The organism is Ensifer sp. ZNC0028, from assembly GCF_000799055.1.
Taxonomy (GTDB): Bacteria; Pseudomonadota; Alphaproteobacteria; order Rhizobiales; family Rhizobiaceae; genus Ensifer.
On the sequence record NZ_JTLA01000100.1, the window covers coordinates 1 to 46,166 of the forward strand.

Consider the following 46,166-nt stretch of genomic DNA (forward strand, 5'->3'; position numbering starts at 1 on the left):
GCGGTGATCCCGGTCATCGACATGGCGGCCCGCCTCGGCATGAAGATGACCGAGCCGTCGGAGCGCTCGGCGATCATCGTTACCGATATCGCCGGCAAGCTTGTCGGTCTGCTCGTCGAGCAGGTCTCTGACATGATGACGATCAAGAGCGAAGCTTTGCAGCCGGCGCCGGAGATCATCCCGGAAGCGCAGCGCGCCTTCTGCCGCGGCATCGTCGCGCTCGAAAAGACCATGGTCTGCTTCCTCAACCTCGACACGGTCATCGCCGACGAGCTGGCCCAGGCCGCCTGAGACAAGCTTGTTTGCCGCTTGAGAAAGCCCCGGCGCATCGGCGCCGGGGCTTTCTTGCGTTTCGGCATGATTTCGGCCCGGTTTCGCCCGTTCTGGAACGATACGGTCAAGTTAAACTTCGGCAATGAACTTCACGCTTGGGGGATGCCATTGTGACAAAACGTCATGCGGCCGGCGACGATACTTGTACTAATTTATGATTGTTGCTGGTGCCCGAACGGAGGCCGGGTGCCTGTCTCGCAAACAGGAGTTGAACCTATGACAATCTCTCTCAGGAAACTCGCCGCCGTGCTCTCCGTTACGATGGTCATCGCCGGACCGGCTTTGGCCGATAGCTACTATCCGGGCATCGACGTCAACAACCCTCCCGGCACGATGAACACGCACAAGACGATGACGCCGATGAAGCGGCCGACCGCTTCGGTTGACACGATGTCGACGGGCAGCATCAACAGAACTGCAGCACCGACCCCGGTCTATCGCGACCGCAATCCCTATGGCCAGTACCAGGGCGGCGATGGCGATTACTACCAGGGCATCGTTCCGCCGACGGCCTACTAGACTATCCCGCTCCAGTGGAAACGCTTGAAGCGGACAGACGATTTGAAATGAATGTGCCGGGAAGTCCTTGTGCGTTCGCTTGAACGCACGGCACTTCAGGCATGCACGAAAGCGGAACGGGTTGCTCCCAGACTTCTCCCTGTTCCGCACCGAAGAGGTTTCGGAAGCGCCTGCGAAGGGGCAGGCGCTTTCAACCTTGACCGATCGCCTTGCGCGCCGATGCCGGCGGCAGGGGCCGCTCCTATTGCGGCTTGCCGTTCTGCCAATTGACCGTCTGGCCGTAGAGCGGAATGGTGGTGATCGACATCTTCGCCGAGCCATCCGTCAATTCGCGCGAATGCGCCAGATAGATCAGCGTGTCGTTCTTGCGGTCGTAGATCCGCGTGACGAGCAGGTTCTTCCAGACGAGCGACAAGCCAGCGCGAAACACTTCTTCGCCTTCCTTGGAAAGATCGATATCGCCGATTTCGATCGGGCCGGTCTGCCGGCAGGCGATCGAATTGTTGGACGGATCCTCGAACCAGTTTCCGTTCTTCAGCCGGTCGATGACGCTGCGGTCGAAATAGGTGACATGGCAGGTCACGCCCTTGATCTTGGGGTCGGTGACCGCATCGATCATGATGTCGTTGCCGAGCCAGTCGACCCCGACTTCGCCCACCGTTTCGGCGCGGGCAGGCAGAGCGGCGGCGATGATGGCAAGGCCGGCAAAAAAGAGCGCACGAAGCGAACGCGACATGAATGTCCTCCTGCAGCGCCTGGCGTCTCACGCAAGGGCGCCGTATCAATATGAATTCGCGCGTGTTTTCACCGGGAGGCCCCTTAAGAAACGTGCGCGGGCAGCGAGGTTCACATAGGTTCGCCAGTTCGCTTTACAAGGCGCCGCCGGCTCAGGCGGTGCCGCGAAGAAGCTGCGGCTCGAGGTTTCGGGTCTCGGCGGCCCGCATCTGCGCGGCTGCCGCGGCAAGCGCCCGTGCGCTGGCCTCGGGCTGGAAGCGGCCGGCGATGGTGCAGCGGTCGCGGCCGTCGGCCTTGGCGTCGTAGAGCGCCATGTCGGCGCGGATCATGATGTCGCTGATCGTATCGCCGGGCTCTGCTTCGGCAAGGCCAATGCTCACCGTCAGCCGGATCGGGCGGTCGAAGCGGCCGATCGGCGTATCGCGCACGGTGCGGCCGATCTCCTCGGCCACCGCAAAGGCGGCGTCCTCCGAGTGGTTGGGCAGGACGATGCCAAATTCTTCGCCGCCAATGCGCCCGAGCGTGCCGCGGCCGCCGAGACAGGCGGCGACGGTGCCGGCGAAATGGCCGAGCGCCGTGTCGCCGACCGCGTGGCCGTAGCGGTCGTTGATCTGCTTGAAATAATCGAGATCGAGTAGCAGGAAGGTGACGGGCCTCTGGCGCGCAAAACCCACTGCCAGCGCCCGTTGTCCGAGGTCGAGCAAGGCACGGCGCGACAGGGCGCCCGTCAGCTCGTCGCGGGCAATGGCGCTCTTCAGGTCGGTGATCACCCGGTTCTGGATCATCAGGATCACGCCGAGGAACAGCACAGGCAGGTAGAAATATCGAAGCACGACGCAGGCGAAGTCCCAGCTGGCCGACGCCAGCGGGGTTTCGGCGGTGCCGTGCGCAATCGGCGAGAAAATCGTGACCGCGATCAGGGCGGAACAGCCGATGGCGGCGCAACCGATGACGCAGAGGCGCTCGATCGGCCCGGGTGCTGCGCGCCGATGCTGCGAGCAGACGGCGATGATCAGCACGAAGGCGGCGGCAATGCCGACGGCCGACAGCGCGTGCAATGTCGCGCTCTGCGGGCCGAAGGCGGCAATCAGCAGCGCCACGGCCGAAATCGAGGCGGCAGCGACCAGCGGCGTCGACATCGGCCGGAGGACACCGAGCGCCCGGTGAAAGCCCGAGAGCACGAAAAGACAGGCGCCGATGAGAAAGACGATGCCGATCAGCGACAGCGGCCGTAGCGCCGGGATCTCGGACAGCATCAGAAACAGCGTTGCCGCGGCTGCAATGGCGCAGGCGGCTGCGAAATCCGTGCCTCCCTCGACCATGGAGGCCCGCAGGGAAATCAGCACAGGGAGCATCGCCAGAAGAGCGATGATCGATATGGCAGGGAGAAAGCTCATTTCGAAACGGCCTGTCGTGCTAAAATCAACAAAGGCGGCTTGCGTCTCAGCCAGATATGTGACGCCAATTGGTAGCGATGGCGCCTTAACGAAACCCGGCGAAATCCGTTGCAATTTTAGCGATTGGCCGGGATTGGCGCGGTTGTTCACAGCGGCGCCGGATCAACCGGGAGAGGGCGCGCCGACAGGCGAAGAGGCGCGCGCAAGCGGCGGCGCGGACAGGCCCGGTTGATGCTCTTCAGGTGGCGTAATTTGCGCCCGGGCCGGGCATTTGCGCCCCTGTTTTCAGGCCCGATGATGAAACAGGAGAACGAGCCGGGAGAGGCGACATGTTCACGGCAACGTGGCTCTTCGAGGACAGGGCGGATGCCGGGCGCCAGCTGGCGCGCGCGGTCGAAGACGAGCGCCTTGACGATCCGCTCGTCATGGCGCTGCCGCGCGGCGGCGTGCCGGTCGCCTATGAAATCGCCGTCCATATCGCCGCGCCGCTGGAAATCCTGATCGTGCGCAAGATCGGCGCGCCGGGGCATGAAGAATTCGGCCTGGGCGCGCTGGTGGACGGCGAGGAGCCGGAACTGGTGCTCAACCGCCGGGCGATCCGGCTGGTCCGCCCGGCGAAAGGCTATCTGGAGGCAGAAACCGAGCGCCAGCGCGCCGAGATCCTGCGCCGCCGCACCCTCTATTTCGGCGACCGTGCGCCGACGTCGCCCCGGGACCGCGACGTGATCCTCGTCGACGACGGTATCGCCACCGGCGGCACCGTGCGCGCAGCGATCAAGGCGCTGCGGCGCATGGGGGCGGGACGCATCATGCTCGCCGTTCCGGTGGCGCCGAAAAGTGAGCTCGCGGAATTGCGCAGCGAGGTCGATCGTATCGTCTGTCTCGCCACACCCTTCGCCTTCCGTGCTGTCGGGCTCTACTACCGCAATTTCGAGCAGACGGCGGACGAGGAGGTAATTGCGTTGATGGAGAACGCGCGGCTGCGCAGCGAGCGCGATTGATCCCTGTTCCGGGCAAGCCCGGCTCCGGTTGCCGCGACTTTCGCCAAGCATCCGAATAGTTGCCCGAGGCCGCCGAAACCGTCTTGCAAGCCTCCTTCTGCCGCGCCACATTCCCGGCGCGCGATGTTGCCGGGAGAGGGGCGCCGGAGGAGGCGCCCGGAGGAGATGTCATGGCCGCGAAACTGGAGATCGGAAAGACGCTTGAGGATTTCTGCCGGCCCGAGCGAATGGCGCTCATCGTCTACGACATGCAGGTGGGGATTACCAATCAGGTCAAGAACGGCCCGGCGGTGCTGTCCAAGGTGCTGAAGGTGCTGGACGCTGCGCGGGTCGGCGGGTTTCCGGTGATCTTTCTTAGGCATCTGTCGATGCCGAAGCCGCTGATGGGCGCCTTCCAGCTGCGCCAGGCAATGGCCTGGCAGCGCACCGATGATCCGGATGTGGTGCATCCCTGGTTCCTGCGGGGCACGCCGGGCTTCGAACTGGTGCCGGAACTTGCCCCTCGCGACGACGAGGCGATCCTCGACAAGATCACGTTTTCCGCCTTCGAGGGCACGCCGCTCGCCATGATCCTGCGCGACCTCGGGCTTACCTCCTTCGCCATCTGCGGCATCGCCACGGAAATCGGCATCGACCCGACCGTGCGCCATGCAACCGATCTCGGCCTCGTGCCGGTCGTCGTTCGCGACGCGTGCGGGGCGGGGCATCACGATGCCGGCGAACGCGCGATGGAGAACATCGCCTTCATGGGCGATGCGATCATGACCGACGTTCAGACAATCACCGCGGTAATGACCAAACGGTAACACCGCTTCAGCTATTCCTTCGATTTCATCCCGTTTCAGGATCTTGCAATGACCGAAAACCTTCACATCCGCCCGATCGCCCGCACCGACTACGAGCAGTGGCTGCCGCTCTGGGACGGCTACAACGCCTTTTACGGCCGCTCCGGCGAAACTGCGCTCGACCCGGCGATCACTGCGATGACCTGGTCGCGCTTCTTCGACGCCTACGAGCCCGTTCATGCGCTGGTGGCCGAAAGCGAAGGGCGGCTGATCGGGTTGACCCACTATCTCTTCCACCGCAGCACGACGATGATCCAGCCGAACTGCTACCTGCAGGACCTCTTCACCAATGCGGAGGCTCGCGGCAAGGGCGTCGGGCGGGCGCTGATCGAGGGCGTTTACGAGGCGGCACGGGCGGTTGGCGCGCCGCGCGTCTACTGGATGACGCACGAAACCAATGAGACGGCGATGACGCTTTACGACAAGGTTGCGGAGAAGTCGGGGTTCCTGGTGTACCGGAAGGCGGTCTAAAGCTGTCCTTGCGGTTCCTCACGTCGCCCTACGTGCGCGGTCCCGGGTTCGCACAAGTGCAAGAGCTCCCATCAACCGGAGCCGGGATCTATTGACTTTAACGGTACGGGAGATGCCGGATCGGAATCCGGCACTCCAGATCGTCTTCTCGTCAACCTGTCCTAACAGGCGAAACTCACTCACGCCTTCTCGACAAACCCGTCGAGCACCCGCTTCTGGCCGGCGCGGTCGAAGTCGATTGTGAGCTTGTTGCCCTCGATGGCGGCGATGTTGCCGTTGCCGAACTTCATGTGGAAGACGCGGTCGCCGACCGAGAAGCGGGAGGGTTCCGTGGCGGTCGATTTCGCCACCAGCTCCCCGTCGATGGTGCGGCCGCGTGGGCCGCTTTCGCCGTAGCCGATGCGCTCGACCGCGTGGCCGGAGCGGGTGCCCCAGTTGTCGCGGGTGGCGTCGGAGCGGTTTTGCTGCGCGCGCTTCCAGCCGGGCGTCGAATAGTTGTTTTGGAAGGGGTCGGCCTTGTCGAAGCGCGACTGGCCGTAGCCGCCGCGACCATAGCCGCCATAGGACTGCTCGTTTTCGGCCACGTCCACATGCGCAAGCGGCAGCTCCTCGAGGAAGCGTGACGGCATGGTCGACTGCCAGAGGCCGTGGATGCGGCGGTTGGAGACAAACCAGATGTGGCAACGGTGCTTGGCGCGGGTGATGCCGACATAGGCAAGGCGGCGCTCTTCCTCAAGGCCGGAGCGGCCGCCTTCGTCAAGCGCGCGCTGGTGCGGAAACAGGCCTTCCTCCCAGCCGGGCAGGAACACGGTGTCGAACTCCAGGCCCTTGGCCGAATGCAGCGTCATGATCGAGACGGCGTCGAGGTTCTCGTTCTGCTCGGCATCCATGACCAGAGCGACGTGTTCGAGGAAGCCGCGCAGCGACTCAAACGCTTCCATCGAGCGGATCAGTTCCTTCAGGTTTTCGAGCCGGCCCGGTGCTTCCGCCGTCTTGTCGTTCTGCCACATGGCCGTATAGCCGCTCTCGTCGAGGATCTGCTCGGCAAGCTCGGTATGCACGGTGGTCTCGAGCAGGCTCTGCCAGCGGCGGAAGTCGGTGACGACGTCGAACAGGGCTTTCCGCGCCTTCGGCTTCAACTCGTCGGTCTCGATAATCTCGGAAGCGGCCGCCAGCATCGGAATGTCGCGGGCGCGGGCATAGTCGTGCAGCGTGCGCACGGTGGTGTCGCCAAGGCCACGCTTCGGCGTGTTGATGATGCGCTCGAAGGCCAAGTCGTCGGCCGGTTGGCAGACCAGGCGGAAATAGGCCATGGCATCGCGGATTTCGAGACGCTCATAGAAACGAGGCCCGCCGATGACGCGGTAGTTGAGGCCAAGCGTGACGAAGCGGTCTTCGAATTCGCGCATCTGGAACGAAGCGCGCACCAGGATCGCCATGTCGTTAAGCTTGTGGCTCTTGCGCTGCAGCTGCTCGATTTCTTCGCCGACGGCGCGGGCTTCCTCTTCCGAATCCCAGGCGGCGTGCACCTGCACCTTCTCGTCATCCGGGTCGGTTCGGTCGGTGAAAAGCGTCTTGCCGAGGCGGCCTTCATTGTGGGCGATCAGGTGGCCGGCAGCACCCAGGATATGTTCGGTCGAGCGATAGTTGCGCTCGAGCTTGATCACCTTGGCGCCCGGGAAATCCTTCTCGAAGCGCAGGATGTTGTCGACTTCCGCGCCGCGCCAGCCATAGATCGACTGGTCGTCGTCGCCGACACAGCAGACGTTCTGCGGGACGCCCTTCGGCCGCTGGGCAAGCAAGCGCAGCCACATGTACTGGGCCGTGTTGGTGTCCTGGTACTCGTCGACGAGGATGTAGCGGAACTTGTCGTGATAGTCCTTCAGCACGTCCGCGTGCATGCGGAAGATGCGGATCGGGTGCAGCAAGAGGTCGCCGAAGTCGCAGGCGTTCAGCGTCAAGAGCCGGTTCTGGTAGGCGGCGTAGAGTTCGCGGCCCTTGCCGTTGGCAAAGGCGCGCGCGTCGCCCTCGGGGATCTGGGCGGGGTCGAGGCCCTTGTTCTTCCAGCCGTCGATCAGGCCGGCGAACTGCTTGGCTGGCCAGCGCTTGTCGTCGATGCCTTCGGCCTGGATCAACTGCTTGATCAACCGCACCACGTCGTCGGTGTCGAGAATGGTGAAATCGGAGCGCAGGCCCACGAGTTCGGCGTGGCGGCGCAGAAGCTTGACGCCGATCGAGTGGAAGGTGCCGAGCCAGGGCATGCCTTCGACCGCATGGCCGACGAGCACGCCGATGCGCTCCTTCATCTCGCGCGCCGCCTTGTTGGTGAAGGTCACCGCGAGCATCTGCGAGGGGAAGGCGCGGCCGGTCGTCAGGATATGGGCGATGCGCGTGGTCAAGACCCGGGTCTTGCCGGTGCCGGCACCTGCGAGCACCAGCACGGGTCCGTCCAGCGTCTCGACGGCTTCGGCCTGTTCCGGGTTGAGGCCTTGGAGATAATCCGGGCGCGGCTGAGCACGATCACGCGCCGCCATGGCGCGCGCAGCAATGCCGCCAGTTGCCGGAACACCTGCGGGGGCGGGCTGCTGCTTGCGCGGCGCCGGCTCCTCGTCGAAGAAGGGAATGTCGTCGAAACCACTCATCATGCGGCTCAATGTAGTGATTCGGTGGGGAAAGGCCAGAAAGGATGTTCTTCTTTTATTCCGTTTTCTGCGCCAGCCGCACCAAGCCTGTGGAAAGACAGGCGATTTCGAGACCGCTTATTCTTGGGCCTGTTTCGTTTCTCGCATGTCGTCGCCGCAAAACCGCTTCACACTTTTGCGCGACATGCTTCACCCAGCCGTCTTGTCGAAAGCGGGATCGACAGGCACCTGCAGCGCGGTCGCAAGCTGGTTGGTGCGGGCGGCAAGCGAGATCACGCGCAGGAGATCGGCGTGCTCGGCATCGCTCATGCCCTTGGCTTTTGCCGCAGCCGTATGGGAATGGGCGCAGTAACCGCAGCCATTGGTGACGGAAACGGCGATGTAGAGCATCTCCTTGACCAGCGGATCGAGCGCAGACGGCGTTGCCATCACCGCCTTCACGTCGCGCCAGGTCTGCTCCAGCAACTCCGGATCGAAGGCGAGCCACAGCCACATATTGTTGATGAAATCGGACTTGCGGGTGGCGCGGATGTCGTCGAACACGGCCTTGACGCGCGGATCGGCTTCCGGATTTGAGGGCGGGGTTACGGTGCTCATGGGGCTCCTTCGCTGTTGTCGTTGGTGGCGGCACGCGGGCTGGCCGGTGGCTTGATGCGACGACGATAGCCGACGTTGCAGCGATTGCCAGCGTTGCGTTTGAGGAGCCGTGGCCGATGCGTTCAATTGGGGATTTCGTTGCAGGGTTGATTGTTCGAGCCGAAGGGGCCCGATGTAAACAGCACGCCCTTGCTCGAGCCCTGACAGGCGTTGCCGTTTTGCGTGACGATGAAGACCCGGCGGCCGCAAAAGCCCGAAAACAACCTTTCTCTCGTCAAACGTGTTCCAGCCAAAAGCTGGTTGTGCTCTATAGGTCGGTGACCTAGAAGTAGCTTCGGACGCTCGAAGCGGCGTTCAGGCAGGAGCCCGACCATGATCAAGATGAGCGTCTACTATCCGGCCGATGGTGGCACGAAGTTCGACCACGACTACTACCGCACCACGCACATGCCCTTGCTCCAGGACCGGCTCGGCGATGCCTGCCTGCGCTACGAGATCGACAAGGGCCTTGCGGGGCGCGAGCCTGGAAGCGCGCCACAGTTCGTCGCGGCGTGCCACGTCTACGCGCCGAGCCTCGAGACATTCCAGGAGGCGTTAGGTCCGCACCGCGCCGAAATCTCCGCTGATGTCGCCAACTATACGGACATCGCGCCCATCGTGCAGATCAGTGAAGTCGTTGGCGGCTAGGGTGCTTCCGCGCGTCAGGCGTCGCCGTTGACCTTCCGCGATCGGCGTCCTGTTGGCGCACCGTGATCCATGGTGACGCAGCCGGTGCGGAGTTGGTCGACGATCGGGAACATGTGGTTGCCGTGGACACGGAAACCACCTTGCTCCCTTTAAGCTCGCCTCAGCCAAACCCTGGTTGTGCTCTTTAGGTCCGTGACCTAGACCAGCGCAAAGACGCGGGCCGGGCCGCCGGTGCCGCCGCGATGCTTCGGCGCGCCGAGGATGAGGGTTGCGCCCTTGACCGGCAGCTTGTCGAGATTGGCGGCGGCCTCCAGCCCCCAGCGTCCCTCCGGCAGCCAGGCATAATGCGTGGCGAAATCGGGCGAGGGGCCGTGGTCGAGCGAGAGCGTATCGACGGCAATGCCGGCCGCCTTGCTCTCTTCGATCAGATATTTGGCGGCCTCGACGTGAAAGCCGGGGAAGTGCAGCTTGCCGGCGCCATCGGCATTGCGGAACTTGTCCGTGCCCATATGCGCGCTCCAGCCTGACAGCATGGCGACGCAGGCGTTTTCAGGGATTTCGCCATTGGCTGAGACCCAGGCCTTGAGATCGTCGGGCGTCACCTGCGCATCGGCATCGGCCTCAGCTTTCTTTCTGATATCGACGATCACGAGCGGCACCACCAGCTTGTCGACGGGCAGTTCGGCGACGGAGAGACCGTCGGCCGAGAAGTGCAGCGGCGCATCGACATGGGTGCCGGTGTGCTCGTTCACTCGCAGCTCGAACATGTTGAACTTGTCTTTGGCGTAGTTGAATTTCTCCTCGCGGAAGAACTGCTGCTGGCCGAAGAAGGTCGGGAAATCCTCGTGCAATTCATGGGTCAGGTCGGTGACGCTTGAATGCCCCTGCGCCAACGCCGGCGGTGCCGCGCCCACGCTTGCGGCGGCAAGGCCCGCGGTCCCGACCGCGGCTGCTTTGAAGAAGCTGCGGCGCGAGAGCATGCGCTCTTTCACCGTTTGCATGACACAGGCATCGCACATCGACTTCTCTCCCCCAAGAGGCCTGAAGACAGGCGCAAAGCCGGCCGAAAGACGCTGCCGGCGGTTGCAGGATAGCGCAGTGTCGGCGGCTGTAAATGGTAATTGTCTAGTGAATTCCTGGACAAAGCTATGATGCGTCGGTGCGTCATCATCCCGCCAACAAATTCGCTTTTATTACAATTGCGTAATGATGGTATTCTGTCATTGCCCCGACACGTGCGAACAGGGATACTCCGGGCAATCGGAACGAACCGCCGGCCGCGCCGCGCTGGGGCGTGTTTTTTGCTTAATTCGGAGACTTGAATGCGGGTTTGGAAACAGCTTGCGGTGAGCGCCGCTGTGCTTCTCGTGGGCGCAGGCGTCTGGGTGCGGTTTGTGCCCGGCGCCGGTGAAACGCTGGCGGCGATCGGTGTTTCGCACCCGCTGATCGATGCCTTGTCCAAGCCAGGTGCTGAAGGCGGCGCGGGCGGCGAACGCGGCAATGGACGCGGGCAGGGCGGCAACAATGCCATCCTCGTTATGGTTAGGCCTTCGGGTACGTCTGTTGTCAACGACCGGCTGAACGCGATCGGCAACGGTGAAGCGATCCATTCCGTCACCGTGACGCCGACGGCGACCGGCAACCTCACCGAAATTCTCGTGCGCTCCGGCGAAAAGGTGGCGCAAGGCCAGGTGATCGCCAGGCTCGACAGCGACGACCAGAAGATCGCCGCCGACCAGGCGCGGCTGACACGCGACAGCGCCCGCGAAAAGGTCGAGCGCTACCGCAACCTCAGCACGGCGCGGGCGGTGTCGGCGGTGGATGTGCGCGACGCCGAGATCGCCATGCAGACCGCCGAACTGGCGCTGAAGACCGCCGAGCTCGACCTCAAGCGCCGCGATATCGTGGCGCCGTCGAAGGGCGTCGTCGGCATCATCACCGTCAATGTCGGCGACTATGTCACGACCACGACGCCGATTGCCGTCGTTGACGACCGCTCGGAAATCCTCGTCGATTTCTGGGTGCCGGAGCGCTTCGCCAACAAGATCAGCGTCGACCAGCCGGTCACGGCCTTCGCCATCGCCCAGCCCGGCAACCAGCTCGACGGTGCGATCCATGCGATCGACAACCGCCTCGACCAGGCGAGCCGGACGTTGCGCGTGCGCGCACGGCTTGAAAACCCCGACGATAAGCTTAGGGCAGGCATGTCCTTCTCGGTCACGGTCGCCTTCGACGGCGACACCTATCCGACGGTCGATCCGCTGGCGATCCAGTGGAGCTCGGAAGGCTCCTATATCTGGCGCGTCTCGGGCGACAAGAGCGAGAAGGTGCCGGTCAAGATCATTCAGCGCAACCCGGACAAGGTGCTGGTGGACGCAGCGCTTAAGGAAGGCGACGAGGTCGTCACCGAAGGCGTGCAGCGCCTGCGCGACGGCGGCGCCGTGCGCATTGCCGGCCGCGAGAGTAAGCAGGAACCGCAGAAGGTTGCGGAGGAAACCAAGTGAGCGGCGGCGACAGTCAGTCGAGCGGCCATGGTGGTGGTCACGGGGGCGGTGGCGACAAGATGTCAGCCCGCGAGCGTGGCAAGACCGGCTTTACCGCACTCTTCATCCGCCGCCCGATCTTCGCGCTGGTGGTCAACACGCTGATCGTCGTTGCCGGGCTTGCGGCCTGGAACGGCATCGAAATCCGCGAACTGCCGCAGGTCGACCAGCCGGTGATCTCGGTAACGACGACGCTCGATGGTGCAGCGCCCGAAACGATGGACCGCGAGGTCACCTCGGTGGTCGAGGGTGCCGTGTCGCGCGTGCAGGGCATCCGCGACATTTCCTCGACCTCGTCCTTCGGTCGCAGCCGGGTGACGCTGCAGTTTTCCGACACGACCGATATCGGCCAGGCTTCCAACGACATCCGCGACGCGCTCGGCCGGGTGCGCAACCAACTGCCCGACAATGTCGACGAGCCGAGCATCGTCAAGGCCGACGCCGACAGCCAGCCGATCATGCGCCTGGCTCTCACCTCCGACACCATGTCGATGGAAGACATGACGCTGCTCGTCGAAAACGAGATCAGCGACCGGCTCGCTGCCGTCGAGGGTGTGGCCGACGTCGCAGTCTATGGCGACCAGGAGAAGATCTTCCGCATCGACCTCGACCAGGCGAAGCTCGCCGGGCGCGGGGTGACGGTCGCAAACCTCAGGACAGCGCTGGCCAATGCCTCCTATGACGTTCCGGCCGGAAAGCTGACCAGCGCCAGCCAGGATATTTCCGTGCGCGCCACGGCCGACCTGCAGACGCCCGAGCAGTTCGAAAACCTGATCCTCGTCAACAATGTGCGCCTGCGCGACGTCGCCACCGTGACGCTCGGTCCCGACACCGGCACGACGGCGCTGCGCTCCAACGGTCGGCAGGGCATCGGCCTTGGCATCGTGCGCCAGGCGCAGTCCAACACGGTCGATATTTCCGAGGGCGTGCGCAAGGTCGTCGAGACGATCCAGACGCAGATCCTGCCCGAGGGCACGCAACTCAGGATCACCAGCGACGATGCCGTCTTCATCAACGGCGCCATCCATGAGGTGGAGATCGCGCTGATCGTCGCGGTCTTTATCGTGACGCTCGTCATCTACATGTTCCTGCTCGACTGGCGGGCAACGCTGATCCCGACGATCTCCATGCCGATCGCGCTGATCGGCACGGTGGCGGCGATCTACATGGCGGGCTTTTCGATCAACATCCTGACGCTGCTGGCGATCGTGCTGGCGACGGGTCTCGTGGTCGACGACGCGATCGTGGTGCTTGAAAACATCGTGCGACGGCGCGCCGAGGGCTTGGGCCCACGGGCCGCCGCCGTGCACGGCACGCTCGAAGTGTTCTTCGCGGTGCTGGCAACGACCGCGACGCTTGCCGCCGTCTTCGTGCCGCTGTCGTTCCTTCCGGGCCAGACCGGAGGCCTCTTCCGAGAGTTCGGCTTCGTGCTTGCCTTCGCGATCCTGCTCTCCTCCTTCGTGTCGCTGACGCTCTGCCCGATGCTCGCCTCGCGCATGCTGACGAAGGATACCCACACGGTGCCCGGGCCGATGGCGCGGTTCGGCGCGCGGGCAGCCGGCTTCTACCGGGTGACGCTGCGCGCTTGCCTCAACGCACCGCTGATCGTCTTCGTCATCGCGGGCTTTTTCACCGCCATGGGCGCCGTCGGCTTCCTGACTCTGAAATCGGAGCTGACGCCGACCGAAGACCGCTCGCAGATCATGATGCGCATCAACGCGCCGCAGGGTGTTTCGCTCGAATATGCCCAGGCCCAGATGCGCCGCATCGAGGACGGCCTGCAGCCGCTGGTCAAATCCGGCGAGATCGACAACATCTTTTCCATCTCCGGGCAGGGTGGTTCGGTCAACAGCGGCTTCATGGTGCTGACGCTCGCTCCCTGGGACAAGCGTGACCGAACGCAACAGGATATTGTCGCTGATATCAACAAGGTGACCGGGCGGATCCCCTCGGTTCGCGTCTTTGCCATGCAGCCGAACAGTCTCGGCATTCGCGGCGCCGGCAGCGGCCTGCAGGTGGCGCTGGTCGGCAACGACTACAACAAGCTCGGTGATGCGGCGGCAAAGCTGGTGCGCCAGATGGAAGACACCGGGCGCTTCGAAAACGTCCGCCTCAACTATGAAGCCAACCAGGCGCAGCTTTCGATCACCATCGACCGCGAGCGTGCGTCCGACATGGGCGTCGATATCGGCGGCCTCGCCTGGGCGCTGCAGGCTATGCTCGACGGCAACAGCGTCGTCGATGTCTATGTCGACGGCGAATCCTATCCGGTGAAGCTTCTGTCCTCGACCAACCCGGTCAACGACCCGACCGACCTGCAGAACATTTTCCTCAAGGCCGGCGACGGCAAGATCGTGCCGATGTCAACGATCGCCAGCGTCGAGGAGATGGCGGTGGCGCCGCAGCTGTCGCGGGAATCGCAGCTTCGCGCCGTGTCGCTTTCGGCGGGCCTCAAGTCCGACCTCGCGCTCGGTGAAGCCTTGACCATGGTCGAGCAGATGGCAGAGCCGCTGCTGCCGCCGGGCTCGCGCATCATGCCGCTTGCCGAAGCCGCAACGCTCAACGAAAACGCCAACGGCCTGTTCGTCACCTTCGGCTTCGCGCTCGTCATCATCTTCCTGGTGCTCGCGGCTCAGTTCGAGAGCTTCGTCAGCGGCCTCATCATCATGTCGACGGTGCCGCTGGGGCTTGCCTGTGCGGTTTTTGCGATGATCATGACCGGCAACACGCTCAACATCTACAGCCAGATCGGCCTCGTGATGCTCGTCGGCATCATGGCGAAGAACGGCATCCTGATCGTCGAATTCGCCAACCAGCTGCGCGACCGCGGCGAGGACGTGCGTTCGGCGATCGAGAATGCCGCCAATATCCGTCTCCGGCCTGTGATGATGACGATGATCGCCACCATCGTCGGCGCGGTGCCGCTGGTGCTGGCAAGCGGTGCGGGCGCCGAAGCGCGCATCGCGCTCGGCTGGGTGCTCGTCGGCGGCCTTGGCCTGGCGGTGATCGTCACGCTCTACCTGACGCCGGTCGCCTATCTGGTGATCGCGCGCTTCACCAAGCCGCATGCGGACGAGGAGCGCAAGCTGCACGAGGAGATGGACGCAGCGGCGGCCATGGAAGTGCGCTAACCGAAACGGCCGTCAGCGGGCGGCTTACAATTCGAGCCAGGCGGCAACGAGAAAGATCGCTGCCGCCAGGCCGCCAAGCGCGCTGCGCCCGGCGTGGAGCCTGCCCCAATATTTGAGCAGCTCGCGACTGTCGTTGCCGGCGTCTTCGGGCCGGACTGCCTCCAGCTGGCGGTTGACCGGCAGGACGAAGAGCAGCGTATAGGGCCAGTTGAGGATGATGATCGCGGCGCCCAGTCCCCAGAGAACATGGCCGGTCTGCCCCCAGGCGCCGGCGCCAAGCAGGCCCGAGATGAGCGCGAGCGTCGCCTGCATCTCGAAGCCGCGGCGATAGGACGGCACCCACTGCACGAGTGCGGCGCGATCGTCGAGATGCAGCCGTGCCGGCTGTTCGGCCCAGGTGATGTAGATGGCGGCGCCGAAGAAGACCGACGCGGTGAGCAAAGCGGTGAGACCCAACATTTGCCTCTCCTTCCTTCACCCCGATATCATAGCGCAAGGCCGGGCAAACGGCAGGTGGTTTCCGCCGCTTCGCTCTCATACGTAGCGGTGCCGGAGTTCGGTCGGTCTGAGGCGTTCCTTTTGCCAGTGGCAAATCTGGTGCGACGCGGTTTGCTCGTTTGCAAGGCCCTCTGTCTACCGGGCCGCCCGCGCTATGTGCCGTCACGCCGCACGATCAGCGCCGTCGCGCAGAGCACGACCTCCACCTCTTCTTCGAGTTCGAGGCAGATCTGCCGGTATTCGTCAGCGAGATCCGGGCGGCCGCCGCCCAACACGAGTGCGTCGCGCATGTTGACCGCAAGTTCGTAACTGCAGAACAGCTCAATCATGCAATCTGACGATGCCGACGCGATGCTGCCCCTCAAGTGCGGCAACCGCATCATCAGTCGCTTTCTGCCGATCTCTCCAAGCACGTCACACGTCCTTCCGCTCGGCCTTCATACGCAAGGACTTCCCGAACGGATCACCGCGCGGCGCGGTGTGGAAATGACATTTCGGCAAACGGGGACAAATTGTGTCGGCTTTTCAGCGTTGGTGTTTTCCACGCTGTCATACAGTCTTGTGACACTCCGGTCTCACGTCAGGCGTTTTCCTGCGCTACTGTGAGCGGGAAGTGGGCGAGCGTCTGGACAAAGTGATTCCGATTTGCACAGTAGCGCCTTGAAATGACTGCGCTTCCCGAACATCGAAAAGGCAGCGCGGCGAATGCAAGAGGAAGGGCGTTTTCCGTGGCATTGAAGGCGATCAGGGCTGGCGCGAGAAACGAGGCGGGGATTGCGGCGGCAAAGGCGAAGCTTTCCGCCCGCTTCGGCGACCGGTTCCAGACGGGCGAGGCGATCCGCGCCCAGCACGCCCACACCACCACCTATATTCCGGCGCAGCTTCCCGATGGCGTGGCGTTTGCCGAAAGCGCCGGCGACGTTCGCGAGATCGTCCAGATCGCCGCCCGTCACAAGGTGCCGCTGATCCCGTTCGGCACCGGCTCTTCGCTCGAAGGCCATATCAACGCGCCCCATGGCGGCATCTCGGTCGATCTCTCGCGCATGAACAAGGTGCTCGAGGTCAATGCCGAGGATCTCGACTGCCGCGTCGAGCCGGGCATCACCCGCGAGGAACTCAACACCTACCTGCGTGACACCGGCCTGTTCTTCCCGATTGATCCCGGCGCCAACGCCTCGATCGGCGGGATGGCCTCGACGCGGGCGTCCGGCACCAATGCGGTGCGCTACGGCACCATGAAGGACAATGTGCTGGCGCTGACGGTGGTGACCGCTGACGGACGTGAAGTCCGTACGGCGCACCGGGCGCGCAAGTCCTCGGCCGGCTACGACCTGACGCGGCTCTTCGTCGGAGCCGAAGGCACGCTCGGCATCATCACCTCGATCACGCTTCGGCTGCAGGGCATTCCGGAGGTGATTTCCGGCGGCGTCTGCCCGTTTCCGACGATCGAAGACGCCTGCAATGCGGTGATCCTGACCATCCAGTCGGGCATTCCGGTGGCGCGCATCGAACTGCTCGATGCGCTGCAGATGAAGGCCTGCAACGGCTATTCCGGCCTTTCCTACCAGGAGACGCCGACGCTGTTCGTCGAATTCCACGGCAGCCCCGAGAGCGTCGAACTGCAGGCGCGCCAGTTTGGCGAGATCGTCTCGGAGTTCGGCGCCAGCGACTTCCTCTGGACCACCAATCCGGAGGAGCGGGCGCGGCTCTGGAAGGCCAGGCACAATGCCTACTGGGCGCAAAAGAGCCTGATCCCGGGTGCGGCGATCCTGTCAACCGATGTTTGCGTGCCGATCTCGCGGCTGGCGGAATGCGTGGCGGCAACGCAGGAAGACAGCGCCGCCCACGGCCTGACCGCGCCGATCGTCGGTCATGCGGGCGACGGCAACTTCCATGTCGGCCTGCTGTTCGACGACAAGGATGCGGCCGACGTGGCGCGGGCCGAGGCGTTCGTCGAGCGCCTCAATGCGCGGGCGCTGGCGATGGACGGGACCTGCACCGGCGAGCATGGTATCGGCCAGGGCAAGATGCCGTTCCTCGAGGCGGAACTTGGCGATGCGCTCGACCTCATGCGGCAGGTCAAGCGCTCGCTCGATCCGGACAACATCTTCAATCCCGGCAAGATTTTCGCCTGAGGCGGAGAAGGAATGCGACCGTCGGGCGTTGCGCTTTTTTGGGTCGATGCGCCGGGGCGAAAGTGTGATACTGCATAGTTCCGATGTCGGCATGGACGCCCGGCGATTTATGCGGCAAATCAAGATGCTACAGTGCTGGACACGGCGCTGTCGGCGGGCGCCAGGTCCTGGCGCTCCAATCGATGCGCGGCGCGCCATGCGCCGCTGAACTGATATGGGAATATAGGCACGGTGCTTTCGCGAATTCTGCTTGCCGTCGGTGGACTTGTGGTCGTTGCGCTCTTTGCGGCGCTGATCGCTCCGTGGTTCATTGACTGGACGGATTTCCGCAAGGAGTTCGAGCGCGAGGCAAGCCGCATCATGGGCAAGCCCGTCGTCGTGCATGGAAGCGTCGATGCGCGGCTGATCCCGTTTCCGACCGTGACGCTCAACGACGTGCGCGTCGGCGCCGCCGAGGATGGCGACCCGCTGATCCAGGTGGCGCAGTTCTCGATGAGCGCCGAACTTGCGCCGTTCCTGAGCGGCGAAGCCTTGATCTTCGACATGAAGCTTGACCGCCCGAAAGCCAAGGTGCGCCTGCTGCCCGACGGCACGCTCGACTGGGCGAGGGGCCGGCGGGCCTCGATCCCGGCCAAGACCGTCGTGCTCGAAAATGTCGAGATCACCAACGGCCAGATCGAATTCGTCGACGAGCAGACCGGCCGCACCCGCCGCGTGAGCGGACTTGCCGCAGACATTTCGGCCCGCACGCTCGCCGGGCCCTGGAAGGTCGAGGGGCGCGCCGCGCTCGATGGCGAAGCCGGCAGTTTTTCCTTGACCAGCAACGAGGTGGACGAGGCGGGTACGCTCAGCCTGAAGGCGCGCGTGACACCCGACAAGCGCCCCTTCGGCGTCGAGACCGACGGCTCGCTGCGCATCGTCGATTTCAGGCCTGTCTATAGCGGCCGCTTCACGCTGACGGAGAACCGGCCGCAGGGCGAGACGAAGGATGCGGACGGGCGGGCGCCGCTACGCATCAACGGCAACTTCCAGCTGACCAACGAGAGCATCCGCGTCCCGGAATACCGCTTCGAAATCGGCCCGTCGGACGATCCCTATGTGGTCACCGGCGAGGCGACGCTCGATACCGGCAAGGACCAGAAATTCCTGCTGATCGCCGACGGCCAGCAGATCGACGTCAGCCGCATCGGCCCGAGCCGCAACAACAAGACCGGCCGCGATCCGGCAATCTCGATGCGCCAGCGGCTCGAAGCCATGCTGGCGATCGCCGCCGACATTCCCATCCCGCAGGTGCCCGGCCGCGCCAGCCTGAAGCTGCCTGCGATCGTCGTTGGCGATACGACCGTGCGCGACGTGCGCATCGACGTACAGCCCGATGGCGCCGGCTGGGTGATCGACAATGTCGTGGCGCTGCTGCCGGGGCGCACGCAGCTCGAAGCCAAGGGGCGGCTGAACCTCAAGGGACAGCGCAGTTTCCGCGGCGACCTCTTGCTTGCCTCCAACCAGCCTTCCGGCCTTGCCAACTGGCTGGCGGGCTCCGTCGATCCGGCGATCCGCAAGCTCAGGACCGCCGGCTTTTCGGCCAAGGTGAACCTGACCGATACCTTGCAGCAGTTCGAGAACCTCGAAGTGGCGGCCGACGAGGCGAGCCTCAAGGGCCGGCTCGAGCGGCAGTCCTTCGCCGACCAGCAACCGAACCTCTCGCTGCAGCTGAAGGGCAACCGCATCGATTTTGAGGCGCTGCAGGCGCTGACCGGGCTGGTGGCGGGCGACGCTTCCACCGACACCTTGCTGCAGCATGCGATTGCCGCCGATCTTTCGGCCGACGAGTTTTCCGCCTTCGGCGAGGAGGCGCAGGACGTGCAGGCGGTGCTGACGCTTAAGAACGGCCAGCTCCAGGCCGAGCGCGTGGCGATCGGCTCGCTTGCCGGCGCGCAGCTCGCCTTTTCCGGGCGGGCCAGCGGCGACCTCGACAAGCCCGTCGTCTCGGCCAAGATGAAGCTTGCGGCCAAGAATCTGACGCCGTTCCTGGAAATGATCGGCCGCCACGCGGTCAATCACCCGGCGCTCAGGCAGCTGATCAAGGCCGGCCCCTATTACAGCGACACGGCCTTCGACGTGACGCTGACGGCCGGCAACAAGGAAGGCAACGCGCCCGCGACCTTCGGAATCTTCGGGACCGCCAACGGCACCAAGATCGCCGCCAGCTACCAGGCGCCCGACATGGCGCAGGCTCTGACCGGCAAGGCGATGCTTTTGGAAGCGACGCTCGAAAACCCAGAGACGCGGCTGCTGCTTGGCCAGACGGGTTTCGATCCCTTGCCGTTCGATGCGGATGCCAACGGCATTCTCTCGGTCAAGCTGCAAAGCACCGACGGACCGACGGCGAACGGCACGGTTACCTTTACCACCGAGAAGACCTCGCTTGCCGCCAAGGGCAGCGTCGATCTTTCCCGCGATCATTTCCTGGAAGGTCAGGCGAAGGTGACGCTGCAGACCCAGGACCTGGAGCCCTATCTTCTGCTCCAGGGCGTGGCCGTGCCGCAGATGGGCAGCGGCCTGCCGCTGACCGTCTCCGCCGATATCGCGACGACGCCCGAAACCATCGCGCTCACCACCGTCGAGGGCAAGGCCGACCATAACGGCTTTAGCGGCAATCTGACGATCGACCGCAAGACGCCTGGCGCGGCCAGCGGACAACTGACGCTCGACACGCTCGATCTTGCCTGGCTCGGCGAGGGCGTCCTCGGCCCGATCGAGGATTCGAACGGGGCCTTTTCGAAGGGGGCTCTGGCGCAGCCGGCCTGGACCGGTCTCAACGTGGCGCTGGACGTGCAGGCGGGCAAATTCTGGCCGGGCGTTTATGGCGCGGTCACGAGCTTTGCCGGCAAGATGGAATGGAAGGGTGACGAGGTCGCATTGACCGATGCGGCCGGCGACTGGCTGGGCGGCAAGCTCGCCGGACGCGTGCAGATCGGCAATGCCAACGGCTCTGGCTTCCTGCGCTCGCGCCTGGACGTCAAGGGCGGTGACCTTGCGCAGGCGGGCTGGGCCCATGCGGGCACGCCGGTCGCGACCGGGACCTTCGATCTTTCCGTAGCGCTTGAGGCTTCGGGTGCGACGCCCGAGGCGATGGCGCATTCGGCAAGCGGCTCGGGTACGGCAACCTTCAACGGCATGACGCTTGCCGGCATCAACAGCGGGGCGCTGCCGCAGCTGATCGCAGCCGCCGATGCGCTGAAGACGCAGATCTCGGCGGACGCAATCAAGGGTGCCGCGGAGGCGACCATCTTCTCTGGCCAGTCGCTGGTCGGCGTCGTCAAGGCGCCCTTCAGCATTGCCGGCGGGGTGCTGCGAGCGCAGAACGTGACGGCCGGCGACGGCAACGCGGCGATGACCGGCGAGGCCTCGCTGGACCTTGCGGCGGGCCGTATCGACGCCGGTATCGACCTGACCTTCCGGCCCGGCGACGAGGCGCTTGCCGGCGCCGAGCCGCGCGTGCGCATCGGCTATGCCGGCCTGATGGAAGATCCGGGGGTCGATCTCAACGTTGCCGATCTTGCGAACTTCCTGTCGCTGCGCGCTTTCGAGCGCGAGCGCCGGCGGGTCGAGATCCTGCAGGCAAACGTGCTGGAGAAGCAACGCCTTCGCCGCGAACTCGCGCTTTACAAGGCGCGGGCCGAGGCAAGGGAACTGGAGCGCAAACGCGCTGTTGCCGAGGAGCGCCGGCGGGCTGCCGGCGCTGCCGAGGCCGCTCGCCTCAAGGCGGAAGCAGATGCGCGCGCAGAGGCCGAACGGAAGGCCGAAGCGGAGCGGCAGGCGGAAGCTGCACGCCGGGCGGCAGAGGCAGCGCGCAGCGCCGTCCAGGGCCAGCCGCAGACGGGGCCGAACCCCCAGACCCAACCGGACGGAGCCACCGGCACCCCTCCCGGACAGAAGCTCAACTTCGACGTCCTGCCCGACGTCACGGTGCAGTAGCAGGCGATTGCGCGGAGCACGACGGCCCCGTGCTTTCGGGGCCGGAGATGTGCCGCCGCTTGCGCAGGCGGCCGTGATCCCATCCTTGGCTGGCGGCCCCTGAAGCCCATCGCGATCCTAGCCTCGCTCTCTGCGCTTTCGGTCTTTGATGCTTCGCATGCCGTTATCGCAAACGGCTGCGCAGCTTTGCGACGTGCTTCAGCTTCAGATTTCGAAGGTGGTTCATCGAACCGGCGTTCATCCGGCGCATCGTGGCGCGCGAAGGGATCGGCAGAGTTTTAACGAATTCTGAAGCACATCCTCCACTATTGATCGCTAAATTAGCAATTTGCGTTGGATGGGGCAGGGGGCGCGGCTTGCGGGCCGCGTCGTTAATCGGCGCATGGGAAGGATGACGTCGATCGCTCCGGATTGACCTGAGCGGCGCGTCGCCGTCTGCTGAGGGGCTACGATCAGAGATGCGCTACAATTTGCGGAAGAGAGCCGCCCGCATCCTTGCGGACGAGAAGGGCAACTTTACCGTTCTGACCGCGCTGATAGCGGTGCCGCTGCTGAGTGCCGCGTCGATCGCCATCAACCTGGCGCGGATCAACCTCGAGGCCGCCAAGATGCAGACGGCGCTCGATGCTGCCGCCTTTTCGGCGGTCAAATCCTACGGCGAGGGGGAGACCGAGGCCAGTGCCAGGGATCTCGCCAACAACGTCTTTTTCGCCAATTTCGGCCAGGCGGAGGCCGTCGATCAGATCGGCACGGAGAGCGGCGTGTCGGTGGCGGCCGCGCCGGTGCAGATCGCCTTCGGCGCCGCCGGCGTCGAGACCACGGCGACCGCGGCCTACGCGCTGAAATACAATCCGCTCTTCTTCGGGCTGCAGCCCTATACGATCGACCGGGAAAGCGTTGCCGCGCGCATGCCGGGGCGGGAGGCTTGCATCCTGGCTCTGCACCCGACGGCGAGCCGAGCCTTCGAGGTCAGCGGCGGGGCAAGCGTCGACACGTCCGGCTGCACGATCACGTCGAACTCCACCGACGCGCAGTCGATCTATCTCAGCGGCTCGGCCACGCTCAAGGCCGAGTGTCTCTATGCCGCCGGCAAGGTGTCGGCGACGCTCGCCAATCTCCAGCTTGCCTGCGGCAAGGCGGTCGAGGAGGTGGCCCCGATTCCCGACCCCTTCCGGTCGAAGAAAATGCCGACCACGGGAGGTTGGGTGAGCGTTGCCGGCTGCGGCCAGAATTTCGTCGGCGGCGGTGGCGGCAACGGCGACTGCAACGGCACCGGCAAGACGCCGAACAACGCGCCCGACACCTACCGCGTCGAGTTGAAGCCCGGCACCTATGGCGCGCTCGAGATCAAGGGGAGGGTTCTTCTGAGGCCCGGCAACTACATCATCGACGGCGGCAGCCTGAAATTTACCAGCCAGTCGGTGCTGAGCGCCGAAGGGGTCACCTTCTTCCTCCTGAACGGCGCCCAGCTCGACATTCACGGCGGGGCGACCTTCCAGGTCAGCGCGCCGACGACCGGCGACTGGGCCGGCTTCTCGATCGTCGCCGGGCGTAACAACACGGCCACCGCCACCATCAACGGCAACAGCGCCTCGTCGCTCGCCGGCATCATCTACATGCCGGCGTCGCGCGAGATCCAGTATGCCGGCAACGGATCGACCGGCGGTGAATGCGTGCGCATCGTCGCCCAGGAGATCACCATGATCGGCAACAGCAGCTTCAAGCTGGATTGCAAGGCGGTGCTGGCCAACACCACCATCAACAATCCAGGTGCGATCCGGCTGGTGCGATAACGACGGACGCATCTTGCCTCCGGCCGTTGGGCCGGCGGCGTGATGGCTTGCCGGTGTCCAGGCGCGCTTTGCCCTCAGAAGCGGATGGACAGTCCGAGGATTGGACCTTGCTGGACCACGTCGAAGATGAAGCCGTCATTGTCGTAGTTGACGCCCAGCGCTCGATAACCGGCAATCGCCGAGATCGTGTCGTTGAAACGGTAGCCGAGGCCAAGGCCGACGTCCCAGTCGACGTCGGCGCCGCCGCCACCGACCAGGCCCCAGCCGGTCAGGTATATTTCCGGGGTGAAGAAGTAGTTGCCGCGCACGCCCACCATGCCGTCGACCCAGGTCTTGCGGTCATCGCGGCTGATACCGTCGAGCGGGCCGCCCTGGAAGGACATGGTGGTGTTGACCGACCAGATCCTGGCGCCGCCGACCACGTCGAGATGCGAGTTCTGATCCTCAAAGACCGTGTAACCGACACCGATGAGGCCGGCGAAGGTCTCCGATTCCACATCGACGGTATCGGTGAAGATGCCACGCGCTTTGCCGTCGCCGGAGAGCTTCGTATAAATCAGGTCGCCAAAGATGCTGAACCGGTCCTTTCGCGCCTCCAGGGTTGCCATGGCGGCGAAGTCGAGATTGCTCCAGATGTCGCTGAAGCTTGAATCGATGTGAACGGTCGGGAGCCCGAATTGCGCTGTGTCGCCGGAGAGACCCGCCATCCAGAAATAGGGCGCGAAGGTGAATTGCCAGCCGCTCTCGGTTTCTTCCACGGGGGCCGCGGGCGCCATCAGCGGCGTGATATCGGCGGCATGAACAGGCAGAAAGGGAACCAGGCTCAGGCAGGCCGCAAGGCCCAGTCGCGTAGAGATACTCATGAAACGCCTCCCGCTTGCGCAGTCCCTGGGAAACGATGCGCGCGTTTTCCGTCCGGTCCTGCTTACTCATAAGAGTTGTGCGTATCGACGGCAGAAGCCGCCGCCTCCAACATGGCCATCTTTATATAAGCGATTCCGAAAACAACCAATTTCCACCGCCAGTGCAATCCTTGGCTGACGAAATGGCCCCTGCTGTTGCGGGCGCCACACAGTCGCGTGGGCTCTGATGAGGCGGATTCTGGCCCGTGGTCCGGGCTGTGGCGGGATCAGCGCGGCTCGGTAGAGAGGGCAGGCACGTTCGATTTCAGCCATTCGAGCACATAGACGCGCAGTGCCGAGGAGAGGTTGCTGTCGGGCGTGCGCTGGTCGTCGATCTCGGCGATCAGCTGGGCAAGCGGCATCGTTCGCTTTGCGGCAATCGTCTTCAGTTCCTGCCAGAAGGCGTCTTCGAGCGAGAAGCTGGTGCGGTGGCCGTGGAGCGTCGCGGAGTGCTTACGGATCATCGCCCGGCCTTAGAGATTGATTCAAGGGATTGGCATATCGAGTCCGGACATCGCCGCAAGTCCTTGCTCCGGAATCGCTTTTGCGGGCTCAGTCCTTGCCGGCGTCGCCTTCGTCTGCGGCAGGGCGCTCGATGCGGCCCTGGTCAAGGCGGGTTTCCGCCTTGTCGTTCAGCGCCTTCGTCAGGGATTTTTCGGCCTTGGTACGGCCGAAGGAGATGCGGTTCTGCTCGGCCTGCTTTTCCTTTTCCGTGCGCTCGCGGCGCTTGCGGAACTGGCGCAGATTGACGACGTCGCCGGTCATGAGCCGCGGCTCCTCGGATCAGTTCTTCTTGCGGAAGGAATCGAGCGAGACGACGGAGCCGCCGCCGTTCTTCGGCTCGGTGGGCTTGTCGTCCTTGGCCGAGGTCTCGGCATTTTCTTCCGGAACGGGGTAGGCGGTGATCTCCGCCGATTCCTGTTCTTCCTCCTCGCCGGCCGCCACGTCGAACTCCAGTTCGAAATTGACCGAGGGGTCGTAGAAGCCGCGGATGGCGTTGAACGGGATGACCAGCCGTTCCGGCGTGTCGGAGAAGGAGAGGCCGATCTCGAAGCCGACGTCCGTGACCTTCAGCTCCCAGAACTGGTGCTGGACGACGATGGTCATCTGTTCGGGATACTTGGCTTTCAGGTGCTGCGAGATGCGCACGCCCGGCGCGCCGGTGAGGAAGGTGATGAAGAAATGGTGTTCGCCCGGCAGGTGGCCGGTCGTCGCGACTTCGGTCAAAACCTTGCGGATGACGCTGCGGAGCGCGTCCTGTGCCAGAATGTCGTAGCGGATGTGGTCCTGGCCCATGAGTGTCCCGTCTTTCCTCGAACTCAATCTTACTTGTCGGCTGCCGGCACGACGTCTTGCCGTCGGCTTTTCATTGCCCGTCTGAAGCAGACGAGTCAATTATTCAAGCATCTATAGACCATTTCGAAGCGGGGGAGAAGGTGAAGGCTTCTGTTGCCAGGTGCCTTCGGACCCCGCCTTACGGTGCTACCCGGAAGGACTTGATTTGAAGTGTCGCACCGCGATTAAGCAGCGAGACGTGCTTCAGCATAGTTGTCGTTTGCAACTATAAGTTTAGCCCGATAACGGTGGTACAATGCCGAGCAAAAAGTCGATCTTTACGCCCTTGTCGATCCTATTTCGCCCCCATCAAAAGCCGATCCCGGAAGATCGGTTTTTGGTGGAGGCGCCGGGTACCGCCCCCGGGTCCAATGGGTTTATTTCATCGCCCGTTTATTGCCATAGCCGCCCGAAGACGGCAGGGTTCATATAGGTCTTTCCGGGGCTCAAGAAAAGGGGGATGTGTCGGATATATGACTTTCTCCCGGACTGGCTCGCGCCGAACTGCCTTGACTTGACCGGCATCCGTGAAAAACTCCCGCTGCTGCCACGCGGCCGGCATTGCCCGGCTGCAATTTCGAAAAGCAAAGCAAGCTGGAGGCCTCATGACGGACTACCTCGCAGATGTGCAGAAATACGACAGCGGCGCCGACGAAGCGATTGTCAACAAGATCGTGCGCCACCTTGGCATTGCGCTTCGCAACCGGGATTCCTCGCTCGTTTCGGCCTCGGATCCGAAGGAGCTCGAGCGGGTCAGGGAGAAATGGTGCGAAAAGAAGCTCGGCATCAGCGGCGCCGATGCGGACAGTGCGATCGACGCCACCGTCAAGGCGATGTCGGCGGACCGGTCGAAATCGCGCGTCACCTTCTATTATCTGGTGGCCAAGAACCTCGGCAAGCTGCAGACCTTGTAGCGCCCCGCCGAATTATCCGGGATAATCGTCCCGTGGTCATTGGTTCGCCGCCGGCTTCGTCCTAAATTTAGGGAGAATACGAATCGGCGGCGCCAGACCATGCAGCAATATCTCGACCTTCTCGACCATGTGATGACCAACGGATCCGACCGGGGCGACCGGACCGGAACGGGCACGCGCTCGGTTTTCGGCCACCAGATGCGCTTCGACCTTTCCGAAGGCTTCCCGGTGCTGACGACCAAGAAGCTGCACCTGCGCTCGATCATCCATGAACTGCTGTGGTTCCTGAAGGGCGATACCAATATCGGCTACCTCAAGGAAAACGGCGTCACCATCTGGGACGAATGGGCCGACGAGAACGGCGACCTCGGCCCGGTCTACGGCTACCAGTGGCGTTCCTGGCCGGCGCCGGACGGACGCCACATCGACCAGATTGCCGGCCTCGTCGAAAGCCTGAAGACCAACCCGAATTCGCGGCGCCACATCGTCTCGGCCTGGAACCCGGCGCTGGTCGACGAGATGGCGCTGCCGCCCTGCCATTGCCTGTTCCAGTTTTACGTCTCCGACGGCAAGCTGTCCTGCCAGCTGTACCAACGCTCGGCCGACATCTTTCTCGGCGTGCCCTTCAACATCGCCTCCTATGCGCTTTTGACGATGATGGTGGCGCAGGTGACGGGCCTGAAGCCGGGCGATTTCGTGCACACGCTCGGCGACGCACACATTTACCACAACCATTTCGAACAGGCCCGGCTGCAGCTCACCCGCACGCCGAAGGCGCTGCCGCGGATGGAAATCAATCCTGACGTGAAAGATCTCTTTTCCTTCCGTTTCGAAGACTTTACGCTCGTCGGCTACGAAGCCGATTCATCGATCAAGGCGCCGATCGCCGTCTGACATATCCTGATGCTGCGGGTGGCCGGTCCGCATTTCTGAATTCTTCTCGATGCCGATGCCGCGCCACCCTTCGGGCGGGGCAGGTGCTTCCGTCGCCCATAGGGCAAGGGCCGGCAATCCAAAGCTGAGGGGCGGCCGGGGAGGGCTGTCGTCCAAGGGAGGTATCGATGCTCACACTCGTCCATGCGCCGCTGTCGCGATCCTCGCGCATCATCTGGCTGCTTGAGGAGCTGGGCGCGGAATACGAGATCCGCTACGTCTCGATCCGCCGCTGGGACGGGTCCGGCGCGCCCGACGACAACAATCCGCATCCGCACAAGCAGGTGCCGGCGCTCATTCATAATGGCGCGGTGATCTGGGAGTCGGCCGCGGTCGTGCAATATCTCACCGACCTTCATCCCAACAGCAGCCTCGGCCGGCCGCCCGGACACAAGGAGCGCGGCGCCTATCTCTCCTGGCTTGCCTATTATGCGGGCGTGATCGAGCCGACGGCGCTCGCCCATATCTCGGGCGCGACCATCAACAACCCGGCGCAGGCACGGCTCTATAGCGAAATGTGCGCCCATGTGATCGACGTGCTCACCCGCCAGACCTATCTGCTCGGCGAAACGATGAGCGCGGCCGACCTGCTTCTAGCAAGCGCGCTGCAGTGGATGCGCAAGTTACTGCCGGAAAGCACGGTCGTCGATCGCTACATCCGCGTCGTGACGGACCGGGCCGCCCATGACCGGGCCAGAGAAATCGACAGCAAACCGAACGGGTTCCATGACTGAAACGAAGACCACTCATCCGAAGATATCGATCGTCGTCGCCGTTGCCGCCAACGGCGTCATCGGCCGCGATGGCGATCTGCCCTGGCGGCTTTCAACCGATCTCAAGCGCTTCAAGGCGCTGACGATCGGCAAGCCCGTGATCATGGGGCGCAAGACCTGGGCGTCGCTCGGGCGCCCGCTTCCCGGCCGCGCCAATATCGTCATCACCCGCAACGCGGATTTTGTCGCGGAAGGGGCAAGTGTCGTGCCGTCGCTCGATGCGGCGATCGCGCTTGCGGGCCGAGAGGCGCAGGCTGCGGGCGTGGACGAGATCTGCGTGATCGGCGGTGGCGAGATCTATCGCCAGTCGATTGCGCTGGCCGATATCCTGCATGTGACCGAGGTTCAGGCGACCGTGGATGGCGATACGCGCTTCCCCGATATCGATCTCGGCGTGTTCGAGAAGGTGTTTGAAGAGGATCTGCCGCAGGGTGAGAAGGACAGCCACGCCATGCATTTCGTCACGTTTAAGCGGCGTGCGACAGCCTGACGCGGCGGATCGTCAACTATTTTGAACCATTTACGGTGAACTCGGGTCTATCGCGTTGAAAGCGGTGCGGGTGATACCTATAACGGTTTCACATCATAAACGACCGTGCGGTGGCGCGGCCGTTTTGCGTGGGAAGTATTCAAAAGAGAGGTTTTGATGCCCTGGAGCAATCAGAATGGCGGCGGCGGTGGCCCATGGGGCGGCGGCGGCGGTGGCGGCAATCAGGGAGGTCCCTGGGGCCAGGGGCCAAACCGGCCTCGTGGCGGCAAGGGCGGCCCGCCGGATCTGGAAGAGATCATCCGCCGTGGCCAGGACCAGCTTAAGAACGTCGTTCCCGGCGGCTTCAATGGTGGCGTCTTCGCCATTATCGGCCTGCTGATCGTCGGTTTTGTCCTGATCAATTCGATCTACACGGTGCAGCCGGACGAGCGCGGCGTCGAGATGCGCTTCGGCAAGCCGAAGGACGAGATCTCGATGCCTGGCCTGCATTATCATTTCTGGCCATTCGAGACCGTCGAATTCGTCAAGATCACCGAGCAGCAGCAGAACATCGGCGGGCGCTCCAGCGGTCAGTCGAATTCCGGCCTGATGCTGACCGGCGACCAGAACATCGTCAACGTCCAGTTCTCGGTGCTTTATTCGGTCACTGATCCGAAGGCTTACCTGTTCAACGTCGAGAACCCGTCCGACACGCTGCAGCAGGTCGCCGAAAGCGCGATGCGCGAAGTCGTCGGCCGCCGTCCGGCGCAGGACATCTTCCGTGACAACCGTCAGGCGATCGCCGCGGACGTGAAGAGCACGATCCAGGCAACGATGGACACCTACGGTACCGGCGTTTCCGTCAACACGGTCGCGATCGAGGACGCCGCACCGCCGCGCGAAGTGGCCGATGCGTTCGACGAAGTGCAGCGCGCCGAACAGGACGAAGACCGCTTCGTCGAAGAAGCCAACCAGTATGCCAACCAGGTGCTCGGCAAGGCACGCGGTCAGGGTGCGCAGATCCGCGAAGAAGCGGCCGCCTACAAGGACCGTGTCGTCAAGGAAGCGCAGGGTGAGGCGCAGCGCTTCATCTCCGTCTACGACGAGTACTCCAAGGCGCCTGACGTGACCCGCAAGCGTCTCTATCTCGAAACCATGCAGGGCGTTCTCGGCAAGTCGAAGAAGGTCATCATCGACGAGAAGAACGGGCAGGGCGTTCTGCCATATCTGCCGCTGAATGAAATCGGTCGTCCGACGACGTCGGGTGCCGCAGCAGTTTCGGGAGCAGGCCAGTGATCAACAATCGTACCTCCGTTATCCTGATCCTGCTCGCCGTCGTCTTCGTCGGCATCTATTCCTCGGTCTTCGTCGTCAACGAGCGCCAGCAGGCGATCGTCGTTCGCTTCGGTCAGATCAAGGACGTCAAGAGCCAGCCGGGCCTCTACTTCAAGCTGCCCTTCGCCTTCATGGATGCCGACCGCGTCCAGTACGTCGAAGACCAGGCGCTGCGCTTCGACCTCGACAACATCCGTGTCCAGGTCTCGGGCGGCAAGTTCTATGAAGTCGACGCCTTCGTCGTCTACAAGATCTCCGATCCCCGTCGCTTCCGCGAAACGGTCTCGGGCGACCGCGATTCCGCGGAATCGCGCCTGCGCACCCGTCTCGACGCATCGCTGCGTCGCGTCTACGGTCTGCGTGGCTTTGAGGCGGCCCTTTCGGACGAGCGCGCATCGATGATGCGTGAAGTTCGCGCCGACCTCAAAGGCGATGCCGAGTCGCTCGGCCTCAACATCGAGGACGTCCGCATCCGTCGTACCGACCTGACGCAGGAAGTTTCGCAGCAGACCTACGACCGCATGAAGGCCGAACGTCTGGCGGAAGCCGAACTGATCCGCGCCCGCGGTAACGAAGAGGGTCAGCGCCGCCGCGCCATCGCCGACCGTCAGGTCGTCGAGATCGTCGCCGACGCCCAGCGCGATTCGGAAATCCTGCGCGGTGAGGGCGAAGCCGAACGGACGAAGACCTTTGCCGACGCCTTTGCGCGCGATCCGAAGTTCTTCGAATTCTACCGTTCGATGACGGCCTATACCCAGTCGATCGGTAGCCCCGACACGACGCTGGTGCTGTCGCCGCATTCCGAATTCTTCCGTTTCTTCAATGACTCGGAAGGCACCGCACCGGCTGCACCTGCGCAGCAGCCGGCCGGAAACTAGGCGGACCATGTCAGATTTTCTGACAGGATTTGCTTTCTTCCTGATCATCGAGGGGCTGGTGTACGCACTGGCCCCTTTGGTTTTGGTGGAAATGGCGAAGCGTTTGCCGTATGTCCCCGAACATCAGCTTCGACTGGCGGGGCTCGTTTGCGTGGCTGCCGGGGTCGGACTTGTATGGTTGCTTCGAGGATAATGCGAAATGCCACATAAACTGCTGATCCGGCTGGTCGATGCCGAATACGCCATCACCCGCCTCAATATCGGTTCCATCATGCCCGAATGGCTGCCGGGGCCAGGCTTCTGGACCGTGTCGAGCTCCCGCGAGGAGATGACGCTGGTCTGCCGGGCCGCCCGCGTGCCTTCCAGCGTCCAGAGTTCGCTCGGCTGGCGCTGCTTCCGTGTCGAGCAGCATTTTGCCTTTGACGTGCCCGGCGTGCTCGCCTCGGTGCTCCGGCCGCTTTCGGACGCCGGTGTCGGCGTCTTTGCCAATTCGACCTTCAGCACCGACTACATCTTCGTTGCCGGCTCCGATCTCGACAAGGCGGTGCAGGCGCTGAAAGACCACGGCCACGAGCTCACCACCTGATCAGTCGCGCCCGGCCTCGACGTAACGGCTTGGCCGGGAACGCCCGTCCTTTCGCACCCTTCTGCGCAAGGATCAGGAAATCGTGTTTGGACCCTTCCGAATTCCGCCTTATCTTCAGAGGAAGGTCGGACGTTGCGGTCTTGTGGCTTGCGTTTGTCAAATCCGCCGCATAAGCCCGGCCGGCGGTTTCGGTCGAGGCGGAATTATGCGAAGAATCAAAGTGCTATGGTGTGCCGGTGTCGCCGCACACAGCCAGAGGAGCTGAAGCGAATTGTCCACGCGATCAAAATCCCGAGTACACTCGCTTGGCGCGTCCCTGGGCGTTCTGGCGCTCGCAGGCGCGCTTGCCTTCAGCAGCACCGCACTCGCGCAGAACACGGCGATCCGCCCGCCGAGCAATGGTCCGGCCTCCGTTGCCGATCTCGCCGCCGGACTGCTGGATGCCGTCGTCAACATCGCGACGTCGCAGAAGGTCAAGAACGACGACGATGCGCCGGCGCCGCAGGTGCCGGAGGGCTCGCCCTACCAGCGCTATTTCGACGAATTCTTCAAGGGCCAGGGCAATCAGGGCGGTAACCGCCAGCGCACGGTCGAATCGCTCGGCTCCGGCTTCGTCATCGATCCCTCCGGCTATATCGTCACCAACAACCACGTGATCGAGGGCGCCGACGATATCGAGATCAACTTCGCCAATGGCAGCAAGCTGAAGGCCACGCTGGTCGGCAAGGATACCCAAACCGACCTCGCCGTCCTGAAGGTCGAACCGAAAGGGCCGTTGAAGGCCGTGCCCTTCGGGGATTCGCGCAAGATGCGCATCGGTGACTGGGTAATGGCGATCGGCAACCCGTTCGGCCTCGGCGGCTCCGTTTCGGTCGGCATCATCTCGGCGCGCGGCCGCAACATCAACGCCGGCCCCTATGACAATTTCATCCAGACGGACGCAGCGATCAACCGCGGCAATTCCGGCGGGCCGTTGTTCAACATGGCCGGCGAAGTGATCGGCATCAACACGGCGATCATCTCGCCGACGGGCGGCTCGATCGGCATCGGCTTCTCCGTGCCGACTGAACTTGCCGCCAATGTGGTGCTGCAGCTCAAGGACTTCGGCGAGACGCGGCGCGGCTGGCTCGGCGTGCGGGTCCAGCCGGTGAACGACGATATCGCCGAGAGCCTGAAGATGGACGCGCCGCGCGGCGCGCTCGTCTCCGGCATCATCGAGGGCGGGCCGATCACGCACGGCGAGATCAAGGCCGGCGACGTCATCGTCAAATTCGATGGCCATGATGTCGGCGAGGTGCGCGACCTGAAACGCGTGGTCGCCGAAAGCCCCGTCGGCAAGGCGGTCGATGTGGTGGTGATCCGCGACGGCAAGGAACAGACAGTCAAGGTGACGCTCGGACGCCTCGAGGATGGCGCGCTTGCAAGTGCTGACGCGGCAACCGGCGACGAGGGGGCGAAGCCCGACAAGCCGGAGGCTGCACCGCTTCCAGCGACCGACGTCGTGCTCGGCATGAAGCTTGCGACGCTCAACGAAGAGGCGCGCAAGAAATACGGCATTGCTGAAGACATCGACGGCGTCGTGATCACCGAAGTGACACCGAATTCGGTCGCGGCAGAGCGGCGCGTGGAGCCGGGCGACGTCATCGTCGAGGTCGGTCAGGAGGCGATGGAGACGCCCGCCGACGTGGTCGATCGGGTCGAGGAGCTGAAATCCAGCGGCCGTCGCCACGCGCAGCTGTTGCTCTCCAACAAGACCGGCGAACTGCGCTTCGTCAGTGTCAGGGTGGAATAGGGCGCGTCGCGCCTTCCCTGATCCTGCGGCATCGGTCGAGGCCGATTGTCTGAGTCTTTTCAGTGGTATCGCCTCTGGGGCTGAGAAGCTGAATCCGCCTCCTCAGGTTTTGATTCAAGGCTGCGGTCCGCTCGAGGGGCCCAGTGCGTTTGTAATGTGTATCAGGCGCAGCCCTCATTTCGCTGCCGGGACCTTCTCGCCGATTGCGGGAAGAAGGGACGTTGCCGCGCCCGCTCGCAGACATGCGCCATGCAACACTCTCTGAGCGATCCCGTGACTTCTCAGATCGTGCCGCAGCAGAGCGTTCGCGGTGGCGTACGTTCCCTCTCCCGTCGGCGGGGAGAGGGCTGGGCTGAGGGGGGCATTCCCGAAGCGGTGAGGTGCCTTTCCTTCAGCAGTCGTTGCTCGCTTGCGTGGGGTGCGGGGACGACTTGCGTGCCGGCTGGAAAGTCATCAGCCTGAGAGCTTCGAACAGAATTTCGATGATCGTATGCATTGCCGCACCTCCTTTCCGATCTCCATTTCACTCCACTTGCCGGCATCCCTCAAACGAGTTTACAGTCGCCTTCAGATAACTTGAGGTTATGCATGAAGCGTGGACGACTGCCCTTGACGGCGTTGCGGAGTTTCGAGGCAGCCGGGCGGCTGGAGAGTTTCACGCTGGCCGCGGCCGAACTCTTCGTTTCGCAGGCGGCGATCAGCCGCCAAGTGCGGGAACTCGAGGAACTGGTTGGCAGGCCGCTGTTCGAGCGGCACCACCGCAGCGTACGCCTGACGGCCGATGGCCGTGCGCTGCTTGCGACGCTGACCTTGGCCTTCGACATGGTGAGCGAAAGTCTCGATGCGCTGTCCGGACGCCGACTGTCGCAGACGCTGAGGGTGAGCGCCGAGCCGTCCTTTGCCGGCTGCTGGCTGGTGCCGCACCTTCAGGAGTTCCAGCGGGAGCACCCGGACATCGATCTGGTGATCGATGCCGATCCGCGACTTGCCGAGTTTCGCAGCGGCGAGGCGGACATCGCCATTCGCCACAGCCTGGCCTCGGAACGCTGGCCGCGGGTCGAGGCGCGACCGCTGGCGCGCGTGCAGATGATCCCGGTGATCGCGCCGGCGCTTGCCACGGCCGGCCGGCCGCTCGACCGGCCGGAGGACCTCTTGCAGCATGCGCTCCTGCACGAGGACAACCGTGCGCTCTGGGAGCAATGGTTCGCAGCCGCGGGCGTGGCTCCGGTCAAGCTGGAGCGCGGCGCGATCTTTGCCGATGGCGCGATGGTGCTGCAGGCGACTGTCAGGGGCAGCGGCGTCGGCCTGATCGACCGTGACCACGCGCTCGACGATCTCGCGGCCGGAAGGCTGATCCAGCCCTTCAACGTCACCGTTCCCTATGGCGCATTCTTTCTGGTGACGCGACGTTTCGAGGCCTTGTCTCAGGCGGCGCGGACTTTTGTCGACTGGGTCGAGCGAAGCTATCCGGGAGCGGGGCGGCAGGCACGGTAAGCGCCGGCGTCTACCACTGGTGTCTCTCCCTCGGCTTGCGGGGAGAAATGTCCGGCAGGGCAGTGAGGGGCACGTTCGAAAGCGGCGGCTTACGTCCCAGCCTTTGAACGGTGCGCGCGCCATTCCTCGGCGCTGATGGCATAGAGCACATGTCGGATCAGGGCCGGCTGGTCGGTTGGGACGCGGGGGTGATCGAAGTCGCGGCTTGGGTCGCGGTGCATGCCGATCCGTTGCATCACGGCCGTCGAGCGGGTGTTGGCGGGAACCGCGAAGGAGACGACCTCGCTCAAGCCCCTGTCCTCGAAGCCATAGCGCAGCAGCGCGCTGGCCGCTTCGGTGACGTAGCCCTTGCCCCAAAAGGGCGTTGCCAGCCGCCAGCCGATCTCGACCGTTCCCTTGGGCAGGTGCGGCTCCAGATCGGTGAGCGCGAGGCCGCAGAAGCCGATCGGTCGGTCGTCGGCCTTGAGCGCCACGGCGAAGAAACCGAAGCCGGTTTCTGCGATACCGCGGCCGACGCGTGCAAAGAGCGCATCGGCCTCTTCGCGGCTGCGGCGGAAGGGAAAGAACTCCATCACCGTGGGGTCGCTGTTGATCGTGAAGAAGAGCGCGCGGTCGCTCTCCTTCCACGTCCGGATGCGAAGCCGCGCGGTCTCGGCAATGATCATCCGGCGAAATCCGTCTTGCGATAGCCCTGCAGATAGAGAAGGGCGGTGAGGTCGCCGTGGTCGATGCGGACCTTCGCCTGCTCGGCAACGACGGGCTTGGCATGCAGCGCCACGCCGGTGCCGGCAAGCTGGATCATGCCGAGATCGTTGGCGCCGTCGCCGACCGCAAGGGCGTCGTCGGTGGAGATGCCGAGGCGGTCGGCGATCTCGATCAGCGAGTCGACCTTGGCCTGCTTGCCGAGGATGGGATCGGCAACTTCGCCGGTGAGGATACCGTCTTCGGCGATCAGCGTGTTGGCGCGGTTCTCGTCAAAGCCCAGCATCTCGGCGATCGGGCCGGTAAAGACGGTGAAGCCGCCGGAGACCAGCGCGGTATAGTGGCCCTTGCTCTTCATCGTCGCGATCAGTTGTTTACCGCCCGGGGTCAGCGTGATGCGCTTGGCGATGACCTCGTCGACGACGCCGAGCGGCAGGCCCTTCAGCAGGGCGACGCGTTCGATCAGTGCCGGCTCGAAGGCGATCTCGCCGTTCATGGCGCGGGCGGTGATCGTTGCCACCTTGTCTTTCAGGCCGACTTCGGCGGCGAGTTCGTCGATGCATTCCTGGCCGATCATGGTCGAATCCATGTCGGCGATGAGCAGCTTCTTGCGGCGGCTCTCGGCCTCCTGCACGGCGACATCGACCGGCGCATCGCCGATCACGCCGCGCAGCAGGGCTTCGGCCGCATCCGGATCGGTGCCGTCGGTCAGCGCGATATCGCAGGCGACGCCATCGGCGAGCCAATAGAGGCCGGATGCCTTGACGGCGTCAGCGGCGGCTTCCGCCAGTGCTGGCGTCAGAACAGGATTTGACGGATTGGCGATAAGCGTGGCAACGAGAGCCATGGACAACAACCTTGATACCGAGAGCGACGCGATCCTGATAACCGGGCCGACCGCCAGCGGCAAGTCTGCGCTTGCCGTCGAATTGGCGCGCCGGCACGGCGGCGTGGTCGTCAATGCCGACAGCATGCAGGTCTATGACACGCTGCGGCTTTTGACGGCGCGGCCGGACGAGGCCGACATGGGTGGCATCGAGCACTGTCTTTACGGCCATGTGCCGGCAGCATCCGCCTATTCCACCGGCGCCTGGGCGCGCGAGGCGCAGGCTCTGGTCGCGCGGCTGAAGGGCGAGGGGCGCTTGCCGGTCTTCGTCGGCGGCACGGGGCTCTATTTCAAGGCGCTGACCGGCGGGCTCTCGGATATGCCCGAAATCCCGGCAGCAATCCGGGAAAGGCTTCGCGAACGGCTGAAGGCGGAAGGGCCGGAGGCGCTTTATCGCGACCTTCAAGCCAGGGATCCGGAAACGGCGGCGACACTGAAGCCCGGCGACGGCCAGCGGATCGTGCGGGCGCTCGAAGTGGTGGAGGCGACCGGCAAGCCGATCCGCTTTTTCCAGCAGCAGACCGGGCCTGTCATCGTCGACCCGAACCGGGCCAAGAAATATGTGGTGCTGCCGGAGCGAAAGCTCCTGCACGATCGCATCAACCAGCGCTTCCAGTTGATGCTTGCCGGCGGTGCAATCGACGAGGTCAAGGCGCTGCTTTCCCTCCAGCTGCCACCGGAAATGCCTGTTATGAAGGCGATCGGCGTCAGCCAGATCGCAGCCCTTCTGAAGGGCGAACTCGACGAGGCCGAGGTGGTCGAGTTGGGCGCTGCGGCCACGCGGCAATATGCCAAGCGGCAGATGACGTGGTTCCGCAACCAGCTTGACGACAGCTGGCAGCGGATCGCCAGCGCCGAGGAGGTGCTTTGACGAGTGCTGCTGGCGCGGATCAGTCGGCGAGGTTCAACTGCCAGGACACGCCGAAGCGGTCGTTGACCCAGCTGAAACGCTGGCTGAAGCCATAATTGCCGAGCGGCATCAACACCGCCCCGCCTTCGGCGAGCATGCCCGAGAGCGTGATGATCTCATCCTCGCTCTGGCATTCGACGAAGAAGGAAAAGGATGGGGTGAAGTCGAAGGCGTGCCTGACCGGGCTGTCGATGCATTTGACCCGCTGCGCGCCGAGCCGGAAGAGCGCCACCTTGACGCTGCCTTCGGGGCCTTGCTCGCCCGGGCCGTAGCGCTCGACCTCCAGCACCTCGGCATTGGGAAACAGCGAGACGTAGAAGGCCATGGCCGCGTCGGCGACGCCATCCTGGAACATCAGGAAAGGGGTGATGCTTGTGACCATGGCGCGCTCCCGTCCTCGTCGGCCGTTCGACAGCCTCTTGAGCGATACTACCCCAAGGTGTCGCCACGACAACGGGTGGCTTGCCCGATTGTTCCACCGTTGCTTCCGACCGTCGTCGTCACGCCAGCAGCGGCCACAGCACCAGTCCGATCCCGATGATGCTGGTCGCAAACAGGGCCGAGCGCAGCACGGGGATGCCGATCGCATAGGCGAGCCAGAAGGCCAGGCGCGCCGAAAGCCAGACGATCGCACCGAGTCCCGTCGTCGCGTCGTTTGCGCCGGTGATTTCGACCGCCAGCAGCGCGGACGCAGCGAAGGGAAAAGTCTCGAGAAAATTTGCCTGCGCGCGTTTCAGCCGGCCGACCAGGGGTGTCGGCGGCGGCATGGCCACCTCGCGCGACGAGAGCGACCAGGCGAGTCCATGCTGGCGGGTCTGGAGTTGCGCCGCGACGAAAACCTGGACGATGCCGAAGACGCAGCCGAGCGCCAGAACGGTCATCTCAACACTCATGGCCGCGCTCCGAAAGCCGTCTCGGACGGCGCCAGTGAGTTCGCCCGGTCGCGCTTTGCCATCGTGCCTTCCTCCCTGCAATGTTTCGCTGGAAGGACGCTAACTCTTTGGTATGATATCGTAAATACGGACAAATAGGATAGTACGGAGGGCCGCCTGCATGACGGAACAAGCCGTGGAACCCGGACGTGGCGTAGGCCCGAAAGTGTCCAGCCTGACCGGGCTCGACATGAGCCATATCCGGCTCTGCCCTGCCATCGCCTTTACCCGGATCGTCGGCGGGCGCTACAAGCTGCACATCCTCTGCGTGCTCGAAGGCGGCACGCATCGCTATGGCGAGATTGGGCGCTCGCTGCTTCGGGGCGGGCTTGGAAAACCGATCACGCCGCGTGTTCTCAGCCGCGAATTGCGGGAGCTGGAGGAGCGCGGCCTGATCAGCCGTCGGGACTATCCGGTGGTGCCGCGCAAGGTGGAGTACAGCCTGACCGACCAGGGCCGAGCGTTGATGCCGATCCTGGCCGAGATCGTCCGCTGGGGCGCGACCGGGGCGCACGAGGAAATCCTCGGGATCTGAGTTTTTCCTGTCCAACCGGCTTCAATGGGGTTGCCGGTCTCCCGCCTTCACGAGCGAGAAGAAGAGGAAGCGCGGCTCGGTCGTGAGGCTCTTATGGGCTTTCGGAAAGAGCGTGCGGGCGCGCGGATCGGGTTCAGGCTCGCTCACCGTCTCGATGGCAAAGCCTGCCGATTTGAACGCGTCGAACATGGCATGCAGCGGGCGGTGCCAGAAGCGCATGTGGATGGTCCTGCCGCCGCGTTCCCAGGTATCGTCGAAGCGATAGGTCTCGAAGTAGTTGTCGTGACCGGAGAGCGGGTGGTCCATGAACGGGTGATGGGTGGAAAGAACCAGCCGGCCGCCCTTCGCCAGAACCCGGTTGAATTCCAAAAGCGGAAGCGACCAGTCCTCCAGATAGTGCATGACGAGCGATGCCACGACGAGATCGAAGGCGCCGTCGTCAAATGGCAGGGGTTCGCTCAGATCGGCCAGCAGTAATCGCGCACCCCCTTCGAGGCGACGCCGGGCGATTTCCAGCAGACCGGCGCTCCGGTCGATGCCCGTCACCGTGGCGCCGCGCTCGATCAGCGCTGCTGCATGCGCGCCGCCGCCGCAGCCGGCGTCGAGCACCCGAAGGCCGGCGACGTCGCCGGCGAGAGACAGGGTCGCCGGCCGCTCGTAATAGGCGTTCCATGCGTTGTTTTCGTTGTCGGCATCATAGTCTGCCGCAAAGGCGTCGTAGTCGTTCTCAGACAAGATTGTTCCTCCGCGGCCCGCCGGAAGGCGCCATTCGGCTGTCGAAGCGATTGAAATGACTATCCTATCGGCCGGTGCCGCGATCGGGCAAGGCCGAATGTGCGGTGCCGCCTGGTCGACCGGTGCCGCAAACTATGGCTTGCGGATGATGCTGCCGAGCGGGCGCTTCAACAGGCTTTCGCGAAGCGAGCCTTGGCGCGGGCGCTCGCCGGACGCGGGGTCCGGGCGGCGTTGGTCGGTCGCGGGCGGCTCGTTCAGGAGCTGCTGGCGGATCTGGTTGAAGCGCTCCAGCTCCGGGTTGACGGGGGCAGGCGCGCGCGGAAGCATGTCCGGACGATAGGGCTCGATTTCGACCTGTGGCTCGCTGAGGCCCTGTTGCGGCTTGGTTTCTGCCGTGGCGCCCAGTTCCGCTTCCCAGCGTTGTTCTTCGCTGGCGGTCTGTGCAGCGATGTAGCTCTGCTGGAAGTTCGAAATATCCGGCCCGTTGATGGCGCGCATCCGGCTGACGATCGCGCGCAGGTCGACAGTCGGCGGATGGTCCTCGTCGATGCGGTCGATGATCCCGTGGGCGCGCGGCAGGCGCTCCTCGGCAATGCGGGAGAACCGCATGCGCATCGGCACGGCGACAGCCTCACCGAACGCGATCGCCTCGCCGTTGCCGATCGAGGAAATGAAGCTGGTGGTCGAGGTCGATGAGTTCGGAATGGCCGAGCGGATGATGTCCTGGTCGCGGTCGTTGGCAAGCCGCATGGCAAAGACCGTCGAGCACTGCGACAGGATCGTCGGATCGAGTTCGCCGGGGCGCTGGGTGATGATGCCGAGCGAGACGCCGTATTTACGGCCCTCCTTGGCGATGCGGGCGATCGCCTGGCGGGTCGGCAGAAAGCCGAGCGACGGATCGGCCGGAACGTAGCGGTGCGCCTCTTCGCAGACGACGAGCATGTGGATGCCGCCATTGCTCCAGAGTCCGATTTCAAACGCCATGCGGCAAAGCACTGAGGCAACAGAGTTGACGACTTCCGAGGGGATGCCGGCCAGCTGGAAGGTGGCGATCGGCCGGCCGTCGCCGGGAATGCGAAACACCCGGGCGATCGTGTCCTGGATGGTGTCGGTGATCGTGTTCGAGGAGAACATGAAATGATAGCGCGGATCGTTGATCGCCGAGACGATCTTGACCTTGAGCGAGCGCAGATGCGGCTTGTCGTTGCGCCCTTCGAGCCGGCCGATGCGCTCGTCGATCAGCGCGAGCAGGTCGGCGATGCGGTAGGGCACCGGCGTGTCGGCGGTGATCGAGCTCTTTTCGGTCTGTCGGCGCACGATGCCGTCGCTGCCACCGCCACGGAAGGCCTTCTTCGCCTCGGGGATGATGTCGCGCAGCATGTCGAGTTCGTCCGGCGGCGCCGGACGGCCGCGGAAGATCACTTCGGCGAACTCGTCAAGCCGGAAGAACCAGAACGGCAGGTCGAGCGTATCGGTGTCGATGACGACGGCAAGGTCGGGGAAGGCGGCGGCGAATTCGTTGTGCGGGTCGAGGATCAGCACGCGCAGCTTCGGATCGGCCGATATCGCCTTGTTGAGCAGCAGCGTGACGGCGGTCGACTTGCCGACGCCGGTCGTGCCGACGATCGCGAAATGCTTGGCGAGCATCGAGGGCACGTGGATCGTGGCGTCGAGGCTCTCGTCCTGGGTCAGCTTGCCGATGATGCAGCTGTCGTTGCGGCCGGAATCGTAGATGCGCGCAAGGTCGGCAGCGCGGATGCGGTGGGCGATGGCGCCGAGATAGGGGTACTGGCTGATGCCGGCGGAAAACTCTTCGCGACCGTCAGGCCCCCTGTGGACCTCGCCCATCAACTCGACTTCGATCCGGAAGGTGTTGTTGGCCTCTTCGCCCCACTCGCTGGAGGCTGTCTGCATCGAATAGACCAGCGCCACCACGCGGTTCCTGCCGACGGAAATGGAGATCAGCCGGCCGACGGACCAGAGTTCGGTCAGCGACGTCTCGCCGCTTTCAGCAATGGCAGCGATCGTGGCGCGCGCGCCGTTGCAGGCAACCACCCGTCCGAGGAAACGGTTGCCAGGCTTCAGGCCATCACGGCGATCCTGCTCTCCGGCACGGATCGAGGAATGAAGTTCATTGTTCAGCAACGCGAGAAACCCCGGCAATACGGCGCTTCATGTTAGCCAAGGGGATTTAATAAGTGGTTTCGCAGCGCTTGCCCCGTGAAGAGGCGCGCACTGCCCCAGCGGATCTCAGCGCTCCGGCCCGTAGTTTCAACGCGCGGCTGCAGGACTTGACGAAAGTCAATGCGGGCTCATGCCGAACGCGGGATAATTACAGTGCGTTCAAGCGACTCGTCTTGCGAACCGGGAGGGCGCTTCGGACTGCGGGTGCTCAAGGGGCTAGGGGGAAACGGCCATGAGCGATGCACTGGATCATTTTCGTCGTACACCCATTCTCTGGCTGATCGTCTTCGTGCCCATCGCCATCGCCGGCGAGCATATCTGGCCGGACGCCCATACGCTGCTCTTCCTGCTGTCGGTGGCGGCGATCGTGCCGCTCGCCGCACTTTTGAGCCAGGCGACAGAGGCGGTCGCGGCCCGCACCGGCGACACGGTGGGCGCACTGCTCAATGCGACGCTCGGCAACCTGACGGAGCTTGTCATTGCGCTGATGGCGCTCGCCGCCGGCCAGTATCTGCTGGTCAAGGCCTCGATCGCCGGTGCGATCGTCACCAACACGCTGTTCATGCTCGGCGGTTCGTTTCTGCTCGGTGGGCTCAAGTTTCACCTGCAGGAGTTCAACCGGGTGAATGCGCGCTTTCTGTCGAGCCTGCTGTTCATGGCGACGATCGCCGTTCTCGTGCCGTCGCTGATCGGGGCTGCCGACGGCCAGCCTCAGGCAGCCTTCACCCAGCAACTGAGCGCGGGTCTCTCCGTCGTACTCATCATAGCCTATGGGCTCTGGATGCTGTTTTCGCTGAAGACCCACAGCGAGCTTTTCGCCTCGGCTGCATCGGAGCATGGCGGCGATGAACCGCATTGGCCGCTTTCGGTGGGTATCGTCGTCCTGCTGGTGGTGACGGTTCTTGTGGCGCTCGTCAGCGAAGTCTTCGTCAGCTCGGTGCAGGTGGCGGCCGAAGAGCTTGGCATGACGCCGGCCTTTGTCGGCTTCGTCGTCGTCGCGCTGGTGGGTGCTGCCGCCGAGATGGCGACGGCTTTCTCCGCGGCGCGCAAGGATCGGCTCGACCTCAGCGTCGGCATTGCGCTCGGCAGCGCCGTGCAGATTGCGCTCTTCGTGGCGCCGCTGCTGGTGCTCCTGAGTTACGTGCTCGGGCCGCAACCGATGGACCTGCAGTTCTGGCCGGGGGCGATCGTGATGATGCTGGTCTCGACCATGGCCGCGACGCTGCTTTCCAACGGCGGGCGGTCTGCCTGGTACATGGGCGTGCTGGCGCTCACCGTCTATGTGATCTTTGGCATGACGCTGTTCCTGCTGCCGCCGCAGGTCCTGCCCTGAGGCCGGCTGAAATCAGCGCCCGCCGGGCGCAATCAGGCTGCGGGCGCAGTCGAGGAGGGTGGCGCTCACCGGCCTCGGTGCAAAGCCAAGCACGCGCCGGGCCTTGTCGGAGGACAGCGCAAACTTGCGACCGAGCAGCGGCGCCAGCGGCTTCAGGTCGGCGCTGAGCGGGGCCAGCAGCCGCACGAGCGCGGTCGGCAGCCGTCGCGTCGGCACCTTGCCGCCATCGACGCCGAGGCCCGACCGCAGCGTGGCGGCGATATCCTCCATCCACTGGAAGTCGCCGGCAGCGAGGAAGCGTTCGCCTGCAGCCTCCGGCGCGGTCATGGCGGTGACGTGCAGGTCGGCGAGATCGCGCACGTCCACCACCCAGAAGCCGAGGCGCGGCAGGAACCGCGGCCGGCCGGCGACGAGGTCGCCGATGATCTTCACCGAGCCGAGATTTTCACTCGAAAGCACCGGGCCGAAGACGGCGCCGGGCAGCACCGTGGCGAATTCCGTTGCCTTGCCGGCCATGAACTTCCAGGCGGCGCGTTCGGCAAGGATCTTGGAGACGCGGTAGTTGTCGAATTGCGGGTCGTCGGGGTCGGCCCAGCGCGTCTCGTCGCTGGTTAGGCCCGAATCCAGCGGCGGCCGGGTGGTGGCTGCCGCCGAAGTCATCACCACACGCCGGATGCCGGCATCGACGGCGGCGGAAAGCACCCGCAGCGTGCCTTCGCGCGCCGGCGTAACATAGGCCGCGCGACCGCTGCCGGAAACGCCGCTGAGCGGCGAGGCGACGTGCAGCACATAGGTGCAGCCCGCCATCGCCTCGGCCCAGCCGTCATCGCTGGTCAGATCGGCTTTCGTGAAGGACAGGCGGTCGGTGGCGTCGCTGACGGCGGCGATGGAGCGCCTGACGGCCTCGGCCTTTGCCATATCGCGCAAGGTCGCGCGAACGTGGTAGCCGCGCTCGAGCAGGGAGACGATGCACCAGCGGGCGACGAAGCCGGTGCCGCCGGTGACGAGAACACATTCATTCATCGGTTTTCATCTTCTTTCGTTGCGTCAGTCGCCGGTCCTGCGCATGGCTGCGAAGGGTTGGCGCCGGCTGATCCGGTAGACGGAGGCGGGCGGGAAGTTTCTGATGGTGCCGCCGACGTGCCGGGCGCGAAGGCCGAGCCGGTCGAGCAGCGGCCGCGGGATCGGGCAGCGCGGACCGTAGGTGAACTGGTAGAGATGGCCCCCCGGCCGCATGTGCAGGAAGATACCGGAGAGGATTGCGATAACCTTGCGGGTGGGCATGGAAAGCAGCGGCAGGCCGCTGACGGCAGCGCCGATGCCCGTCGAAATCTCGGGCCGGCCTTCGGCGAGCCGCGCCGCATCGATCGCAAGTATGGTGGAGGCCGGGAAACGGCCCTTGAGCACGGCGGCGAAGTCCGGTCCGCTTTCGACGAGGACGAGGTCCTGCTCGCGTACGCCGCGCGCGATCAGCGCGCGGGTAAAGACGCCGGTGCCAGGGCCAAGTTCGAGCACCGGGCCATGGCGAGGGTCGATCTCGCGTGTGATCAGCCGGGCAAGCGACCGGGAAGAGGGCGTGACGGAGGCGACACGCAAGGGATCTGACAGCCAGGCGCGGAAGAAATTGAGACTGTCGCTGTAGGCGCAAATGCTTGTCACGTGGGGCTCCGTGGATGAAATGAAGGCTCTGCGGCACGGTGCGTTGCGGCAGTATGTCTACATCCGTATACTTCCGATTCATGCGAATGTCTACATGTGTATACTAAGGGGAAGCCATGTCCGCCAAAAAGCCGTCTGCCGAAAAGCCGTCTGCGGAAAAGGACGGGCGCCGCCGCGACGCGGCCGCCACGCGCGCCGCCATTCTGGAATCCGCACGGGCCGCCTTCATCGCGTCGGGCTATGAGGGCGCCGGCGTGCGCGAAATCGCCGAAGGGGCCGGGGTGACGGCGATGCTGATCAACCGCTATTTCGGGTCGAAGGAGGGGTTGTTTGCCGAAGTGCTTTCGACCGCCAACAGGCGGCCGATCATAGCGACGCCAGAGACGCTTGCGGCACCGGATCGGGCGGCGCGCATCAGCAAGGCGCTGCTCAAGGTGACGGAACCGGAGGCGACCGCGCTCGACGGCTTCTTGATCATGCTGCGTTCGATCTCCAACGAGCGGGCGGTGGTGATCGCGCGTGCGGTGGTGGAAAGCCATCACCAGAAGAACGTGACCGAAGCCCTTTCAGGCGCCGACGCGGCCGAGCGTGCGGCGCTGTTGATGTCACTGGTCGCCGGCGTCCAGATCATGCGCCAGGTGGTGGGACTCGACGCGCTGAGTAAGGATCGCGACGCCGCACTCGAGCGCGTGCTTGGCGATCTGGTCGCGCGACTTGTCGACGAATAGGGGTCGCCTCCGCGTTTCCCTTGGGGATCGCAGGCGTGCGCGGAGGCAGCCTTTGGGCGGTTCTATTTCGGGGCGTTCATATCGAACACGACCCAGCGAAAGAACAGGTAGATCGCGCCGAAACTGAGGAGGAGGGGAGTGAGAAAGGAAAGGTCAAGCATCTCATTGCCTTTGTTTTTAAGCTGCATCATGCAGCCAAGCTAATTTGCCACGGCAAGTGTTAATGCCGGGTGCATGCGCACGCGGCCGACCTCTAATATTGCTCTGGTATTCGGCGCTTGACCTCAACCATGCTTGAGCTCCTACAAACCTCTCCTTGGGCGTTCACCCGAACGCCATCCCCGGCCTGAATCCGGCCCGGGGAGCCAACGATGCGCGACAGGGAGGACGCATGACCGAGCAACTGCTTTTCCGAAACCTGATGAGGATTACGCCCGGCCATCTTGAACCGTTCTGCGAGGCTGTGCGCAGCGCGATCGCCTTCGTCGAAGCACATGCGCCGCAGCTGATGGTGCAGACCTTCATCGACGAGAAAGGAATGCAGGCGGTGAGCATCCAGCTCTACCGCAATTCCGAGGACGTGCTCCGGCACTGGCAGATGTCGGATGCGCATATCAACGACGTCTCCGCCCACTGCACGGTGGAGCGGCTCGAAGTCTATGGCAATCCGAGCGAAGAGGTGGTCGCGGGACTGGCGCCGTTCATCAGCGATGGCCGCGGCTCCATCATGCCGCCGCTTGTCGGGTTCTTGCGGTTCTAGCGACAGGGGCCACGACGCGCCGGAGAGCCGGCGCGTCGTGCGCAGATCAGCCTGACGGCGCCGTTGCGGCTCGCTGCCGCGAGGCC

The 46,166-nt window shown here is 64.2% G+C and carries 45 protein-coding genes and 1 other RNA gene; 26 read left to right on the forward strand and 20 right to left on the reverse strand.

Translation table 11 applies throughout. The features are described 5' to 3' along the window. Positions 1–291, forward strand: a 291-nt coding sequence (locus tag L981_RS22625) for a chemotaxis protein CheW (protein WP_043621427.1), incomplete at its 5' end; no start/stop codon positions are given. A gap of 258 nt (positions 292–549) precedes the next feature. Further along, positions 550–852, forward strand: a complete 303-nt coding sequence (locus L981_RS22630) for a hypothetical protein (protein WP_043621430.1) — start codon at positions 550–552, stop codon at positions 850–852. A 241-nt stretch (positions 853–1,093) separates the two neighbouring features. Here L981_RS22630 and L981_RS22635 read toward each other — a convergent pair whose 3' ends face one another. Next, positions 1,094–1,588, reverse strand: a complete 495-nt coding sequence (locus L981_RS22635; RefSeq protein WP_043621433.1) for a CreA family protein — start codon at positions 1,586–1,588, stop codon at positions 1,094–1,096. Positions 1,589–1,739: 151 nt separating this feature from the next. After that, entirely contained in the window at positions 1,740–2,984 is a 1,245-nt protein-coding gene (locus tag L981_RS22640; protein WP_043621436.1) for a diguanylate cyclase, read from the reverse strand. Positions 2,985–3,313: 329 nt separating this feature from the next. On the opposite strand from L981_RS22640, the gene L981_RS22645 reads away from it, so the two are divergent. The 3 genes from L981_RS22645 to L981_RS22655 all read left to right on the forward strand — a co-directional run bounded on the left by L981_RS22645 (position 3,314) and on the right by L981_RS22655 (position 5,301). Further along, entirely contained in the window at positions 3,314–3,985 is a 672-nt protein-coding gene (locus L981_RS22645) for a phosphoribosyltransferase (protein ID WP_043621439.1), read from the forward strand. Positions 3,986–4,155: 170 nt separating this feature from the next. Then, on the forward strand, positions 4,156–4,791 hold the full coding sequence (locus tag L981_RS22650) for a cysteine hydrolase family protein (RefSeq protein WP_043621442.1): 636 nt from the start codon (positions 4,156–4,158) through the stop codon (positions 4,789–4,791). A gap of 48 nt (positions 4,792–4,839) precedes the next feature. Then, entirely contained in the window at positions 4,840–5,301 is a 462-nt protein-coding gene (locus L981_RS22655) for a GNAT family N-acetyltransferase (RefSeq protein ID WP_043621445.1), read from the forward strand. 179 nt (positions 5,302–5,480) lie between these two features. On the opposite strand, the gene L981_RS22660 is transcribed toward L981_RS22655, so the two are convergent. Together L981_RS22660 and L981_RS22665 are read right to left on the reverse strand one after the other, a co-directional pair. Continuing rightward, positions 5,481–7,946: an ATP-dependent helicase gene (locus L981_RS22660; protein WP_043621448.1), complete on the reverse strand. Its 2,466-nt coding sequence runs from the start codon at positions 7,944–7,946 to the stop codon at positions 5,481–5,483. Between the two features lie 186 nt (positions 7,947–8,132). Continuing rightward, positions 8,133–8,540 carry a carboxymuconolactone decarboxylase family protein gene (locus tag L981_RS22665; protein WP_043621451.1) on the reverse strand — a complete coding sequence of 136 codons (408 nt, stop codon included), beginning with the start codon at positions 8,538–8,540 and terminating at the stop codon, positions 8,133–8,135. Positions 8,541–8,912: 372 nt separating this feature from the next. Here L981_RS22665 and L981_RS22670 point away from each other — a divergent pair, with 372 nt between their 5' ends. Beyond that, entirely contained in the window at positions 8,913–9,227 is a 315-nt protein-coding gene (locus L981_RS22670) for an EthD family reductase (RefSeq protein ID WP_043621455.1), read from the forward strand. Between the two features lie 197 nt (positions 9,228–9,424). Here L981_RS22670 and L981_RS22675 read toward each other — a convergent pair whose 3' ends face one another. Next, positions 9,425–10,246 (reverse strand): cyclase family protein, encoded by an 822-nt coding sequence (locus L981_RS22675; RefSeq protein ID WP_043621458.1) that lies wholly within the window; start codon positions 10,244–10,246, stop codon positions 9,425–9,427. Between the two features lie 303 nt (positions 10,247–10,549). Here L981_RS22675 and L981_RS22680 point away from each other — a divergent pair, with 303 nt between their 5' ends. Next, the gene (locus L981_RS22680; RefSeq protein ID WP_043621460.1) at positions 10,550–11,731 is read left to right on the forward strand and encodes an efflux RND transporter periplasmic adaptor subunit; all 1,182 of its coding nucleotides are present in this window, start codon (positions 10,550–10,552) and stop codon (positions 11,729–11,731) included. 59 nt (positions 11,732–11,790) lie between these two features. After that, a complete protein-coding gene (locus L981_RS22685) occupies positions 11,791–14,901 on the forward strand; it encodes an efflux RND transporter permease subunit (protein ID WP_043621530.1) in 3,111 nt (1,036 codons plus the stop codon). Positions 14,902–14,925: 24 nt separating this feature from the next. Here the strand turns inward: L981_RS22685 and L981_RS22690 are convergent, their stop codons facing one another. Together L981_RS22690 and L981_RS34665 are read right to left on the reverse strand one after the other, a co-directional pair. Beyond that, a complete protein-coding gene (locus L981_RS22690; RefSeq protein WP_043621463.1) occupies positions 14,926–15,360 on the reverse strand; it encodes a DUF1772 domain-containing protein in 435 nt (144 codons plus the stop codon). Between the two features lie 191 nt (positions 15,361–15,551). Then, complete coding sequence (locus L981_RS34665; RefSeq protein ID WP_156134193.1) at positions 15,552–15,728, reverse strand: hypothetical protein; 177 nt, start codon at positions 15,726–15,728, stop codon at positions 15,552–15,554. Between the two features lie 399 nt (positions 15,729–16,127). On the opposite strand from L981_RS34665, the gene L981_RS22695 reads away from it, so the two are divergent. From L981_RS22695 to L981_RS22705, 3 genes are all read left to right on the forward strand, one after another. Next, positions 16,128–17,534: an FAD-binding oxidoreductase gene (locus L981_RS22695; protein WP_043621467.1), complete on the forward strand. Its 1,407-nt coding sequence runs from the start codon at positions 16,128–16,130 to the stop codon at positions 17,532–17,534. A 231-nt stretch (positions 17,535–17,765) separates the two neighbouring features. Continuing rightward, entirely contained in the window at positions 17,766–21,512 is a 3,747-nt protein-coding gene (locus L981_RS22700) for an AsmA-like C-terminal region-containing protein (RefSeq protein WP_082006126.1), read from the forward strand. Between the two features lie 458 nt (positions 21,513–21,970). Further along, the gene (locus L981_RS22705) at positions 21,971–23,305 is read left to right on the forward strand and encodes a TadE/TadG family type IV pilus assembly protein (RefSeq protein ID WP_043621470.1); all 1,335 of its coding nucleotides are present in this window, start codon (positions 21,971–21,973) and stop codon (positions 23,303–23,305) included. A gap of 74 nt (positions 23,306–23,379) precedes the next feature. Here L981_RS22705 and L981_RS22710 read toward each other — a convergent pair whose 3' ends face one another. The 5 genes from L981_RS22710 to ssrA all read right to left on the reverse strand — a co-directional run bounded on the left by L981_RS22710 (position 23,380) and on the right by ssrA (position 26,001). Continuing rightward, positions 23,380–24,168 (reverse strand): hypothetical protein, encoded by a 789-nt coding sequence (locus tag L981_RS22710; RefSeq protein ID WP_156134195.1) that lies wholly within the window; start codon positions 24,166–24,168, stop codon positions 23,380–23,382. A 266-nt stretch (positions 24,169–24,434) separates the two neighbouring features. Next, a complete protein-coding gene (locus L981_RS22715) occupies positions 24,435–24,671 on the reverse strand; it encodes a ribbon-helix-helix domain-containing protein (protein WP_043621473.1) in 237 nt (78 codons plus the stop codon). 88 nt (positions 24,672–24,759) lie between these two features. Continuing rightward, positions 24,760–24,972 carry a DUF4169 family protein gene (locus tag L981_RS22720; protein WP_043621476.1) on the reverse strand — a complete coding sequence of 71 codons (213 nt, stop codon included), beginning with the start codon at positions 24,970–24,972 and terminating at the stop codon, positions 24,760–24,762. 18 nt (positions 24,973–24,990) lie between these two features. Beyond that, complete coding sequence (locus L981_RS22725) at positions 24,991–25,503, reverse strand: SspB family protein (RefSeq protein ID WP_043621479.1); 513 nt, start codon at positions 25,501–25,503, stop codon at positions 24,991–24,993. Between the two features lie 139 nt (positions 25,504–25,642). Beyond that, positions 25,643–26,001, reverse strand: a transfer-messenger RNA (tmRNA) gene (gene ssrA, locus L981_RS33980). A 146-nt stretch (positions 26,002–26,147) separates the two neighbouring features. Between ssrA and L981_RS22730 the strand changes: the two genes are divergently transcribed. From L981_RS22730 to L981_RS22775, 10 genes are all read left to right on the forward strand, one after another. Continuing rightward, entirely contained in the window at positions 26,148–26,456 is a 309-nt protein-coding gene (locus L981_RS22730; RefSeq protein ID WP_043621481.1) for a DUF2853 family protein, read from the forward strand. A gap of 99 nt (positions 26,457–26,555) precedes the next feature. After that, on the forward strand, positions 26,556–27,350 hold the full coding sequence (locus L981_RS22735) for a thymidylate synthase (RefSeq protein WP_043621484.1): 795 nt from the start codon (positions 26,556–26,558) through the stop codon (positions 27,348–27,350). A 167-nt stretch (positions 27,351–27,517) separates the two neighbouring features. Further along, on the forward strand, positions 27,518–28,123 hold the full coding sequence (locus L981_RS22740) for a glutathione S-transferase (RefSeq protein WP_043621487.1): 606 nt from the start codon (positions 27,518–27,520) through the stop codon (positions 28,121–28,123). After that, entirely contained in the window at positions 28,116–28,652 is a 537-nt protein-coding gene (locus L981_RS22745; RefSeq protein ID WP_043621490.1) for a dihydrofolate reductase, read from the forward strand. The genes L981_RS22740 and L981_RS22745 overlap by 8 nt, the downstream gene beginning before the upstream one ends. A gap of 156 nt (positions 28,653–28,808) precedes the next feature. Then, entirely contained in the window at positions 28,809–29,927 is a 1,119-nt protein-coding gene (gene hflK / locus L981_RS22750; RefSeq protein ID WP_034792611.1) for an FtsH protease activity modulator HflK, read from the forward strand. Further along, on the forward strand, positions 29,924–30,844 hold the full coding sequence (gene hflC, locus L981_RS22755; protein WP_043621493.1) for a protease modulator HflC: 921 nt from the start codon (positions 29,924–29,926) through the stop codon (positions 30,842–30,844). Before hflK ends, hflC begins: the two co-directional genes overlap by 4 nt. A 7-nt stretch (positions 30,845–30,851) precedes the next feature. Beyond that, the gene (locus L981_RS22760) at positions 30,852–31,037 is read left to right on the forward strand and encodes a DUF2065 domain-containing protein (protein ID WP_034792618.1); all 186 of its coding nucleotides are present in this window, start codon (positions 30,852–30,854) and stop codon (positions 31,035–31,037) included. A gap of 6 nt (positions 31,038–31,043) precedes the next feature. Further along, positions 31,044–31,430: an ACT domain-containing protein gene (locus tag L981_RS22765; protein WP_043621496.1), complete on the forward strand. Its 387-nt coding sequence runs from the start codon at positions 31,044–31,046 to the stop codon at positions 31,428–31,430. A 271-nt stretch (positions 31,431–31,701) separates the two neighbouring features. Further along, the gene (locus tag L981_RS22770) at positions 31,702–33,222 is read left to right on the forward strand and encodes a DegQ family serine endoprotease (RefSeq protein ID WP_082006127.1); all 1,521 of its coding nucleotides are present in this window, start codon (positions 31,702–31,704) and stop codon (positions 33,220–33,222) included. Between the two features lie 588 nt (positions 33,223–33,810). Further along, positions 33,811–34,716: a LysR substrate-binding domain-containing protein gene (locus L981_RS22775; protein ID WP_043621497.1), complete on the forward strand. Its 906-nt coding sequence runs from the start codon at positions 33,811–33,813 to the stop codon at positions 34,714–34,716. 89 nt (positions 34,717–34,805) lie between these two features. On the opposite strand, the gene L981_RS22780 is transcribed toward L981_RS22775, so the two are convergent. Together L981_RS22780 and serB are read right to left on the reverse strand one after the other, a co-directional pair. Next, complete coding sequence (locus L981_RS22780) at positions 34,806–35,381, reverse strand: GNAT family N-acetyltransferase (protein WP_043621499.1); 576 nt, start codon at positions 35,379–35,381, stop codon at positions 34,806–34,808. Next, positions 35,378–36,265, reverse strand: a complete 888-nt coding sequence (gene serB, locus L981_RS22785) for a phosphoserine phosphatase SerB (RefSeq protein WP_043621501.1) — start codon at positions 36,263–36,265, stop codon at positions 35,378–35,380. Before serB ends, L981_RS22780 begins: the two co-directional genes overlap by 4 nt. On the opposite strand from serB, the gene miaA reads away from it, so the two are divergent. After that, positions 36,264–37,175 (forward strand): tRNA (adenosine(37)-N6)-dimethylallyltransferase MiaA, encoded by a 912-nt coding sequence (gene miaA / locus L981_RS22790; RefSeq protein ID WP_043621505.1) that lies wholly within the window; start codon positions 36,264–36,266, stop codon positions 37,173–37,175. The genes serB and miaA overlap by 2 nt on opposite strands. 19 nt (positions 37,176–37,194) lie before the next feature. Here miaA and L981_RS22795 read toward each other — a convergent pair whose 3' ends face one another. Together L981_RS22795 and L981_RS22800 are read right to left on the reverse strand one after the other, a co-directional pair. Further along, positions 37,195–37,596 (reverse strand): VOC family protein, encoded by a 402-nt coding sequence (locus L981_RS22795; protein WP_043621508.1) that lies wholly within the window; start codon positions 37,594–37,596, stop codon positions 37,195–37,197. 118 nt (positions 37,597–37,714) lie between these two features. Beyond that, a complete protein-coding gene (locus tag L981_RS22800) occupies positions 37,715–38,107 on the reverse strand; it encodes an MAPEG family protein (RefSeq protein WP_043621511.1) in 393 nt (130 codons plus the stop codon). Between the two features lie 160 nt (positions 38,108–38,267). Here L981_RS22800 and L981_RS22805 point away from each other — a divergent pair, with 160 nt between their 5' ends. Next, positions 38,268–38,681 carry a helix-turn-helix domain-containing protein gene (locus L981_RS22805; protein WP_245281695.1) on the forward strand — a complete coding sequence of 138 codons (414 nt, stop codon included), beginning with the start codon at positions 38,268–38,270 and terminating at the stop codon, positions 38,679–38,681. Between the two features lie 21 nt (positions 38,682–38,702). Here L981_RS22805 and L981_RS22810 read toward each other — a convergent pair whose 3' ends face one another. Both L981_RS22810 and L981_RS22815 read right to left on the reverse strand, forming a co-directional pair. Then, positions 38,703–39,416 carry a class I SAM-dependent methyltransferase gene (locus tag L981_RS22810; protein WP_043621515.1) on the reverse strand — a complete coding sequence of 238 codons (714 nt, stop codon included), beginning with the start codon at positions 39,414–39,416 and terminating at the stop codon, positions 38,703–38,705. A gap of 132 nt (positions 39,417–39,548) precedes the next feature. After that, on the reverse strand, positions 39,549–41,561 hold the full coding sequence (locus L981_RS22815) for an ATP-binding protein (RefSeq protein WP_043621542.1): 2,013 nt from the start codon (positions 41,559–41,561) through the stop codon (positions 39,549–39,551). 271 nt (positions 41,562–41,832) lie between these two features. Between L981_RS22815 and cax the strand changes: the two genes are divergently transcribed. Then, positions 41,833–42,933 (forward strand): calcium/proton exchanger, encoded by a 1,101-nt coding sequence (gene cax / locus L981_RS22820; RefSeq protein WP_043621518.1) that lies wholly within the window; start codon positions 41,833–41,835, stop codon positions 42,931–42,933. A gap of 12 nt (positions 42,934–42,945) precedes the next feature. Here the strand turns inward: cax and L981_RS22825 are convergent, their stop codons facing one another. Both L981_RS22825 and L981_RS22830 read right to left on the reverse strand, forming a co-directional pair. Then, complete coding sequence (locus L981_RS22825; RefSeq protein WP_043621521.1) at positions 42,946–43,956, reverse strand: NAD-dependent epimerase/dehydratase family protein; 1,011 nt, start codon at positions 43,954–43,956, stop codon at positions 42,946–42,948. A gap of 24 nt (positions 43,957–43,980) precedes the next feature. After that, on the reverse strand, positions 43,981–44,592 hold the full coding sequence (locus tag L981_RS22830; protein ID WP_043621524.1) for a class I SAM-dependent methyltransferase: 612 nt from the start codon (positions 44,590–44,592) through the stop codon (positions 43,981–43,983). Positions 44,593–44,708: 116 nt separating this feature from the next. On the opposite strand from L981_RS22830, the gene L981_RS35835 reads away from it, so the two are divergent. Both L981_RS35835 and L981_RS22840 read left to right on the forward strand, forming a co-directional pair. After that, positions 44,709–45,320: a TetR/AcrR family transcriptional regulator gene (locus L981_RS35835; protein ID WP_082006128.1), complete on the forward strand. Its 612-nt coding sequence runs from the start codon at positions 44,709–44,711 to the stop codon at positions 45,318–45,320. A 391-nt stretch (positions 45,321–45,711) separates the two neighbouring features. Then, positions 45,712–46,080, forward strand: coding sequence for a hypothetical protein (locus tag L981_RS22840; protein ID WP_043621527.1), 369 nt, complete (start codon positions 45,712–45,714; stop codon positions 46,078–46,080). Positions 46,081–46,166: the final 86 nt, after the last annotated feature.

Excerpts from the sequence above, each read along its gene's own strand:
- L981_RS22730 (WP_043621481.1), top strand. The coding sequence starts at position 26,148 with ATGACGGACTACCTCGCAGATGTGCAGAAATACGACAGCGGCGCCGAC.
- L981_RS22795 (WP_043621508.1), bottom strand. The coding sequence starts at position 37,596 with ATGGTCACAAGCATCACCCCTTTCCTGATGTTCCAGGATGGCGTCGCC.
- L981_RS22640 (WP_043621436.1), bottom strand. The coding sequence starts at position 2,984 with ATGAGCTTTCTCCCTGCCATATCGATCATCGCTCTTCTGGCGATGCTC.
- L981_RS34665 (WP_156134193.1), bottom strand. The coding sequence starts at position 15,728 with ATGATTGAGCTGTTCTGCAGTTACGAACTTGCGGTCAACATGCGCGAC.
- L981_RS22825 (WP_043621521.1), bottom strand. The coding sequence starts at position 43,956 with ATGAATGAATGTGTTCTCGTCACCGGCGGCACCGGCTTCGTCGCCCGC.
- L981_RS22655 (WP_043621445.1), top strand. The coding sequence starts at position 4,840 with ATGACCGAAAACCTTCACATCCGCCCGATCGCCCGCACCGACTACGAG.
- L981_RS22805 (WP_245281695.1), top strand. The coding sequence starts at position 38,268 with ATGACGGAACAAGCCGTGGAACCCGGACGTGGCGTAGGCCCGAAAGTG.
- L981_RS22800 (WP_043621511.1), bottom strand. The coding sequence starts at position 38,107 with ATGAGTGTTGAGATGACCGTTCTGGCGCTCGGCTGCGTCTTCGGCATC.
- L981_RS22710 (WP_156134195.1), bottom strand. The coding sequence starts at position 24,168 with ATGAGTATCTCTACGCGACTGGGCCTTGCGGCCTGCCTGAGCCTGGTT.
- L981_RS22630 (WP_043621430.1), top strand. The coding sequence starts at position 550 with ATGACAATCTCTCTCAGGAAACTCGCCGCCGTGCTCTCCGTTACGATG.
- hflK (WP_034792611.1), top strand. The coding sequence starts at position 28,809 with ATGCCCTGGAGCAATCAGAATGGCGGCGGCGGTGGCCCATGGGGCGGC.
- L981_RS22635 (WP_043621433.1), bottom strand. The coding sequence starts at position 1,588 with ATGTCGCGTTCGCTTCGTGCGCTCTTTTTTGCCGGCCTTGCCATCATC.
- L981_RS22745 (WP_043621490.1), top strand. The coding sequence starts at position 28,116 with ATGACTGAAACGAAGACCACTCATCCGAAGATATCGATCGTCGTCGCC.
- L981_RS22765 (WP_043621496.1), top strand. The coding sequence starts at position 31,044 with ATGCCACATAAACTGCTGATCCGGCTGGTCGATGCCGAATACGCCATC.
- L981_RS22780 (WP_043621499.1), bottom strand. The coding sequence starts at position 35,381 with ATGATCATTGCCGAGACCGCGCGGCTTCGCATCCGGACGTGGAAGGAG.
- L981_RS35835 (WP_082006128.1), top strand. The coding sequence starts at position 44,709 with ATGTCCGCCAAAAAGCCGTCTGCCGAAAAGCCGTCTGCGGAAAAGGAC.
- L981_RS22715 (WP_043621473.1), bottom strand. The coding sequence starts at position 24,671 with ATGATCCGTAAGCACTCCGCGACGCTCCACGGCCACCGCACCAGCTTC.
- L981_RS22645 (WP_043621439.1), top strand. The coding sequence starts at position 3,314 with ATGTTCACGGCAACGTGGCTCTTCGAGGACAGGGCGGATGCCGGGCGC.
- L981_RS22650 (WP_043621442.1), top strand. The coding sequence starts at position 4,156 with ATGGCCGCGAAACTGGAGATCGGAAAGACGCTTGAGGATTTCTGCCGG.
- L981_RS22735 (WP_043621484.1), top strand. The coding sequence starts at position 26,556 with ATGCAGCAATATCTCGACCTTCTCGACCATGTGATGACCAACGGATCC.
- L981_RS22670 (WP_043621455.1), top strand. The coding sequence starts at position 8,913 with ATGATCAAGATGAGCGTCTACTATCCGGCCGATGGTGGCACGAAGTTC.
- L981_RS22840 (WP_043621527.1), top strand. The coding sequence starts at position 45,712 with ATGACCGAGCAACTGCTTTTCCGAAACCTGATGAGGATTACGCCCGGC.
- L981_RS22725 (WP_043621479.1), bottom strand. The coding sequence starts at position 25,503 with ATGGGCCAGGACCACATCCGCTACGACATTCTGGCACAGGACGCGCTC.
- L981_RS22680 (WP_043621460.1), top strand. The coding sequence starts at position 10,550 with ATGCGGGTTTGGAAACAGCTTGCGGTGAGCGCCGCTGTGCTTCTCGTG.
- L981_RS22690 (WP_043621463.1), bottom strand. The coding sequence starts at position 15,360 with ATGTTGGGTCTCACCGCTTTGCTCACCGCGTCGGTCTTCTTCGGCGCC.
- L981_RS22760 (WP_034792618.1), top strand. The coding sequence starts at position 30,852 with ATGTCAGATTTTCTGACAGGATTTGCTTTCTTCCTGATCATCGAGGGG.
- L981_RS22740 (WP_043621487.1), top strand. The coding sequence starts at position 27,518 with ATGCTCACACTCGTCCATGCGCCGCTGTCGCGATCCTCGCGCATCATC.
- L981_RS22665 (WP_043621451.1), bottom strand. The coding sequence starts at position 8,540 with ATGAGCACCGTAACCCCGCCCTCAAATCCGGAAGCCGATCCGCGCGTC.
- L981_RS22675 (WP_043621458.1), bottom strand. The coding sequence starts at position 10,246 with ATGTGCGATGCCTGTGTCATGCAAACGGTGAAAGAGCGCATGCTCTCG.
- L981_RS22705 (WP_043621470.1), top strand. The coding sequence starts at position 21,971 with ATGCGCTACAATTTGCGGAAGAGAGCCGCCCGCATCCTTGCGGACGAG.
- L981_RS22720 (WP_043621476.1), bottom strand. The coding sequence starts at position 24,972 with ATGACCGGCGACGTCGTCAATCTGCGCCAGTTCCGCAAGCGCCGCGAG.
- cax (WP_043621518.1), top strand. The coding sequence starts at position 41,833 with ATGAGCGATGCACTGGATCATTTTCGTCGTACACCCATTCTCTGGCTG.
- L981_RS22685 (WP_043621530.1), top strand. The coding sequence starts at position 11,791 with ATGTCAGCCCGCGAGCGTGGCAAGACCGGCTTTACCGCACTCTTCATC.
- serB (WP_043621501.1), bottom strand. The coding sequence starts at position 36,265 with ATGGCTCTCGTTGCCACGCTTATCGCCAATCCGTCAAATCCTGTTCTG.
- miaA (WP_043621505.1), top strand. The coding sequence starts at position 36,264 with ATGGACAACAACCTTGATACCGAGAGCGACGCGATCCTGATAACCGGG.
- L981_RS22775 (WP_043621497.1), top strand. The coding sequence starts at position 33,811 with ATGAAGCGTGGACGACTGCCCTTGACGGCGTTGCGGAGTTTCGAGGCA.
- L981_RS22660 (WP_043621448.1), bottom strand. The coding sequence starts at position 7,946 with ATGATGAGTGGTTTCGACGACATTCCCTTCTTCGACGAGGAGCCGGCG.